We start from the raw sequence: 55,289 nt of genomic DNA, 5'->3' as shown, positions 1-55,289 counted from the left end.
CCGCCGAGCCGGTCGCTGATGGTCACGAGGCGGTCGATATAGCCCTTGTTGCTCATCAGCGCGGCGCGCAGGCTGGAGTTCTGGTGCGGCAGCAAGGGCATCTCGCCGGCCAGCTGTACTTCCATGGCCCAGCGCACCACGGCTCGCAGCTTGGCGACCGGTGCATCGTCGGCCGGCACGGAGGCCAGGAAATCCAGCGTGCGCTGCATGATGCGCACCATGGCGGCGGCGGCCAGGTCTTCCTTGCTCGGAAAGTGCTTGTAGAGACTGGCCTTGGCGATGCCGACGGATGCGGCGACTTCGTCGACCGTCATCGATTCGAAGCCTTTTTCGGCGAGCAGGCGATTGGCGGTCTGCACGATGGCCTCCTCGCGGGCCTGCAGCATCTGTTCCTTGAACGAGGTCTTGGCGGGGGCGGTGGCGCTCATGCCGGAAATTCTAGTCGCGCCCGTCGCCAGGCAGACGATGCGGATGCCGAAAGACCGATCAGTCTATTAAAAACTGATCGGTTGCGGACACTCAGGCGCTGCGCCCCTTCGACACCAGTTTGATGCCTGGCATCAGCTCGGCCGCCAGCTCGGGCCGCTCCAGCGCGTAGTCGAGGTTCATGCGCGCGATCTCGACGTGCTCCTCGCCCAGCGCCTGCGCCCGCGAGCCCTGCCCGCGCTCGATGGCCTGCACCATCGCGTGGTGCGTGCGGTGCGCCTGCCGCATCCATTGCTGGCCCTCTTCCATCGACGACTGCATCGGCAGCATCGCGCTCGGCGCGGCGAAGGGCTGGCCGCCCAGCATGTCCATCACCCGCTTGAGGGCAAGGTTGCCGCAGCCTTCGATGATCAGCTTGTGGAAGCGGTCGTTCATCTCGACGTAGGCGGCGTAGTCGTCGATCTCCATGCTGGGCTTGTTCACGGCGCGGTCGCCGTCTTCGAGGCACTCCTTCAGGTCGCGCAACAACTGGCGCGACGCACCGTCCTCGGCCAGCAGGCGCGCGGCGAAGCCTTCGATCACGCCGCGTACGCGGATGGCGTCGGCCACCTCCTGCGATGTGAAGCGGCGCATCTGGTAGCCGCCGCTGGGCGACTGCTCGATCAGCCCTTCGTGCTCCAGGCTGGCCAGCGCGAGCCGCACCGGGGTGCGCGAAGCCTCGAGCTTCTCGGCCAGCGGGATCTCGGCCAGCCGCTCTCCAGGCACGAATTCGCCCTTGAGGATCATGTCGCGCAGTTGCACGAGCACGCGGGATTGTTGGGAGTCCATCGACGAATTCTAGGAGACGGGCCAGGCATTGCACGCAGCGTATTTACGCTGGCTCGGTTGTTGCATGCATTACGCCACAACAAGTGTCAAAAACTGACGCTACGCTCAGCGTTTACCCTGATTTTTGCCTCTTCAAGCCCCATATCGGGGCGAAATCGCAGATGAAAGTTTGACCAGGATCGAGGATCACCAAGACAATGCATACAGTTGCATGCAATGACTGCAAGCCTCTTTCCACAGTCCCCACGATGGAGCCCGCACGATGATCAGCGCCGAGCAGAACGATTTCATCACCCGCGTCGGACCCGGCGCCCCCGCCGGCAAGCTGCTGCGCCGCTACTGGCAGCCGGTGGCCCTGGCCGACGAACTCGCGGGCCCGCGCCCGGTCAAGCCCGTGAAGCTCATGGGACAGGATTTCGTCCTGTTCCGTGACGAGAGCGGCCAGCTCGGCATGCTCGATCGCGACTGCCCGCATCGCGGCGCCGACCTCGCCTTCGGTCGGCTCGAGAACGGCGGCCTGCGCTGCGCCTTCCACGGCTGGCTGTTCGACGCCAGGGGCAATTGCCTCGAGACCCCGGCCGAGCCCGCCACCAGCAAGCTGTGCAGCCGCATCAAGCAGTCGGCCTATCCGGTGGTCGAGAAGGCCGGAACGATCTTCGCGTACATCGGCGAGGGCGAGCCGCCCGCCTTCCCCGACTTCGACTGCTTCGTCGCGCCCGACAGCCACACCTTCGCGTTCAAGGGCCTGTTCGAGTGCAACTGGCTGCAGGCGCTCGAAGTGGGCATCGACCCGGCGCACGCCTCGTACCTGCACCGCTTCTTCGAGGACGAGGACACCTCCGAGAGCTACGGCAAGCAGTTCCGCGGCGCCTCGGCCGACTCCGACATGCCCATCACCAAGGTGCTGCGCGAATACGACCGCCCCGACATCAGCGTGGAGCCCACCGACTACGGCTTCCGCCTGAAGGCGCTGCGCAAGCTGTCGGAAGACACCACCCACGTGCGCGTGACCAACGTGGTGTTCCCGCAGGCCTTCGTGATCCCGATGAGCGCCGAGATGACCATCTCGCAATGGCACGTGCCAGTGGACGACACGCACTGCTACTGGTACGCCATCTTCACCAGCTTCACCGGCCCGGTCGACAAGCAGCAGATGCGCGACCAGCGCCTGAAGCTCTACGAACTGCCCGACTACACATCGCGCAAGAACAAGCGCAACAACTACGGCTACAGCATCGAGGAGCAGCTGACCGAAACCTACACCGGCATGGGCGACGACATCAACGTGCACGACCAGTGGGCGGTGGAGTCGCAGGGCCCCATTCAAGACCGCACGCGCGAGCACCTGGGCAGCACCGACAAGGGCATCATCGCCTACCGCCGCGTGCTGGTGAAAGCGATCGAGGCCACGCTCGCCGGCGAAACCGCGCCGATGCTGATCGACGCCGCGCAGGCCAGCGCGATGACCGGCCCGCCCTCCATCGACGGCATCGGCCGCAACGTCAGCGACGAAGCGGCCACCGAGGCCTACTGGCAGGACGCCGACCGCGCGCGCCGCCTCAAGTCCGACTGGGCCTCCGCACGGCTCGCCGCCTGAGCACGCACGCGCCATGAGCAGCCACACATTCGTCGACCGCTTCGGTCTCTGGTCTGACGACCAGCACGCGCAGGCCAGGGAACTGGTGCGCCGCATCGACAGCGGGGAGGTCGACCTCGTCCGCTTCGCCTGGCCCGACCAGCACGGCATCCTGCGCGGCAAGACGCTCGTCGCCGCCGAGGCGCGCTCGGCCCTGTGGGAGGGCGTGAACCTCACTTCCACGCTGCTTGCCAAGGACACCTCGCACAAGACCGTGTTCCCGGTCTTCACGCAAGGCGGCGGCTTCGCCATCGAAGGCCTGCAGGGCGGTGCCGACTTCACCATCGTGGCCGACCCCGCCACCTTCAAAGTGCTGCCGTGGTCGCCGCGCACCGGCTGGGTGATGTGCGACGCCTACATGGCAGACGGCAAGCCCTGCCCCTTTGCCACGCGGCAGATCCTGCAGCGCGCGGTGCACCAGCTCGACGAACTGGGGCTGGACTTCATCGCCGGACTGGAGGTCGAGTTCCACGTCTTCAAGCTCGACGACGCCCGCATGGGCCTGGCCGACTCCGGCCAGCCCGGCGAGCCGCCGCGCGTGTCGCTGCTCTCGCACGGCCACCAGTACCTCACCGAGCTGCGCTACGACCGCGTCGACGGACTCATGGAGCTGCTGCGCTCGAACCTCATGGCGCTCGGCCTGCCGCTTCGCTCGCTGGAGATCGAATTCGGCCCGAGCCAGTTCGAGCTGACCTTCGGCCCCACCGCCGGCGTGATGCCCGCCGACACCATGGTGCTGCTGCGCAGCGCCATCAAGCAGATCTGCCAGCGCAACGGGCTGCACGCCACCTTCATGTGCCGGCCGAAGATTCCGAACGTGATGTCCAGCGGCTGGCACCTGCACCAGTCGCTGCGGCGCAAGAGCGACGGCGTGAACGCGTTCATGCCAGAGACCGAAGGCCAGACCCTCAGCGAACTCGGCATGCACTACCTCGGCGGCCTCAAGGCGCACGCCTGCGGCGCGGCGGCGCTGGCGAGCCCCACCATCAACGGCTATCGCCGCTACCGCCCCTTCTCGCTCGCGCCAGACCGCGCGATCTGGGCCAAGGACAACCGCGGCGCGATGCTCCGCGTGCTCGGCGGCGTGGGGCAAAGCGCCTCGCGCATCGAGAACCGCGTGGGCGAGCCGACGGCGAATCCGTACCTGTATCTCGCGTCGCAACTGTTCTCCGGGCTCGACGGCATCCGCAACAGGATCGACCCCGGCCCCTCGGCCGATGCGCCGTACGAAACGCCGGCAGAGCAGCTGCCCCGCTCCTTGAGCGACGCCCTCGCCTGCCTGCGCAAGGACGAGATGCTCAACACGCAGATGAGCAAAGTCTTCGTCGACTACCTCTGCCACATCAAGGAAGCGGAAATCGCCCGCTTCAACCTCGAAGTCAGCGAGTGGGAACACCGCGAGTACTTCGACATGTTCTAAGACCATGAGCCCCCCGGCTTTTCACTCCGCTTCGCTGCGTGTAACTCCACCCCCCAAGGGGGAGGCGCGGCCCGCCTTGGGGCGGCCCGGCGGCGGCCGCCATTTCTGTTGAAACCCATGCCCACGATCCACTACATCCTCAAGGACGGCACCACGCGCGAGGTCGACGCCAAGGTCGGCGCCAGCGTGATGGAGACCGCCATCCGCGGCAACGTGCGCGGCATCGATGCCGAGTGCGGCGGCTGCTGCTCCTGCGCCACCTGCCACGTCTACGTGGACGACGCCTTCATCGACCTGCTGCCGCCGCCCGACGACATGGAGATCGCGCTGCTCGATGCCGTCGCGTCCGAGCGCAGGCCCGGCTCGCGCCTGAGCTGCCAGCTCAGCATCACCGCGGCCTTCGATGGCCTCACGGTCCGCGTGCCCGATACCCAGGTTTGAAGCACGGCTCGGGCATCATCGCCCGCTTTGTTTACATATTCGGTTACATGACAGCGGCGCCGACGTGGCGCATCCACTCCACCTGAAAGGCGTTTTCCCGTGAACCCAATGATGACCAAGAGAACCCTCCTCTCGACCCTGCTGCTGGCCGGCCTCGGCTTGGCGGGCGCCACGGCGCATGCGGCCGGCGAGCCGCTGCGCATCGGCCTCATCGCCACCTACTCGGGTCCGTACGCCGACTACGGCCGCCAGTTCGACGCCGGCATCGCGCTCTACCTGAAGGAGCACGGCGGCAAGGTAGGCGGCCGCACGGTCGAGATCATCAAGAAGGACACCGCGGGCCCCGCGCCCGACGCCGCCAAGCGCATCGCGCAGGAGCTCATCGTGCGCGACAAGGTGAGCGTGCTCACCGGCCTGGACTTCAGCCCCAACGCGTACGCCGTGGGCGCCATCGCGACGCAGGCGAAGATCCCGACCATCGTGATGAACGCGGCGTCGTCGGCCATCACCACCAGCTCGCCCTACGTGGCGCGGCTGTCGTTCACCGTGCAGCAGGTCACCGACCCGATGGCGCGCTACATGCTCAAGGAAGGCATCAAGGACGCCTACACCGTGGTCGCCGACTACGCCTCGGGCGTCGACGCCGAGACCGCCTTCAAGAAGACCTTCACCGCCGGCGGCGGCAAGGTGTCGGGCGAAGTGCGCACGCCGATGAACAACCCCGACTTCTCGGCCTACGTGCAGCGCATCAAGGACGCCAAGCCCCAGGCCGTGTTCTTCTTCTTCCCCTCGGGCGTGATGCCGCCGGCCTTCCTCAAGGTGTGGAAGGAGCGCGGCATGGAGCAGGCCGGCATCAAGCTCTACGCCACCGGCGAAGCCACCGACGACAGCTACCTCGACGCCACCGGCGACGTGGCCCTGGGCCTGGTCACCAGCCACCACTACTCGTTCGCGCACCCCTCGCCCAAGAACCAGAAGTTCGTGAAGGACTTCGCCGCCGACAACGGCACCAAGCTGCGCCCGAGCTACTTCGCCGTGACCGCCTACGACGCCATGGCCGCCATCGACCTCGCACTGGCCAAGACCAAGGGCGACACCGCCGGCGACAAGTTCATGGACGCGCTCAAGGGCCTGAGCTTCGAGAGCCCGCGCGGCCCCGTCGAGATCGACCCCGCCACGCGCGACATCGTGCAGACCGTCTACATCCGCAAGACCGAGCGCGTGAACGGCCAGCTGGTGAACGTGGAGTTCGACAAGTTCGACCGCGTGAAGGACCCGGCCAAGGAAGCCGCAGCCAAGTAAGCCAGCCAGTTCGTCAGCCAGCAGGAAATTCATGGGCATCGTGATCTTCGATGGAGTGGCCTACGGCATGCTCCTCTTCCTCATCGGCGTGGGCCTGTCCATCACGATGGGGCTCATGAATTTCGTCAACCTCGCGCACGGCAGCTTCGCGATGGTGGGCGGCTACGCCGCGAGCGTGCTCATGAACCAGTTCGGTCTGGGCTTCGGGCTCTCGCTGGCGGCCGCATTCGTGGCGGCAGCCGTCACGGGCGCGGTGCTGGAGTTCGCGTTCTACCGGCGCCTCTACCGCGCGCATCCGCTCGACCAGGTGCTGCTGTCGATCGGCGTCGTGTTCGTGTCGATCGCCGCCTTCACCTACTTCTTCGGCCCGACGATGCAGCCCTTCACGCTGCCGCCGGCGCTCGACGGGCAGGTGTCGCTCGCGGGCCTCGAAGTGGGCCGCTACCGCCTGTTCCTGATTGTCTGCGGCGTGGCCGTGCTGGCCGCGCTGCTGCTCGGCCTGGGCAAGACGCGCTACGGCGCGATGGTGCGCGCGGCGGTGGACAACCAGCGCGTGGCCGGCGGCACCGGCATCCACGTGCAGCGCCTCTTCTTCCTGACCTTCTCGCTTGGCTGCGGCCTCGCGGGACTCGGAGGCGCGCTGAGCCTGGGCATGCTGGGGCTGGAGCCCTCGTTCCCGCTCAAGTACCTCGTCTACTTCCTGATGGTGGTCTGCGTGGGCGGCGCGGGCACCGTCACCGGGCCCTTCATCGCGGCGCTGTTGGTCGGCATCGTCGACGTGGCGGGCAAGTACTACCTGCCCGAGGCGGGCGCCTTTCTCATCTACGTCTTCATGATCGTCATGCTGCTCGTGCGGCCGAACGGCATCGTCGCGAAGAAGGGGCTCGCATGATGACGAAGGCCCTGAATCTTTCTCCCGCGCAGCTGCGCATCGCGGAAGCCGCCTTCTGGCTCGCGCTCGCGTCGAGCTTCTTCCTGCTGCCCGACAAGCTCACGCTGATGAGCCAGGTCATGATCTTCGGCCTGTTCGCCGTGTCGCTCGACATGGCGCTGGGCTACGCGGGCATCCTCACCGTGGGCCACGCGGCCTTCTTCGGCGCGGGCGCGTACGCGGCGGGCCTGCTCGCCAAGTACGGCTGGAGCGAGCCCTTCACCGGCCTGCTGTTCGCGCTGGCGGTGTGCGGCGTGCTGGGCTACGTGCTGAGCTACCTCGTGGTGCGCGGCGCCGACCTCACGCGGCTGATGATCACCATCGGCGTGTGCGTGCTGCTGTACGAGCTGGCCAACCGGCTCTCGGGCATCACCGGCGGCACGGACGGTCTGCAAGGCGTGGTCATCGCGCCGGTGCTGGGCCTCTTCGACTTCGACCTCTACGGCAAGACCGCCTTCGGCTATGCCTTCGGCGTGGTGCTCGCGATGTTCCTGCTCGTGCGGCTGGTGCTGCGCTCGCCCTTCGGCCTGGCGCTGCGCGGCATCCACGACAGCCGCAAGCGCATGACGGCCATCGGCTCGCCGGTGGAGGCACGGCTGCGCATGGCCTACGCCTTCTCGGCTGCTGTGGCCGGCGTGGCCGGCGCGCTGCTGGCGCAGACCACGCAGTTCGTCGGCATCGAGTCGATCGGCTTCAACCGCTCGGCCGAGGTGCTCATCATCCTGGTGCTCGGCGGCACGGGGCGGCTTTACGGCGGAATGATCGGCGCCATCGTCTACATGCTGGTGCACGACTGGTTCGCCGACATGAACCCGCAGTACTGGATGTTCTGGCTCGGCATCTTCCTGATCGCGGCCGTCATGCTGGGGCGCGGCGGCATCATGGGTGCGCTCTCGCGCTTCGTGCGCACGGGGAGAGCGCGATGAGTTCCGCCACCACCCACGCGCTGCGCACGCACGGCCTGGGCATCCGCTTCGGCGCCTTCCAGGCCGTGGGCGACGTCGACCTGTCGATCGAACCCGGCGCGCGCCAGGCGCTGATCGGCCCCAACGGCGCGGGCAAGACCACGCTCATCAACCTGCTGACCGGCGTGTTCAAGCCCACCAGCGGATCGATCCACATGGGCGAGCGCGACATCACTCGCCTGCCCGGCGACAAGCGCGCACGCATGGGACTGGCACGCACCTTCCAGATCAACACGCTGTTCCCCAGCCTCACGCCGCTGCTGTCGGTGGTGCTGGCGATCAGCGAGCGCGAGGGGCTGGGCGCCACCTGGTGGCGGCCGCTGAAGGGCTGCACTGCCGTGTTCGAAGAGGCGCATGCACTGCTGGGCACGCTGAAGCTCGACAGCCTCGCCGACGTGCCCGTGGCCGAGCTGGCCTACGGCAAGCAGCGGCTGCTGGAGATCGCTCTGGCGCTCGCGGCAAAGCCCCGCATCCTGCTGCTCGACGAACCCGCCGCCGGCGTGCCGGAGGACGAGAGCGGCGAACTGTTCGAGGCCATCGCGGCGCTGCCGCAGGACATCAGCGTGCTGTTCATCGAGCACGACATGAAGCTGGTCTTCCGCTTCGCGCGCCGCATCTCGGTGCTGGTGGGTGGCCGCATCCTCACCGAGGGCACGCCCTCGGAAATCGGCGCCGACCCGCGCGTGCGCGAGGTCTACCTGGGCAGCTCGCACCTCCATCACCAACCACACCACCATGCCTGAAGCACTCGCCTTCGACAATGTCACCGCCGGCTATGGCAACGCCGTGGTGCTCGACCGGCTCGACTTTTCGCTGCAGCAGGGCGAAAGCCTCGCCATCCTCGGGCGCAACGGCGTGGGCAAGACCACGCTGCTCGAGACGCTGATGGGCAACACCCGCGTGATGCAGGGCGCGATCCGCTGGCAGGGCACGGACATCGTGCGATGGCCCTCGCACCAGCGCGTGCGTGCCGGGCTGGGCTGGGTGCCGCAGGAGCGGGAGGTTTTCCCCTCGCTCACGGTGGAAGAGAACCTCACGGTGATCTCGCGGCTCGGCGGCTGGAACCTGAAGCGCGTCTACGACTTCTTCCCGCGCCTGCGCGAGCGGCGCGGCAACTACGGCAACCAGCTCTCGGGCGGCGAACAGCAGATGCTCGCCATCGGCCGCGCGCTGATGACCAACCCGAAGCTGCTGCTGCTCGACGAGCCGATGGAAGGCCTCGCGCCGATCATCGTGGAAGAACTGGCCGTGGCGATCCGCCGGCTGTGCGAGTCGGAAGGGCTCGCCTCGATCGTGGTCGAGCAGCATCCGGTGCTCGCGCTGGAGATGACGCACAAGGCCATCGTGCTGGAGCGCGGCACCGTGGTGCACGCGGGGCCGAGCGCGGAGCTCGCGGCCGACAGGAACCTGCTCGAAGGCCTGCTCGGCGTAGGAATCGCCGAGGAAGCCTGACGGGCGTTCAGCTGAGCATCTGGCCGCGGCTGCCGATCACGGCCACGTCCACGAACTGCCCGCCTTCGCGGTTCGTGCGGCCGTAGTTGATCTTCACGCCGCCCAGGTCGAAGTTCTCGATGCTGGCGAGCCCCGACATCACCGAGGCGCGCGTGAGCGAGCCGCCCGCACGGCGCATGCCCTCGGCCAGCACGGCCGCATTCATGTAGCCCTCGAGGCTCGTGAGCGAGAACTCCTTGACGCCGTTGGCCACCATGTCGGCCTGGTAGCGGCGCACGATCTCGAACTTGGTCGAGTACGGCGACGGCACCACGATCACGAAGCCCAGGCCCTTGGCCAGGTCGCCCATGGCCGACAGCGCGCTGGCCGTGATCGACAGGCCGTAGGCCGAGCTGCTGTTGCCCGCCTCGCGCAGCGCCTTCAAAAACACCGGCGCAGTGCCGGCCAGCCCGACCACCACCACCTGCGGCTTGGCCTTGGCGATGGCCTCTGCGGCAGGGCCCACTTCCATGCTGGTGGTGTTGGGCGTGGTCGCGATCACCGCCGGCTCCAGCTTGGCCTTGGCCAGCGCGTTCTTGAAGGCGGCCAGCACCGACTGCCCCAGCGGATCGTTCGAATGCACGAGGCCGATGCGGCTCTGGCCCAGCACGGCGGCGGTGCTCACCAGCTTCTCGACTTCCTGGTCGTAATTGGCGCGCACCCAGAAGGTGTTGGGCGAATTCTTCTTGCGCAGCGAGATGGTGCCGGTGATGGGGCCCACCACGGCCATGCCGGGCACCGCGTCCATCACCTCGGCCGTCTGGCGCGTGCCCAACGGGTGCACCAGCGCGAGCACGGAGCTGTCCTTCTCGAAGGCCAGCGCGTTGGCCTTGGCCACTTCGGGCTTGAAGGTGTCGTCGGCCATCACGAGCTCGACCTTGGTGCCGTTGATGCCGCCGGCCTTGTTCAGCGCATTGAAGAACGCGCTCGAACCCTGGTAGAGCCCCTGGCCGTTGGCCTTCTCGACGCTGCTGTTGTCGAAGGTGGTCCCGATGCGCACCGGCCGGTTCTGCGCGAGGGCCGGAAACCCGAGGCCTGCGGCGGCGGTTGCGGCGGCCAGCCCGGTCAGCGCACGGCGACGGCTGGTGGAAAGCGGCGCAATCGACTCGCGCGGCACGGGAACGGTCATGTCGAAGTCTCCAGAAGAAAGGCGTCTGTGACAAAAGTTCACAATCTCGGAGGAAATGTAACGCACCTTCCCTCGCTGGCGATGACCCGGGCAGCTACTTCGTCGCCGGCTTCGGCATGGCCGCCACATAGCGCGCGTCGGTCAGGGTGCCGAGGAAGGCGCTGATCTCGTCGATCTCCTCGTCGGTCAGCGCCGGCGTGGTGCCGGGGCGGCGGTTCATCGGCGTGGAGTTGACGTTGATGTTGCCTCGGTAGGCCGCCGGCACGTCGTCGAAGGTCGGCTTGCCGTGGTACCACTTCGCCGGATCGGTCGAGCGCGTGGCGTAGAACGCGACGGCATCGCGCAGGGTGGTGAACACGCCGTTGTGCATGAAGCTCTGGCGCACCGCCACGTTGCGCAGCCCCGGCGTACGAAAGTAGCCGCACCACTGGTTGGGCTCCGGCCAGCGCAGCTGCGCGGCCGTGCGGCACAGGCCGTTGTCGAAGCGGCGCGGATCGTGGTTGGCGGGCAGCGAGAGGTTGCGCGGCACGGCGATGGCGTCGTAGCCGAAGTCGGTGAAGAGCGAGCGCTCCGGCCGGCTCGATGTGTCGGACAGTGTGTGGCACGACATGCAGTTGCCCTTGTCCGGGTTCTTGAACAGCGCGAGGCCGCGCGTTTCCTGCGGGCTCAGCGGCGTGCGCTTGCGCAGGTAGTCGTCGAAGCGCGAAGTGAAAGGCGCCATCTCGTCGCTCTGCAGGTAGGCCTGCAGCGCATGTCCGATGCCCTTCACCGCCTGCTCGGGGTCGCGCAGCACCCGGGGTCCGAAGGCCAGCGACATCGCAGGCGCGAGATCGGTGCCGCGCAGCTTGCGCAGCAGGCTTTGCGGCGAGGCGTTGTTCATCTCGTCGCGGTCGAACAGCGGGCCGCGCGCCTGCTCGGCCAGCGTGTCGGCGCGGCCGTCGGCGAAGAGGCCGCCGAAGGGCGAGGCGAGCGGCGCGTCGTCGTCCTGGTAGAAATGCCGCCGCGGCACATAGCGCACGTACAGCAGCGACGGCGCGGTGCGCGCGCTGAAATGGCCGGGACGGCTGCCCTGCGGCGTGCGCGGGCCGGCCAGCGAAGGCGCGTTCAGCGTCGAGGTGAAGGCGCGCAGCGGGTCGTGGCAACTGGCGCACGAGGTGCCCTGCGGCTGCGACAGCCGCGTGTCGAAGAAGATGCGCTTGCCCAGCGCGGCCAGCGCCGGGTCGGGCTTGAAGGTGGCGGCAGTGGGATCGACGCGCGCGGAGATCTTCGGCGTGGCGCCGATGCGATCGATCACCACGCTCGGCGGGCCGCCTGGGTTGATCTCCACCGTGGTCGCGGCAAGGACGACGGCAGTCGCACCCGGCCAGGCCAGGCATGCGGCCACCACCGCCAGCGCAGCGCGCATCGTCACGGCGTGAGGAAGCCGGTCTTGTCGCAAGCCAGTGTCCGGCCGGTCTGCGCGCAGGTGGCAAGCAGCTTGCAGGCCACCGTGTAGGCCTTGAAGGTCCAGCCCACGTCGGGCGCGGCCTTGCGCTCCATCAGCATGAAACCGAAGGTGTTGTGGTGCGTGATGCGGTCGACCGTCACGTCCGGCGCGGGCGAGGTGCCGGCGGCCAGCGGGTCGGGCAGCGCCACGTCGAGGTTGTCGCCGCCGTTGCCCGACACCACGGTGGCGGGATGGTCGGTGGCGAAGTTGAGCGCCTGGAAGTCGTGCACGTGGCCGTGCAGGGCGATGTGCACGCCGCTCGGGTAGTAGGCCTTCGGGTTGAGGTTGCCCATCACCGACTGCAGCGCGAGGTTGCCCGATGCCGGGGTCGAGCCCGCGATCGGCGCGAAGGCCAGGATCGGATGGTGGTTGGTGAACATCGTGGTCGTGATGCCTGCCTTGGCGGCCAGCGTGGCGACGGTCTGGAACTGCTTCTGGTAGGCGATGAACTGCGGGTCGTCCGTCTTCAGCGCCGCCTTGCCGGCCTTGGCCGAGTCGAACACGATGACCTGCGAACCCGTGCCCAACTGCACCGCGTACGGCTCCGAATAGTTGCCGGTGCTGTCGTTGGCCGGGTCGTTGCACGAGCGCTTGTCGGAGTACGGGCGCGGATCGAGGAAGCGCATCCAGCCCTGGCCGCCGCGCGCGCATTCCTCGTGGTTGCCGCGCACCAGGATCCAAGGCGCCTTGGCCAGCAGCGGCGCAGCGGGCTTGAAGAAGTCGGCTTGCCAGGTGTCCCAGCCGTAGCCCCAGGGGCTGCCCTTGCAGCCGGCAATGTCCTTCGGGCATTCGTTCTCGCGATAGTGGTAGTCGCCGATGTGCAGCACCAGATCGGGATTGAAGCTCGCGGCGGTGACGGCCAGCGGCGCAAACGGCCATACGGTGCTGTCGTTGCACGGCTGGTAGGCGTTGTCGGCCTTCTTCAGGCGGCAGCCGGTGTCGGCCAGTACCAGCACGCGCTGCGGCTCGGTCTTGGGCAGCGGGAGCGTGCGGCTGCCGATGGTGGCCTGCGTCGCGTCGGCGGGCAGCTTGGTTTCGCAGGACGAGACGGGGAAGGCAGAGGGCTTCGAATCGGCCGGGTCGCTGGCAGTGGTGCGCAGCGCCACGGTACCGGCACCGGCACGCAAGGTCATGCGCGTCGTCTTGCCGTCCACTGAGATCTGTGGGCACGCGGCATTGGCGTCAGCCGTGGTGGCAGAGGCAGGTGCGGTGTAGCTGGTGATGGCGCGCGCGATGGCCGCATTGTTGTCGCCGATCTCCACCCAGGTGGCCTGCAAGTTGGCGTCGGCTGACGCTGCGTCGAGTTGAAGGGAAGTGAGTCCGGGAGCGATCGACTGGCCGCCACCGCCGCCATCGCAGCCCTGCAACAGGGCGGCGGCTGCAACGATGGTGAGTCCCGCGAGCCACCGCAGGTCGGACATGGCTGGCGGTGCCGGCGGCACCGGGGGCATTGCGCGCATCTGGAATCCCTCTGGTTGTTGTGTCGTGGGACGCCGCAATCTAGAGGGGCAGTGTGCAATCCGTATTACACGGCCACACGGCAGCCTGCGCGCCGCGGGCGCGCAGTGAAAGCACCGGCTACAGCAGCTCTTCGCCCACGATGGGCAGCAGCAGCCAGTTCTTGAAGCGCAGCCAGAGGAATTCGCCGGGCTCGTCTTCATGGACGATGTCGCCGCCGGCATCGTCGTACTCCAGCCACTGCACGCGCCGGCCGTCGGGGCCCAGGCGCAGCCGGTAGCCGAGGTTGACGCGCTCGCCGCTCATGAGCCTGTCGTAGTCCTTCACCAGTTCCGGACTGTCGATGACCAGCCCCATCTCGGTGTTGACCGCAGCCGAGCGGTGATCGAGGTTCATCGAGCCGACGAAGAAGCGATCGTCGTCGACGATCGCCAGCTTGGCGTGCAGCCGGCTGATCGACTTGCCGAAATCGCCGAAGCGCCCCGAGCGCCCGGTGAGCGTGGGCGCGATCTCGTAGATGGTCACGCCGATCTTCAGCATGTCGGCGCGGTAGCGCTCGTAGCCCGCATAGGCCAGCGGCTCGTCGGTGGCGCCCAGCGAATTCGTCACCACCGTGATGCGCCCGCCGCGCTCGATCGCCGCCTTCATCATCGCCATGCCGCGCGTGCCCGGAATGAAGTACGGCGAGCCGATCTTCACCTCGCGCCTCGCCGAATTGATGACGTGCAGCGCGCCCTCCGTCACGCTGCCGGCGTAGGCGGCGTCGGCCTTGCGCGTGATCTTCTCGGGGTCGTCCACGAACAGCGTCGACGTCGCCCAGTAGCGCTCGACGTTGCCGGCGATGAGCTGCTGCCCCACCGGCGACTTGTCGAGCACGTCGCGCTGGTGCATGGCCACGTCGGGCACCGCGGTGCGCGCTATCTCGTCGAAGCGCTTCTGCGCCTGCTCCACCGGCATGCGCAGCGGTGCGATCTGCTCGATGGGACGCACGTGCTCGCTGTTCCAGTAGCGGTCGAAACCCTCGGACATCTGGCGCACCACCGGGCCGCTGGACAGCACGTCCATGTCGATGAAGTTCGCCGCCGTGCTGCGCATGAAGTATTCGTTGGCGATGTTGCGGCCGCCCGAGACCGCGAAGCTGTTGTCGGCCACCAGCAGCTTGTTGTGCATGCGGTGGTTGATGCGGCCGAAGTCGGTCAGCGAGAACAGCAGCCGCGTCGCCAGCGAATCGGCGCGCGAGGGCAGCGGGTTGAACAACCGCACCTCGATGTTCGGGAACGCCGACAGCGTGCTGAACACCTCGTCCTCGCCGCCCGTGTAGAGGTCGTCCACCAGCAGCCGCACGCGCACGCCGCGCGCCGCGGCCTCGCGCAGCTCCTTGAGGAAAAGCAGGCCGACGTCGTCCTTCTGGATCAGGTAGTACTGCACGTCGAGCGATTTCTCGGCGTGCCGCGCGAGCGAGATGCGCGCATCGAACGCGAACGCCGCCTCGGGCAGCAGCCGGAAGCCCGAAAGCGCCGTCGACCCGCCCGGCGTGCCCTTGGCCGCGAGCTGCCCCAGTTCGGTCTGCGACACATCGGTGACCGCCGTGACCACCGGGCGCGGCTGCGGCGGCGGCAGGCTCGCGCAGCCCGCCAGCCAAAGGGCGGCGGCGCCCGTTGCGAGAGCGACGAATCGGCGGACGATGGAGGCGCGCATGGGCCGAACTGTAGCTCGCGGCGGCCCCGGATGGCGGGCCTATCATCGAAGCGAAACAAAAGGAAAAGAAGCGTGCTCAACGGCTTGTGGCTTGGTTTCTTCGGGGTGGCGGCGCTGGCGGCGCTGGGGCGGTGGCTGGTTGGAGGCGACCCCACGGTGTTCGCGGCGCTGGTCGAGAGCCTGTTCGCCATGGCGCGGCTGGCGGTCGAGGTGATGGTGCTGCTCTTCGGCACGCTCACGCTCTGGCTGGGCTTCCTGCGCATCGCCGAGGCGGCGGGGCTGGTCGGCTGGCTCGCGCGGCTGCTGGGGCCGCTCTTCCGGCGTCTCATGCCGGGCGTGCCGGCGGGGCATCCGGCGCTGGGGCTCATCACAATGAATTTCGCGGCCAACGCGCTGGGGCTGGACAACGCCGCCACTCCCATCGGCCTGAAGGCGATGCGCGAGCTGCAGCGGCTGAACCCCGACCCTGCGACGGCCACCAACGCGCAGATCCTCTTTCTTGTACTCAATGCCTCGTCGCTGACGCTGCTGCCGGTCACCATCTTCATGTACCGCGCGCAGCAGGGCGCGGGCGACCCGACGCTGGTGTTCCTGCCGATCCTGCTGGCCACCAGCGCCTCCACGCTGGTCGGGCTGCTGTCGGTGGCGGTGGCGCAGCGCCTGCGGCTGTGGGACCCGGTCGTGCTGGCCTACCTGGTGCCGGGAGCGCTACTGCTCGGCGGTTTCATGGCGCTGCTGGGCACGCTCTCGGCGACGGCCATCGCCTCGTTGTCGTCGCTGCTGGGCAACCTCGCGCTGTTCGGCGTGATCGTGGTGTTCCTGCTGGCCGGTGCCATCCGACGCATCAAGGTGTACGAGTGCTTCATCGAGGGCGCGAAGGAAGGCTTCGACATCGCGAAGAACCTGCTGCCGTACCTCGTCGCCATGCTGTGCGCCATCGGCGTGCTGCGCGCTTCTGGTGCTCTCGACTTCGCGCTGGACGGTCTGCGCTGGCTGGTGAGCGCGAGCGGCTTCGACACGCGCTTCGTCGACGCCATGCCCACCGCGCTCGTCAAGCCCTTCTCGGGCAGCGCCGCGCGCGCGATGCTGATCGAGACCATGAAGAGCCAGGGCGTCGACAGCTTCCCAGCGCTGGTGGCCGCCACCATCCAGGGCAGCACCGAGACCACCTTCTACGTGCTGGCCGTGTACTTCGGCGCGGTCGGCATCCAGCGCACGCGGCACGCGGTGTCATGCGCGCTGCTGGCCGAGCTGGCCGGCGTGGTGGCGGCCGTCGCGGTCTGCTACTGGTTCTTCGGCTGAGCCTTGGGCTCGACGATCGGGAACATCGGTTCGAAGGTATCGAGCATCGACATCAGCTCCGCCAGCTTCGCGCGGTCGCCGTCGATCTTCACCTTGCCAGTGAGCACCGCCGCCGGAAAGCTCGTCTCCTTCAGCGTGACCGCATCGAGCGTGGCGCGGCTCAGCGCCACTGTGGCATCGGCCCCCTGCTGCTGCCCGGCGATGTGCGTAAGCGCCGAGTTCTCCAGCGTCAGCACGAACTGCTGGTTGGAATCGGTGAAGTTCCAGTTGATGACCATCTTCTTTCCCTCGGCCTTGGCAGCGTCGAGCCGCACGCCGAGGAAGTCGAAGAACAGGTCGTTGCTCACGGCCTTCAGCGTATCGGCATTGGAGCTGTTGCCGCCCGGGATCTTCGGCACGCCGTTGCGCAGCTCCATCGCGCCCACGAGGTAGGCGCTGCGCCAGGTGCCGGCCTCCGACTGGTAGCCCATCTGCTCGAGCGCATCGGCGCCCAGCTCACGGGCCGCGCGATTGGTCGGGTCGGCATACACGAGCTGGCTCATCGCGCTGGCCACCCAGCGGAACTCGCCCTTCTTGAAGTCCTCGCGCGCACGCGCCAGCACTGCGTCGGCACCACCCATGTACTCGACCGTCTTCCTCGCGTAGGCGACCGGCGGCAGCGGGTTCAGGTTGGCGGGGTTGGCGTCGTACCAGCCCAGGTACTTCTGGTAGACGGCCTTGGCGTTGTGCCGCAGCGTGCCGTAGTAGCCGCGCGCGGACCATTCCTGCTCCAGGCTCGCGGGCATGCGCAGCGTCTCGGCGATGTCGGCCGATGTGTAGCCCTGGTTGAGAAGGCGCAGCGACTGGTCGTTGATGAACTTGTACATGTCGCGCTGCTTCTTCAGCAGGTCGACGATCCGGTCCTGCCCGAAGGTGGGCCAGTGGTGCTGCGCGATCAGCACCTCGGCCTTGTCGCCGAAGGCCACGCGCGCCTCGTCGATGTACTTCGACCACAGGTTGCCGTCGCGCACCTCGGCACCGCGGATGGTGTAGAGGTTGTGCATGTTGTGCGTCACGTCCTCCGCCATGTTGAGCACGCGGAACTGCGGCAGGTACATGAGCATTTCCGATGGCGCCTCGGAGCCCGGCACCAGCCTGAAGACGAACTGCACGCCGTCGATGGTGCGCTCTTCCGTCGGCTTGTCGATGGTGGACGTGGGCGCGATCAGCGACATGGTGCCGCGCGCCAGCGCCTTGCCCAGCCCCGTGTCGACCTGCCCGCGCGCGCCCGGCGGCAGCAGCGTGCCGAACTGGTACTGCGAGCGCCGGCTCATCGCGTTGCCCGCGAGGATGTTCTCGGCCACCGCCGTTTCCATGAAGCCCGAGGGCGCGAGCACCTGCACCTTGCCGGCCTTCACGTCGGCCTCGTCGATCACGCCCTTCACGCCGCCGAAGTGGTCGGCATGGCCATGCGTGTAGATCGCCGTGCCCACCGGCTTGCGCGGGCGGTGCTGGTAGTAGAGCTCGAGCGCGGCGCGCGCAGTCTCGGCGGCCAGCAGCGGATCGATCACGATCAGCGAGCTGTCGCCTTCCACGATGGTCATGTTGGCGATGTCGAAGCCACGCACCTGGTAGACGCGATCGGTCACCTTGAACAGGCCGTGGATCGCGTTGAGCTGCGCCTGGCGCCACAGGCTCGGGTTGACGGTGTCGGCCGGCGCGTCGGCCTTGAGGAAGTCATAGGGCTTCATGTTCCAGACCGGGCGCACGCCGGAGCCCGGCACCAGCGCGTCGGGCACGGTGCCGACGAAGCCATGCATCGCGTCCTCGAAGTCCTGCCGGTTGGCGAAGGGCAGCGTCTTCGCCATGTCGGCGTTGGCCTGCAGCGTGGAAGGCTCCGGCGCCTTGGGCGCGACCTGGGCGAACACCGGCGAGGCTCCCAGCGCACAGGCCAACGCAACGAGCACGACGGGAAAGGAGCGGTATGAAGGGGATGGGGCTTGCATCCGGCGATTCTGCGAAGCGCCAGAAGCATTGGCAAATGCAAAATATGAGCTTCCTTTTGAAGCAAAACGCAAAATGCAGCTTCGCCAGCTCCAGCATCTCGTCGCCCTCGCGGACCAGGGCAGCTTCGGCCGCGCGGCGCAGGCGGTGCACCTTTCGCAACCCGCTTTCTCGCGCAGCATCGAGAACCTCGAAGAAGGCCTGCAGGCGCGCCTGGTCGACCGCGCCTACGGCAGCGTTCGCTTCACGCAGGCCGGCGAACTGGTGCTGGCGCGCGCCCGCGAACTGCTGGCCGACGCGCAGCAGATCGCGCACGACGTGCTGCAACTCGAAGGCCTGGCCATCGGTAGCCTCGCCGTGGGCTTCGGCCCCTTCGCCGCCGGCACGCTGGGCCGCGCGGCGCTGTCGCTCATGACCCAGCGCCACCCGCAGCTGCAGATGCGCATGGAGGTGGCCGACACCGCCACCCTGTGCGAGCGACTGCACCGCCGCGAGCTCGACCTGTTCGTCGCCGACACGCGCGACATGACGAAGCAGCAGCCCGGCCTGAAGCTCGCGCGGCTGCCCAACCTGCCGGTGTCGTTCTTCGTGCGGCCGAAGCACCCGCTGCTCAAGCTCAGGCAGCCGCCCACGCTCGAGAAGCTCATGGCCTACCCCGTCGCCGGCCCGCGCATGCCGGCGGAGGTCTCGGTGCAGTTCGACCGGGCGGCCCCGCGCGGCGACCGCGACCTGTTCAACGTGACCTGCGACGACGCCGGCACGCTGCGGCACCTTGCGCTCACGGCCGACGCGGTGATCCTCGCGCCCGTCGCCCCGGTACCCGGCCACGATACGGACACGCTCGTGCCCCTGCCGGTGGCGGGCCTGGCGCGCATGCAGACGCACTACAGCCTCGTGACCCTGGCGGGGCGCGCGCCCTCCCCCGCCGCTGCCGCCTTCACCCGGCTGGTGGCGCAGTTGATGGACCGCGCCGGGCAGCCCGGCGACCGCTGAGCCAAAATGGCCCTCCGCCTTCAAGCCATTGCGTCTTTTCAGTGACCACTCCCCGCCGGGCCCAGCCGCCCTCCTTTTCGTCCGACGAGTTCCGCGAAGCCCTCGGCATGTTCGCCACCGGCGTCACCGTCGTGACCGCGCGCGCGGCCGACGGCACACTGGTCGGTCTCACGGCCAACTCCTTCAATTCGGTGTCGCTCACGCCGCCGCTGGTGCTGTGGAGCCTGTCGCGCGCGGCCGGCTCGATGCCAGCGCTCAGCGCCGGCTCGCACTACACGGTGAACATCCTGGCGGCCAACCAGAAGGCGCTGGCCGAGCGCTTCGCCACCAAGAACATCGACCGCTGGGCCGACGTGGCCTTCACCGAGGGCCTGGGCGGCGCGCCGGTGCTGGCGGGCGCGGCGGCCAGCTTCGAGTGCTTCAACCGCAGCCGCTACGACGAAGGCGACCACGTGATCTTCGTGGGCGAGGTCGAGCGTTGCACCCACGACGAGGGCGCCTCGCCGCTGCTGTTCCACGGCGGGCGCTTCTACACAGAGCATCCCTTGTGACCCGACACCCTGCGCTCCTGCTCGTCCTGCTGCTCGCCGCGCAGACCGGCACGGCGCAGGAAGCAGCGAACGGGCCGGCCAACGCGCCGATCAAGCAGAACTGGTTCGACGACCCGTTCTTCCAGCTGTCGTCGGGCCTGCCGGCCTGCGCCGTGCCGGAAGGCCCGTTCTACACGACGGAAGAACGCCGCCTGCAGACCCATTCGCGTCTCGAGCGCGGCACCACCTGCTGGCTGGCCGGCAAGTGCGCCGACAGCAACGCCTACCGCTACGACAAGCCGCTCGCGCCCAGGGTGCGCGCCGCGCTGCTGGCCGTGCCGGGCGTGAAGAAAGGCAGCGTGTGGGTCATCATCCAGCGCCGCTGGGTCTACCTGCAGGGCTGTGTGCCGAACGCGGCACTGGCGAAGAAGCTCGAAAGCGCGGCGCGCGCGGTGGCCGACGTGGAGACCGTCGTGCCCGACCTGATGACCGGCACACGGGGCAAGCCGCCCTATCCGCTGGCCGATCGCTGACCGTTTGTGCACTAGCGCGCATCGAGGTTGAGCACGACGACGCCGGCCACGATCATGGCGACGCCGGCCGCCCGAAGGAGCGTCACCGACTCACCGAACCAGATGATGCCGAACGCTGCGATCAACGCGGTGCCGCTGCCCGCCCACACCGCATAGGCGAGTCCTGTTTCCAGGTGCCTGACCGAGATCGACATCAGCCAGATCGCAGTCGCATAGGAAACCCCGACCACCAGGGACGGGACGAGGCGCGTGAATCCGTCTGCATGCCGGAGCGCGATCGTCCCCGCGACTTCTGCGGCAACGCTGGCCGCAAGCAGCAGCCATGAGAAGGTTTGCGGGCCCACTGAATATCCCTCGGGCCCTGCATCTATACCGGATGCAGAGCCGAGCGAAGGGAAGCGGTACCCGGAATGAATGGCCGATGCTAATGGAAACCTGCGACAGCCCTCTATCAGTCCATTCACCACGAACATCACGGAAGGGGGCGCGGTCCCGGCGCTACAGCGCCGACTCGTGCCAGTGCCGCAACAGCAGCCGCCCGATCGCGCTCACCACAAGGAAGAACAGGAAGCCCAGCAGCGTGGCCGCGATCACCTCGGCGAAGAGCAGTGCCGTGTACATGCGCCCCTGCGCGAACACGATCTGCACGCCCAACCCGCCTTCGGCATTGCCCGAGCCGATGATGAACTCACCCACGATGGCGCCGATCACCGACAGCCCCGCCGAGATGCGCAGCCCCGCGAAGATGTGCGGCAGCGCGCCCGGCAGCCGCAGCTTCCAGAACGACACCAGTCCGCCCGCGCGGTGCAGCGCGAACAGCTCCGCGAGATTGCGCGAGGTCGAGCGCAGGCCCAGCATCGTGTTGTTGATGATCGGGAAGAGCGACATGATGAAGCTCACGATCACCACCGAGAACTCGTTGTAGCCGAACCAGAGCACGATGAGCGGCGCGATCGCCACCACCGGCACGGTCTGCAGCAGCACCGCGTACGGGTACAGGCTGCGCTCCAGCAGCCGCGACTGCGCCAGCACCGCGGCGCCCGCGATGCCGACGATGATGGCCAGCGCGTAGCCCAGCAGCGCCTCCTTCAGCGTGGAGAGCGTGGCACCCGCGAGCGTTGCGGCGTTCTCGGCGGTGGCCGCCGCCACTTCCTGCGGCGAGGGCAGCAGGTAGCCCTTGCCCTGGTAGACGGTGGCGCTCAGCAGCCACCAGAGGCCGATGGCGAGCAGCGCGACCACCAGCACGGGGGCGGCGTTGCGCGCGAAGGCCATTGCCGGGGAGGAATCGGATCGGGTCATCGCCATCCCCTCAAGCCACTGCCTGCGCGTGATGCTGCGCGCGCAGCACCGACGTCACCTGCCCCGTGAGCGCGGCAAAGTCCGCGCTGGCGCGCAGTTCGGGCGCGCGCGGGAATTCGAAAGGCACGTCGATCACGTCCAGGATGCGCCCCGGCCGCGGCGACATCACCACCACCCGGTTCGACAGGTACACCGCCTCGTGCACGTTGTGCGTCACCAGCACGCCGGTGAAGCCGGCCTGCCGCCACAACGACGAGAGCTCTTCCTGCAGCACGTCGCGCGTGAGTTCGTCGACCGCCGCCAGCGGCTCGTCGAGCAGCAGCAGGCCGGGGCGCAGGGCCAGCGCGCGCGCCAGCGACAGCCGCATGCGCATGCCGCCCGAGAGCTGGTGCGGATACGACTTCTCGAAGCCCGCGAGCCCCACCAGCTTCAGCGCCTCTGCCGCGCGCGGGCGGTAGCTGTCGGGTGAATGCCCTTCGAGCTCCATCAGCAGCTGCGCGTTGCGCTCCACGGTGCGCCATGGCAGCAGCGCGGCCTCTTGGAACACGAAGGCGGTCTCGATGCCCTCGGGCCGCGTGCAGCGCCCGGTGCTCGGCGCGATGAGCCCCGCCATGATGCGCAGCAATGTCGACTTGCCGCAGCCCGAGGGTCCGACGATGGAGACGAACTCGCCCGGGCGCAGCGCGAAGTCGACCGCGCCCAATGCCTGCAACCCCTCGTCCTTGCGGGTGCCGAAGCGCTTCGACACGCCTTCCAGCCCGACGGCCGCGCCGCTCATGGATTGCAGCCCGGCACCAGCGTGCGGTCGTAGCCCTGCTTCGCGTCGAAGCCCGCCGGCAGGAAGCCGACGGTGCGCAGCTGGCCCGCCAGCTCGTTCCAGCGCGCATCCGTCATGCAGCCGATGCGGCCGAGGTCGTGCGAGATCAGCGTCTCGATCATTTCCTTGTTGGCCGCGTCGTAGATCTCGGGCGTCATCTGCTTGTTCATGCCGGTGATCAGCGGCTTGAGCCCCGAGGGGTCGCGCACGTAGCTGGCCCAGCCCTTCTGCACCGCCGCGATGGTGGCCTTCACCAGCGCGGGGTTCCTGCGGATCATGTCGTCGGTGGTGAAGAGCACGTTGTAGGGCTTGTAGCCCAGCGAGGCCAGCGTGATCTGCTGCACCTGCACGCCGGCCGCGGCCATGCGCGCTGGCAGGAAGAGCGAGTAGCCCTGCTGCACCAGCTTCGGGTCGTTGCGGAAAAGGCTGAGGTCGCCGCTCACCGGGATCTCGCGCGTGCCGGCGAGCTTGTACTGTTTCTTCGTCCACTCCCAGTAGGCGTTGCCGAGGTTCACCGCGAAGGTGCGGCCCTGCAGGTCGGCGATGGACTTCACGGCCGGATCGGCGTGATAGACCAGCGTGTAAGGCACGTAGTCGAGGTGCGCGAACACCGCGCGCACCGGCGCGCCGCGCAGGCGGGCGAGCAGCACGTCGTCGGCATTGCCGATGCCGAACTCGGCCTGGCCCGAGGCCACCTGCGGAATGGTCTGGATCTTCGGGCCGCCCTGCAGCACGCTGATCTCGATGCCGGCTTCCTTGCCGAGCTTGTCCTGCTGGGCCTGCCAGTAGCCGGCCTGGTCGGGCTGGGCGAACCAGTTGGCGAGGATGCGCACGGGCCTGGGCGCATCGGCGGCCTGCGCCATGAACGGCAGCGCCATGGCCAGCGGAAGTGCCAGACGGCGAAGAGCGGAAGAAATCATGATGCGGAAACCTTGAGCCAGGGAAGTTGCGCCGCGCTGTAGCGGAAGGTCTGGAACACGCTGTTCTGGCGGCCGGGCACGTACTTGCGCGCGGCCTCGTCGGGGTACTCGGCGAACCACGGAATCACGTACTCCCACACCACCTCGCCGGCCGGCGTGACCTCGAACAGGCGCCCCGTGGCCGACTCGGTGACGTGCGTGTTGCCGTTGGGCAGGCGCTGCGCGCTGCCCATGTAGGCGGTGTAGAACGCGTTGACCAGCTCGTCCGCGTACTGCCACACGACCTCGTTGGAGGCCGGGTCGATTTCGAGAACGCGCGAGAACGCCACATGCTTGCCGGTGCGGAAGTTGCCGTTGTCGAAAGCAAGAACGTTGCCGTTCTCCAGCGCAACCGGCGCGTGCTGGTGCGACAGCACCGACGGCGGAATGTGCAGATTCACGCCGCCCGTGGCCTTGTCGATGCCGACGATGCCCGAGGTGGTGCGCAGGCTCATGAGCACCAGCCCGTCGGCCGTCACGTCGAGCCCGTTCACCAGCGGCCAGTGGGTGCGGCCGAAACCGGGGTGGATCGGGAAGTCTTCCGGCGCCAGGTGCTCCCAGGCCTTCCACTCCCACACGAGCCTGCCGTCGCGGTCGACCTCGCGGATCACGTCGCCGTACATCGCCTCGTCGGGGCCGTGGGCGGTGCCGCCGGGCACGCGTTCGGCGAAGCCGGCCGGCACCGGCGCACAGCCGGCGTACAGCAGGTGGCCGTTGGCCAGCCAGCGGGCGTCGTGGTGGTGCGTCGGGTCCTGGTAGCGCCAGACGATCTCGCCCTCGGGCGTGGCCTCGTAGAAATCGCCGCCGTGCCACAGCGACCAGGCCGGGTAGATCTCGGGCGAATCGGCGTGGTTGCCGTTGTAGCCCAGGTTGCCGTTCGGCAGGATCACGGCCGCGCGGCCCGGGCGCACCGGCATCTTCCACTGGTGCGCGACGCGACCCTCGATGTCGATGAGGTAGACGTTGCCGTCGTCGGTCTGCGGCGCGATCAGGGTGTAGCCGCCGGCGCTCAGCGCCGGGTCGTGGGCGATCAGGCCGGTGCCGCGGCGGCGCTGGGTGATCTGGTCGACGGTGGTGGTGGTCACGGAAACGAACCTCGGGAGATGGAAGGAAGGTGCGAATCTAGGCCGCATCGCCCGTCAGGAAAATCTGTTTGTTTCGTACGGCGCGTATAGAAAATCCATACACTCCCGCCACCATGCGCGCCATCTCCCAGACCTTCCGCTGTTTCGACGAAGTGGCCCGCCGCGGCTCGGTGCGCAAGGCGGCCGAGGCGCTGCACCTCACGGCCGCCGCCGTGCACCAGCAGGTGCTCAACCTCGAGGAGCAGGTGGGCACGCCGCTGTTCGACCGGCTGCCGCGCGGCATGCAGCTGACCACCGCGGGCGAGATCATGGTGGCGGCCGTGCGGCGCGGGCAGCGCGACTTCGACAACGCGCTGGCCCAGGTGGAAGACCTGCGCTCGCTGCGGCGGGGGCACATCAACGTGGCGGTGCCGCATTCGTCGGCCGAGCAGCTGGTGCCCGAGGTCATCGAGACGGCCATGAGGAACTACCCCGGCGTGACCTACGGCGTGCGCTCGGGCAGTGGCGAGAACATCCTGAAGTGGGTGGCCAACGGCGAATCGGACATCGGCTTCTGCCTGCGCCGCAAGCCGCCGCCCGGCGTGGAGGAGATCCGCGCGTTCCCGCAGCACCTGGGGCTGGTCACGCCGCCGGGCCATCCACTGGCGGCGCTCGGCAAGCTGCCGCGGCTGCGCGACTGCCTGGACCACCCGCTGATCCTCATGACGCCCGACACCGAGCTGCGCGCCATGGTCGACCAGATCGACCACCGCGAGCACCGCAAGGTGCGCCCGCTGGTTGAGACCAGCTCTGTCGCGATGGTACGGCGGCTGGTGGCCGGCGGCACCGGCATCGGCTTCCTCATTCCCGAGAACGTGGCCGAGGACGTGGAGCGCGGCACGCTGGTGTGGACCGGACTGGCCGACGCCGGTGCCCGCTCTTTCAGCTGCCTCTACCAGCGCTCGGGCCAGACGACCACGGTGGCCATGGGCATGTTCCTGCAGTTCCTGGAGGCCGCGCTGCAGGCCATCGGCCAGCGCTTCGAGCGGCAGGCGCCGCTGCCCGCGCTGGACGCCTTTGCCCAGTGAGCCCGCGCGGAATTTGCCAGCGCGATACGATCATCGGATGAATTGAGCGGCCATCCGCCGCCATCGACTGCCCCGAATGATCCAGCGCAAGACCCACCTCGACAGCCTCGCCATCGGCCTGCTCATCGCCTGCTGCGCCTTCTGGGGCCTGCAGCAGATCCTCATCAAGACCACCGTGGCCGAGGTGCCGCCGATGTGGCAGGCCTCGATCCGCATGATCGGCGCTACCGCGCTGCTGTGGCTGTGGTGCGTGTGGCGGCGCGTGCCGCTGTTCGAGCGCGACGGCACTCTGTGGCCCGGGCTGCTGGCCGGCCTGCTGTTCTCGGGCGAATTCGCCGGCATCTACCTGGGGCTGCAGCACACCAGCGCCTCGCGGCTCACGGTGTTCCTCTACACCGCGCCCTTCTGGGTGTCGCTGCTGCTGCCGCGCTGGGTGCCGGCCGAGCGGCTGCGCGGCTTCCAGTGGCTGGGGCTCTTCATCGCGTTCTCAGGCGTGGTGCTGGCCTTCAGCGAGGGCTTCGCCCACATGAGCTCGTCGCAGCTCATCGGCGACGGCATGGCGCTGGCGGCCGGCATGCTCTGGGGCCTGACCACGCTCACGCTGCGCACCACGCGCCTGGCCACGGCCAGCGCGGAGAAGACGCTCTTCTATCAGGTGGCGGTGACTGCGGCGATGTGCCCGGTGCTGTCGCTGGCGCTCGGTGAGCACTGGGGCTTCTCGTATTCCGCGTGGGCCTGGACTTCCATCGGCCTGCAGACGGTGGTCGGCGCCTTCGCCAGCTACCTCGCGTGGATGTGGCTGCTGCGGCACTACCCGGCCACGCAGATGTCGTCCTTCACCTTCCTCACGCCGCTGTTCGCGCTGGTGTTCGGCGTGGCGCTGCTGAAGGAGCCGCTCACGGCGCAGCTGATCGTGGCGCTCATCGGCGTGGCGCTGGGCATCGTGCTCGTGAACCGGCGGCCTGCGGTACAACGCACCGCATGAGCAGCAAGACCAGCAAATTCCAGCCCGTCCTCGACGAGATCGTCGCCACCCTGCGGCCGCAGCTCGGCCAGGGCGGCACCGTGGCCAGCTACATCCCGGCGCTCGCGCGCGTCGACGCGCGGCAGTTCGGCATCGCGCTGCGCACCTGCGACGGCGAGGAAGCCGGCGCGGGCGACTTCGAGACGCCCTTCTCCATCCAGAGCGTGTCGAAGCTCTTCACGCTCACGCTCGCCATGCAGCGCATGGGCGACGCGCTGTGGGAGCGCATCGGCCGCGAGCCTTCGGGCAACCCGTTCAACTCGCTGGTGCAGCTGGAGAACGAACAGGGCAAGCCGCGCAACCCGTTCATCAATGCCGGCGCCATCGCGGTGGCCGACCGGCTGGTGAGCCAGGCGAAGGCCGGCGGCGGTAGCGCCAAGGCAGACATCCTCGCGCTCATGTCGAACCTGTGCGGCGAGCCCATCGCCTTCGACGACGAAGTGGCGCAATCGGAGGCCGACACGGGCTTTCGCAACGTCGCGCTGGCCAATTTCATGAAGAGCTTCGGCAAGATCGACAACGACGTCTCGACCGTGCTCGACACCTACTTCCACCAGTGCGCACTGCGCATGAGCTGCCGCCAGCTCGCGCGCGCCGCCGCCTTTCTGTGCCGCGACGGAGCGCATCCGATCGACGGCGAGCCCGAGATCACCGGCGAGCGGCAGACGCGCCGCATCAACGCGCTGATGCTGACCTGCGGCACCTACGACGCGGCGGGCGACGTGGCCTTCTCGATCGGCCTGCCCTGCAAGAGCGGCGTGGGCGGCGGCATCGTGGCGGTGGTGCCCGACAAGCTCACGCTGTGCGTCTGGTCGCCCGCGCTCGACGCCACCGGCAATTCGCTGCTGGGCATGAAGGCGCTGGAGCTGTTCGTGACGCGCACGGGGCTGTCGGTCTTCTGAGCGGCACCGCTCAGGCTGCGGCCGCCACCGGCGCCGTCGCCAGGCAGCCCACGCCGTCGAGCGCCGCTTCCACCGCCTCGTCGAGCGGCGTGTGCGGCTCGCGGCCGAGAAAGGCGACCAGCTTCGCGTTGTCCATGCCCACGGGCGTGCGCCACAGGTAGCGCATCTCGCGCATTTCGCGGAAGGTGACGACGAAGGGCGAGGCCAGCGTCAGCAGCCACCACGGAAAGGCCGACACGCCGACCCTGTTGCCGGTACGGCGCGCCACCGCCTTGCGGATGGCGTCGCTCATGCGCGTGCCGTCGGCGTCCCAGTGGCCGGCCATGTGGAAGCGCGCGAAGGGCTCGAGCCGGTCGCGCCGCGCCAGCAGCTCGACCATGGTGCGCGCCACGTCGGGCAGGTACGACCACTGGTGGCCCACGCCCGCACTGCCGGGATAGCTCACGGCCTTGACCGGCTGCCCCGCCTTCACCAGCCCTTGCGAGAACCAGTTGTTGCCCGCCTTCGGGCCGAAGAAATCGCCGGCACGCACGATCAGCACCCGCGCGCCCTGGCGGCTGGCTTCCTCGAGGCGCTTTTCCATCTCGACGCGGATCGCGCCCTTGCGGGTAAGTGGGCGCTGCGGCGATTCCTCGGCCAGCAGCGGGAAGGCGTCGGGACCGAAGTTGTAGACCGTGCCGGGCAGCACGACGGTCGCGCCCTCGGCCTTTGCGGCAGCGATGGTGTTGTCGAGCATCGGCAGCACCAGTTCCGACCAGTTGCGGTAGCCCGGCGGATTGACCGCATGCACGATGACCGAGCAGCCCTTGGCCGCCCGCCGCACGGCCTGCGCGTCCATCGCATCGCCGGCCATCCAGGTGATGCCTTCGCGTTTTCCTTCCTGCGCATCGCGCTTCAGTGCGCGCACCTCCCAGCCCGCATCGTGCAACTGGCGAGCCACTTCGCCGCCGATGCCGCCCGTCGCGCCAAGAACCAGAACCGTGTCGTTGCGTGCCATGAAATGCTCCAGAACAGTTGTCGATGGACGAATTCTGGGTTCGGGCGGGTTCGAATGGAATTGCCGAACATGATCTATCGGCCATACATTTATGTATGACTTCGAACATCGGCTGGGAGCTATACCGCACCTTCCTCGGCGTGCTGCGCGAGGGCTCGCTCTCGGGCGCCGCGCGCGCCCTCGGCATCACCCAGCCCACGGCCGGGCGCCACGTGGCGGCGCTCGAGGACGCACTGGGCACGGTGCTCTTCACGCGTTCGCAGACGGGGCTGCTGCCCACCGAGGTGGCGCTGGCGCTGCGCACGCATGCCGAGGCCATGGAGAGCACCGCGGCCTCGCTGGAGCGCGCCGCCAGCAGCCAGGGCGAAGGCGTGCGCGGCGTGGTGCGCGTGTCGGCCAGCGAGGTGGTCTGCGCGGAGGTGCTGCCGCCCATCGTCGCGAGGCTGCGCGAGACGCACCCGGCGCTGAAGGTCGAACTGGTGTCGACCAACCGCGTGCAGGACCTGCTGCGGCGCGAGGCCGACATCGCCGTGCGCATGGTGCGCCCCAGGCAGGAGCAGCTGGTGGCGCGCCGCATCGGCAACATCGAGCTGGGCTTCCATGCGCATCGCGACTACCTCGCCCGCCACGGCACGCCGCGCAGGCTCGAAGAACTCGCCGCGCATTCGCTGATCGGCTACGACCAGCCCACGGCCTTCGTGCGCGACGCGGGCAAGTCGCTCAAGGGCTTCACGCGCGACACTTTTTCGCTGCGCACCGACAGCGACCTCACGCAGCTCGCGCTGATCCGCGCCGGCGCCGGCATCGGCATCTGCCAGGTGGCGCTGGCCGCCTCCAACCCCGCGCTGGTGCGGCTGGTGCCGCGCGGCTTCTCGCTGAAGCTCGACACCTGGGTCACGATGCACGAAGACCTGCGCGGCAGCCCGCGCTGCCGTGCCACCTTCGACGCGCTGGCCGAGGGCCTCGCGCGCTACATCGGCGGGGCCGGGACCGGGGCGAAAATGCTCCGTGCCAGAACGATAGCGACCGAATGACCGAACACACGACAGACTCCGACACCCTACCCCTGCAGGAAGACCGCCTCTGGCGCGACGACCGCTGGACCGCCCGCATCATCAAGAACCAGGAAGACGACGGCTGGGCCGTCGAGATGACCCGCCACGGCGATCCCGAGCCCGCCCTGATCGGCCCCTGGACCATGGGCCGCGACAAGAAGAACCCCAAGCCGCTGGACGGCCCCGCCTTCTCCACGCTGGTGAAGACCGCCGCCGAAGTCATCCGCCGCCACGAGCAGCAGCTGCACGCCACGCTCAACAAGAGCGTGACCGTCACCGCGCGCGACGACCGGCGCGTGCGCGTGGCGCTGGCCATCGTGCCCGACGAGGACAACCCCTCGGCCACGCTCACGGCGTACGACGACGCGGACGACTCCGAACTCGCCAGCGTGAACGTGTCGCCTGCCTTCAGGCTCACGGCCGCAAGCGCCAGCGCATGGATCGAGTCGGGCTACGCGCGCCCGCGCTGAGCGCGAATAACACATGAATCGCTTTTTCGCCAATTAGCGAAAAAGCGTATGTTCATGCCGGGGTGAGTTGAGAAGAATCCGCCCCAACGAGCAATCGTTACCAGTCATACGACACCCGCTGCCAGTGCTGCCAGCGAGGCGTCGGGCAACAAAGCCCGAATCGGTTTCACCACCGGTTCGGGCTTTTTTGTTTTCTCGGCCGCAAGAGTGCTTTTTCGAAACGGATGCGCCGCATCCGGTGGCGGAGCCTTGCCCGGAGAAAACCGCACTGGCAGCCGAACGCTCGTTTGCAGGGCCGCGCCGCGGGAGGAGACACCCAACGCGCGGTTCCGAAGGTCGGATCTTCCTGATGACTCGCACAAACACAAAGGAATTTGACATGACGAACGTTTTCAACCGCCGCCAGATCGTGAAGACCGGCGGCTCGATGATCGTGCTGGGCGCCGCGGGCGGCGTGGCCGGCATCGCCTCGGCGCAGGACAGCGGCCCCGTAAAGCTGGGCCTGCTGCATTCGCTCTCGGGCACCATCGCCATCGCCGAGGCCTCGCTGGTCGACGCCGAGAAGCTCGCCATCGAGGAGATCAACGCGGCCGGCGGCGTGATGGGCAGGAAGATCGAAGCCGTGGTGGAAGACGGCGCGAGCGAGAACCCGGTGTTCGCCGAGAAGGCCCGCAAGCTGCTTGAGCGCGACAAGGTCGCGGCCATCATCGGCTGCTACACCTCGGCCTCGCGCAAGGCGCTGCTGCCAGTGCTCAACCAGGCCAAGGGCCTGCTGTTCTATCCGACCTACTACGAAGGCCAGGAGCAGGACAAGCGCGTGTTCTACCCCTCGCAGGAAGCCACTCAGTCGGTGATCGCGGCGGTCGAGTGGATGGCGCGCGAGAAGGGCAAGAGCTTCTTCCTCGTGGGCTCGGACTACATCTACCCGCGCACCTGCAACAAGATCGCCAAGCCGGCCATCGCCAAGGCCGGCGGCAAGGTGCTCGGCGAAGAGTACGCGCCGCTGGGGCACACCGAGTTCTCCTCGATCATCAACAAGATCAAGGCCGCAAAGCCCGACTGCATCTACAGCACCGTGGTGGGCGGCTCCAACGTGGCCTTCTACAAGCAGCTGCGCGCGGCGGGCCTCGACGGCGCCAAGCAGGTGCTGCTGTCCACCGTGGTGTCGGAAAACGAGATCGACGGCATCGGCAAGGACAACGCCGCGGGCTACTACGCCTGCATGGGCTACTTCCAGAGCATCAAGTCGCCGGCCAACGAGAAGTTCGTGAAGGCCTTCAAGGCGAAGTATGGGCAGGACCGCGTGATCGGCGACCCGATGGAAGTGGCCTACAACAGCGTGTACCTCTGGAAGCTGGCGGTGGAGAAGGCCAAGTCCTTCGACGTCGACAAGGTCACGGCGGCCGCCGCGGGCGTCGAGATCGAGGCGCCCGAAGGCACGGTGCGCATACACGCCACCAACCACCATGTGTGGAAAAAGGTGCGCGTGGGCCGCGCGCGGCCCGACGGCCAGTTCGACATCGTGTGGGAATCGCCCCAGCTCGTCGAGCCCAACCCCTTCCCGAAGGTCTGAACGCGATGAACTTCGACATCGCGGTGATGCAGGTGTTCAACGGCGTGAGCCTGTTCACCATCCTGCTGCTGATGGCGATCGGGCTGGCCATCGTGTTCGGCCTGATGGGCGTCATCAACATGGCGCACGGCGAGCTGATGGCCCTGGGCGCCTACATGACCTACCTGGCCGCGCGCTTCTTCGAGCACTTCGCGCCGGGCTTCATGGACCTGTACCTGTTCGCCGCGATTCCGTTCGCGTTCGCGGTGACCTTCGCGTTCGGCTACGTGCTGGAGCGCGGCTTCATCCGCTTCTTCTACGACCGCCCGCTCGACACCCTGCTCGCCACCTGGGGCCTGAGCCTGATGCTGCAGCAGGCCTACCGCTCGATCTTCGGCGCGCAGGAGGTGAGCGTCCCGCTGGCCTCCTGGCTCGCGGGCGCGTGGGAGCCGACGGCGGGCATCCAGCTGCCGCTGAACCGCATCTTCATCGTGGGGCTCACCGCGCTGGTCGCTACCGGCGTGTACCTGCTGCTGTACCGCACATCGTGGGGGCTCAAGGTGCGCGCGGTGACGCAGAACCGCGCGATTGCCGGCGCGGTGGGCATCGACACGCACCGCGTCGACGCCATGACCTTCGCGCTGGGCTCCGGCCTCGCGGGCATCGCGGGCGCGGTGTTCACGATGATCGGCTCGACCAACCCGGGCACGGGGCAGCTCTACATCGTCGACTCCTTCATCGTGGTGGTGTTCGGCGGCGTGCAGAGCCTGGTGGGCACGGCCCTCTCGGGCTTCTCCATCGCGCAGTCGCAGACCTGGCTGGAGTACCTGATGAGCGGCTCGATGGCCAAGGCGACGATCCTGCTGCTGGTGATCGTGGTGCTGTACTTCCGGCCCAACGGGCTGTTCGCCACGCGCTCGAGGAGCTGACGGCATGGGCATGAAGTTTTCTTCCCAACGCAGGAGCGATCTCGCCGGCATGGCGGCCGTGCTGTTGCTGCTGGCCGTGGTGCTGCCTGCCACGCTCGATCCCTTTCGCCTGAACCTCGTGAGCAAGTACCTGGCCTTCGCCTTCGTCGCGGTCGGCGTGGTGCTGACCTGGGGCTACGGCGGCGTGCTGAGCCTGGGCCAGGGCATGTTCTTCGGCCTGGGCGGCTACATGATGGCCATGTTTCTCAAGCTCGAAGCCTCGGCGCCCGAGCTGCCGGACTTCATGGTGTGGAGCAGCGTGGAGCAGCTGCCTTCGTGGTGGATTCCGTTTCACTCGCTGGGCTGGACCATCGTGGGCATCCTCGCCGTTCCCGCTGTGCTGGCGTATGTGTTCTCGTACGCCATCTTCAAGCGACGGGTGAGCGGCGTTTACTTCGCGATCGTCACGCTGTCTCTCGCGCTCACGCTCACCGTGGTGGTGATCGGCCAGCAGGGCGATACCGGCGGCGCCAACGGCATCACCGACTTCCGCACGCTGCTGGGCCTGGACATCGCGGGCGATGACGCCAAGCGCACGATGTACTTCGTCGAGGTGCTGGCCATCGCGCTGGTGATGGCGGTGTCGCTCGTCATCGTGCGCAGCCGCTTCGGCAAGATCCTCATCGCCATCCGCGACCGCGAAGACCGCGTGCGCTTCAGCGGCTACAACACGGCGCACATGAAGGCCTTCGTGTTCGCGGTGGCAGCGGTGCTTTCGTCCATCGGCGGAGCCTTCTACAGCCTGCAGGTGGGGCTGATCGCGCCGGGCGTGATCGGCGTCGTTGCATCGGTGGAGATGGTGATCTACGCGGCGGTCGGCGGGCGGCTGTCGATTCCGGGCGCGGTAATCGGGGCGCTGCTGATCGGCTTTCTCAAGTCCTACCTGTCGGAGACCTTTCCCGAAGGCTGGCTGTACTTCCTGGGCGCCGTGTTCATCCTCGTGGTCTGGGCCATGCCCGACGGCCTTGCGGGCCTGGGCGCGAGGCTCTTGCGCCGTCGCGGCGCGGAGGCTACGCCATGAACGCGACCATGACCATGCCCAACGGCGGCCTGCCGCAGGCGGCTTCGGCGGTGCCGCCGTCGAGCGAGCAGATCCTGCGCGTGGAAGACCTCACCGTGTCCTTCGACGGCTTCAAGGCGGTGGACGGCCTGAGCCTCGCGGTCGAGCGCAACGAGCTGCGCGTGATCATCGGCCCGAACGGAGCGGGCAAGACCACGCTGCTCGACATGGTGTGCGGCAAGACCAAGCCGAGTTCGGGCCGGGTGCTGTTCAACGGACAGGACCTCGCCCGCCTGAACGAGCACGAGATCGTGCGCGCCGGCGTGGGCCGCAAGTTCCAGACGCCTTCGGTCTACGAAGACCTCACGGTGCTGGAGAACTTCGAGATCTCGCTGCCGCGCATGCACGGCCTGCTGCAGTCGCTGGCCTTCCGCCGCACGGCGGCGCTGCGCGAGCGCATCGACGCGATGGCGGCCGACGTGTTCCTGCTCGACCAGCTCGACCGACGCGCGGGCCAGCTCAGCCACGGCCAGAAGCAGTGGCTGGAGATCGGCATGCTGCTGATGCAGGAGCCCGAGCTGCTGCTGCTTGACGAGCCCGTGGCCGGCATGAGCCCGCGCGAGCGCGAGCAGACCGGCGATCTGCTGCGGCGCATCTCGCCCGGCAAGTCGGTGGTGGTGATCGAGCACGACATGGACTTCGTCAAGCGCATCGCGCACCGCGTGACCGTGCTGCACCAGGGCCGGCTGCTCAGCGAAGGCACGGCCGCCGAGGTGCAGGCCGATCCCCGCGTGATCGACGTGTACCTCGGCCATTGAGCAAAGGAGAAAAACAATGCTCGAAGTCTCCGAACTCGATGTCGCCTACGGCGAGTCGCATGTCATCCGCGACGTGTCGCTGCGCGTCGCGCCCGGCGAGGCGGTCGCCGTCATGGGCCGCAACGGCATGGGCAAGACCACGCTGCTGAAGTCGCTCATCGGCCTCCTGCCCGCGCGCGGCGGCAGCATCCGCCTGGGCGGCGCCGACATCACCAGGCTGCCCAGCTACCAGCGCGTGGCACAGGGGCTGGCCTTCGTGCCGCAGGGGCGCATGGTGTTCCCGTTCCTCACGGTGGAGCAGAACATCCTCTCGGGCGCCGCGAAGTCGGGCCACCGCACGGTGCCCGAGTATCTCTACCGCTTCTTCCCGGTGCTGAAAGACATGAAGCAGCGCAAGGCCGGCAACCTCTCGGGCGGCCAGCAGCAGATGCTGGCCATCGCGCGCGCGCTCATCTCCGAGCCGAAGCTGCTGATCCTCGACGAGCCGACCGAGGGCATCCAGCCTTCGATCATCAAGGAGATCGCGCAGACGCTGAACGTGCTGCGCGCCGAGCGCGGCTTCGCCATCGTGGTGTCGGAGCAGGTGCTGAGCTTCGCGCTCGACCTGGCCGACCGATTTCTCGTCATCGACCGCGGGCGCCTCGTGCACGACGAAGCGCGCGCGACGCTCGACCAGGACAAGGTCAGGTCGTTCCTGACCGTGTAGCCCTCTTCTTTTTCCTCAACCCCTCTTTCAGGAGCAGTCCCATGAGACACGGTGATATTTCGAGCAGCAACGATTGCGTGGGCGTCGCGGTCGTCAACTACAAGATGCCCCGCCTGCACACCAAGGCCGAGGTGCTGGACAACGCCCGCAAGATCGGCGAGATGCTGGTCGGCATGAAGAAGGGCCTGCCGGGCATGGACCTGGTGGTGTTCCCCGAGTACTCCACGCACGGGATCATGTACGACGCCAAGGAGATGTACGACACGGCCGCCACCGTGCCCGGCGAGGAGACGGCCATCTTCGCCGACGCTTGCCGCCGCGCGAACGTGTGGGGCGTGTTCTCGCTGACCGGCGAGCGCCACGAGGAACACCCGAACAAGGCGCCCTACAACACGCTGATCCTCATGAACAACAAGGGCGAGATCGTCCAGAAGTACCGCAAGATCATGCCGTGGGTGCCCATCGAGGGCTGGTATCCGGGCGACTGCACCTACGTGAGCGAAGGCCCCAAGGGCATGAAGATCAGCCTGATCATCTGCGACGACGGCAACTACCCCGAGATCTGGCGCGACTGCGCGATGCGCGGCGCCGAGCTCATCATCCGCTGCCAGGGCTACATGTACCCGGCCAAGGAGCAGCAGATCATGGTGTCGAAGGCCATGGCCTTCATGAACAACACCTACGTGGCGGTGGCCAACGCGGCGGGCTTCGACGGCGTGTACTCGTACTTCGGACACTCCGCGCTCATCGGCTTCGACGGCCGCACGCTCGGCGAATGCGGCGAGGAGGAGATGGGCATCAACTACGCCGAACTCTCGATGGGCCTGATCCGCGACGCGCGCAAGAACGGCCAGTCGCAGAACCACCTGTTCAAGCTGGTGCACCGCGGCTACACCGGCACCATCAACTCCGGCGACGGCGACAAGGGCGTGGCGGCCTGCCCTTACAACTTCTACACGAAGTGGATCAACGACCCCGAGGGCACGCGCGAGATGGTGGAGTCGTTCACGCGCAGCACGGTGGGTACGCCCGAATGCCCGATCGAGGGCATTCCGAACGAGACGGCCAAGCACCGATGAACGCGGCGGTTCCCGATCCGCTCGCGGCCTACCGCATCGAGTCCGAGCCCTTCTACCGGCCCGCGGGCAACGAGGTGGCGCTCTACCGGCAGGCGTACCGCCATCGCATGCCGCTGATCCTCAAGGGCCCGACCGGCTGCGGCAAGACGCGCTTCGTGGAGCACATGGCGTGGTCGCTGGGCCGGCCGCTGGTGACGCTGGCCTGCAACGAGGACATGACGGCGTCCGACCTCGTCGGGCGTTACCTGCTCGACGCCAACGGCACCGCCTGGCACGACGGACCGCTGACGCTGGCGGTGCGGCACGGCGGCATCTGCTACCTCGACGAGGTGGTGGAGGCGCGGCAGGACACGACCGTGGTGATCCACCCGCTGACCGATGCGCGTCGCATATTGCCGCTCGACAAGAAGGGCGAGCTGGTGCACGCGCACCCCGACTTCCAGCTGGTGGTGTCGTACAACCCCGGCTACCAGAGCAGCGCGAAGGACATGAAGCCATCGACGCGCCAGCGCTTCGCGGCGCTGGAGTTCGACTACCCCGCGAGCACGCTCGAGGCGGAGATCGTCTCGCACGAGGCCGGGGTCGAGCTCGATCTCGCGGCGAAGCTGGTGGCCATCGCGCGCTGCTCGCGCGAGCTGAAGCACCGCGGGCTCGACGAGGGCGTATCGACGCGCATGCTGATCTACGCGGGCGTGCTGATCCGCGACGGCGTGACGCCACGCGAGAGCTGCGAGATGACGATGACGCGTGCGCTGACCGACGACCCCGATATGGCGAGCGCGCTGCAGGGTTTCGTCGAGGCGCAGTTCGGATGAACGACGGGCGCGGCGGCTTCGGTGCGCTGGCGCTGCTGGCATGCGGCCTGGCGGGCGTCGACGTGGAAGTGCAGGCGCTGACTGGCGCAGGCACCCGCGCCGTGCTCACGGGCCGCAAGCTGCTGTTGCCTGAAAGCGCCAACGAGCCGCGCCTTCGCCGCGCCATGGTCGTGCATGCGGTCGCGCACCTGCGCCACTCGCAACCCGCACGCCCGGCACACACGCTCAGGCCCATGGGCATCGCCATCGTCTCGGCCATCGAGGATGCGCGCGTCGAGCGGCTGCTGTGCCGCGACTTCCCCGGCCTGCACGGCTGGTTCGCCGCATCGCTGCCGCCGGTGCCCGACGCGCTCGACCTGCGCTTCGCCGCACTGGTCGCCCGCATGGACCGCCTGCTGCTGATGCCCGAAGCGCAGGACGACAACCACTGGGTGAACAAGGCGCGCCGCCTGTTCGACGAGACCGCTGCCAGCGCGGGCCTGGAGGACTACGACGCCTTCCGCGCCATCGCCTCGATCCTCGCCAACGACCTGGGCCAGATGCGTGTGCGCTTCGAGCCCCAGGACTACGTCGTGCCCGCGCCCTGGCGCGACGACAACAGCTACCTGTGGGACTTCGCCGAGACGGAGACCGCACCCGACGAGGCCATCGCGTTGCAGCACACGGGTGCGCGGCCATCGCCGCCTTCCGATGCACAGAACGAGGGCAGCGCCCCGCCGCCGGATGCCGCGGGCGACATCGAACTCGGCCGCTACACGTATCCCGAATGGGACCGCAAGCTCGAACGCCTGCGTCCCGACTGGTGCACGGTGATCGAGAAGCTGCCAGCATGGCAGGGGCTCCTGGCCGAGCGCGAAAAGGCCGTGCCCGGCAGCGAGCGCATTGCGCCTCTCGCCCTGCCCCGCGCGCGCCACCTCGACCGCACGCACCGCCTGCGCCGCCAATGGGAAGGCGACGACATCGACCTGAATGCCGCCATCGAGGTGCTGGTCGACCGCCGCCTGCGACTGCGGCCCGATGCGCGCCTGTTCATGCGACCGGGCAAGGGCCCGCGCCCTTCGAGCGTGCTGGTGCTGCTCGACCTGTCCGCCTCGGCCAACGACCCCGGGCCGCATGCGGCTTCGCTGCTCGACATCGAGAAGCAGGCCGCGCTGATGCTGGCTGCGTCGAACGCACGAGGCATCGACCGGCTCGCCATCCACGGCTTCTCGTCGAACACGCGCGCCGAGGTGTACTACTACCGCCTGCTCGAATCCGGACGACCGCTTGACGAACCGACGAGCGCCATGATCGGCGCGCTGCGCGGGCGCTATTCGACTCGCATGGGCGCCGCGCTGCGCCACGCCGCCGCGCTGATGCGCGCCGAACCACCGGGCCAGCGCGCGGTGCTGCTGGTGACCGATGGCGCGCCCGCCGACATCGACGTGCACGACCCGCGCTACCTGATAGAGGACGCCCGCCAGGCCGTCGCCGAGGCGCGCGATGCCGGCGTGCGCACCGCCTGCATCGCGGTGGACGGCGGGGCCGACGCCTATGTGCGGCGCATCTTCGGCTGGCGCAACTATTGCATCGCTGACGACGCACGCAGCCTGCCCGCCCGGCTCTCTCGCATGAGCGCACGGCTTGCCTCGGCCCACTGACTGAAGACTATGATGATTCGACACCCCAGGAGACTTCAGCGTGGCTGACAAGGACCCCATACGCGTCGGCATCCTCTATTCGGAAACCGGCGTCACATCGACCATCGGACTCTCGCAGCTGCAGGGCGCGCTGCTCGGCATCGAGGAGATCAACGCGGCCGGCGGCGTGGACGGCCGCGAGATCATGGCCGTACGCTACGACCCGCAGTCCAACCCCGCGCGCTACGCCGTGCTGGCCGAGCGGCTGATCGTGCAGGACCGCGTGAACGTGATCTTCGGCTGCTACATGTCGAGCAGCCGCAAGGCCGTGATCCCGGTCATCGAGAAGTGGAACAAGCTGCTGTTCTACCCGACGCTCTACGAGGGCTTCGAGTATTCGGGCAACGTGATCTACACCGGCGCCGCGCCCAACCAGAACAGCGTGCAGCTGGCCGAGTTCATGACCACGAACTTCGGCGCGCGCGTGTACCTGATCGGCTCGGACTACATCTACCCCTACGAGTCGAACCGCATCATGGGCGAGCTGGTGATGCAGCGCCCCGGCAGCGAGAAGCTCGGCGAGCGCTACGTGGCGCTGGACGCCGGCGAGCGCGACTACCGGGCCATCATGGACGACATCCGCGACAAGCGGCCCGACTTCATCTTCTCGACCGTGGTGGGCGACTCCACCGCGAGCCTGTACCGCGCGTACGCCGAGGCCGGCTTCGACCCGAAGACCATGCCGATCGCCAGCCTCACGACCTCGGAGGCCGAGATCTCGCAGATGGGCCACGGCGTGGCGACGGGGCACTTCACGGCGGCGCCGTATTTCCAGTCGATCGACTCGGCCGCCAACCGGCGCTGCCTGGCGATGCTGCGCGCGCGCTTCGGCGACGGCTGCGTGCCCAACCTGTGCTGGGAGGCTTCGTACTTCCAGATGCACATCTTCGCCAACGCCTACCGGCAGGCGGGCAGCGACGGCATCGCGGAGATCCTTCCGCACATCCTGGGCAGCGAATTCGACGCGCCGCAAGGGCTGGTGAAGATCGACCCGACCAACCACCACACCTGCCTGTACCCGCGCATCGGTCGGGTCGACGCGCACGGCCAGTTCACCATCGTGCGGCAGGCCACGCGGGCGGTGTACCCGGACCCCTATCTCGTCACCCACTCGCTGGGTGACTGGACCGCCAAGCTCGACACACTGGAGGCCTGAGCGTGGACGGCGCCGCCCCCAAACGCCACACCCTGCGCGTGACCCCGCCGCAGCTGAAAGAGCTGCGGCTGCTGAAGATCGCCGTGATCCACCCCGACGACAGCGATGGCCGCCAGCTCACCCAGCAGCTGCAGCGCATCGGTTGCCAGGTGCAGGCCTTCTGGCCACCGGTGCAGGTGCTGCCCGAAGGCATCGACGTGGCCTTCATGGCGGTGCAGCCCGACTTCATCAACATGCGCTTCGAATGGACGAAGAGCGAGGACGCGCCGGCCATCATCGCGGTGGTGACCTACGAGAACCCGACCATCATCGAGGCGGTGCTGGAGATCGGCGCCAAGGCGGTGCTGCCTTCGCCGGTGCGCTCGTTCGGGTTGTTCTCCACGCTGGTGGTGGCGCGCGAGGCGCACAAGGAAGCGCGCTCGCTGGCCAAGCGGCTGCGCAAGGTCGAAGCCAAGCTGCTGGGGCAGCGCCGCATCGCCGAGGCCAAGGCGATATTGATGAAGACGCACGACGTGTCGGAGGGACAGGCCTACGACCTGATCCGCGACCAGGCGATGAGCAAGCGCACGACCACGGAAGAAATCGCGACGGCCATCGTCAACGCCAACGAGATCCTCTCGCTGGGCATGCGCAGCTACAAGCCCGACGCGGGCTGAGCTGCAGGCCGCCCCTCAGACCTGGCTGAACGTCTTCAGCACCTTGAGCACGCTCAGCGTCGCGCCGTCGAGCAGCGCGTGCTGGCGGTGCGCGATGCCGACGCGGCGCGTGAGTTTCGGGCTCACCGGCAGGATCTGCATGCGGTCGTTGGCGGGCACGATGTCGGTGGACTGCTGCAGCGGCAGCAGCGCGGCGCCGTAGCCGGCCGCCACCAGGCTGCGCATGGCGGCGTCGTAGTTGAGCTCGATGCGCGCGCGCGGCGCGAAGCCGGCGGCGGCGAACCACTCCATCGTGAGGCGGTACATGTGCGTGGTCGCCTCGTTGAAGATCAGCGGCTGCGCCGCCAGCCACGCGGGCGTGACGCGCTTCGGCGCCTTCCAGCGGCGCGGCACGAAGGCCATCATGGGCTGCTCGCACCAGGGCGTGACGACGATGCCGCGCAGCGGCGGCTGCGGAATGGCGACCAGGCCGATGTCGAGCGTGCCCGCCGCCAGCCGCTCCATGGCCTCGTAGGAGCCGCGGATGCTCACCTCGACGTCGATGCCCGCGTGCTCCGTGCCCAGCGCCTCGAGCACTTGCGGCAGCAGGTCGACCAGCACGCCGGTGGAGGTGCCCAGCCGCACGCGGCCCGTACGCCCCTCGGCCTGGCGCTTGACCGCCTCGACCGCGTCGTCGGTGTCGCGCAGCAGCTTGCGCCCGCGTTCGACCAGCGCCGCGCCGGCTGCCGTGGGCGTGATGCGGCGGTTGCCGCGCACCACCAGCGGCGCATCGAGGCGCGATTCGAGTTCGCTGATGTGCAGGCTCACGGTGGGCTGGGCCAGGTGCAGCGCCCTGGCCGCGGCCGAGAAGGTGCCGAGGTCGACGATGGCGATGAGGGTGCGCAGCTGGTCGAGATTGAGTTGCCGCATGGCGTCGTGCCTGTTGGTATCAGGAAGGCTGATTGATGGAGTCAGAATTCTCAACTTCCACAATATCACGCGCCGCAAGAAGATGAGTGCACCCAACCAAGGAGCACATCGTGAACGCGCTGCAGCCATCGTCCTTTCATCAACGCCTGATCCATGCCCTGCGCGGCTGGCGCCGCCGCGTGGTGAATCGCCGCCGCACGCGCGCCGACTCGCAGCACCTTTCCTCCATGAGCGAGCACGAGCTGCGCGACCTGGGCATCGGGCGCAGCGAGCTGCCCGCGCTGATGGAGCAGCCCCCGCTGGACCGGCACCGGTACTGAACGCCCTTCAGGTACGGCGCCCGTTTTGAGGTTCAAATCGGGGGCGTGCCAAAGCCCGCCTCCTCTCTCGCTTCGCTTTCCATCGAGCTCACCTCGCCGCAGTCGGTGAACGGCCGGCGCGCGGCCTTCCAGTCGCTCTGGCTGCTGGCGCGCATGCAGCACGCCCACGCGACGGGCGCCGGCGTCGTGCGACTGGCCGACCTGCGCGGCGAGGTGTCCGACGCCAGCACCCTGCGCATGGTCGTAAGCCGTGCGTTCCGCGACTTCAAGGCCTGGGGCATCGAAGTCGGCTGGGGCGAAGACATGCAACGCGAGCCCCGCTTCCTCAACGCCGAGCGGCGCAGCCAGGGCCCGTTCTGGCTGCCCGCCGCCGAGGCGAAGCGGGTGCGCGTGCTGGTGGAAGGCCGGGCGGCCACGGCCGCCGAAGTCGCGTCCTTCCTCGGGCTGCGCGCGCGCAGGTCGCAGCAGTCCGCCGGCTCGCCGCCGCCCGACGCGGTGCACCTGCAGGACGCGGCTTTCTGGAAGCAGCTGGTCGCCTCGCAGCAGGCGGCGCGCCAGGGCCGGCTGATGGCGCCGGTGGCGGGCAGCGACGGCAGCGGCAGCGCGCTCGAATCGATACGCCTGGCCGGCACGCTGGCCGCCACCGACTTCCAGCGCGCGCTGGTCACGCTCAACGAGGCGATGCTGTGGCGCCGGCTCGGCGACAACGAGCAGGCGCGGCGCCGGCTGCAGGCACTCAAGAAGCAGCGGCTCGCGCATCACGTGGCGGGCAACGACTACCTCGGCGCGATGGAATGCATCGTCTCCGCGTGGTGCGCCTACACCGCGCGCGACCTGCCGCTGGCGCAGTCGCTCCTGAGCGGCATGGCCGAGGACGGCGCGCGCGGGCTGGTGCTGCGGCACCACCCCGACGTGCGCTTCGAGTGGTGCAACCTGTGGGCGCTGGCCTGCCGTTCGCGCGCGCTGGCGCTGTCGGCCGACGACAAGCCCGCCGCGGCCGCGCTGGCCGAGGAGTCGCTGCAACGCTTCGGCGAGGCGCTGGCGGCGGCCTTCGAGTCGCATTCGTTCGACGCGGCACAGCACGTGGCGGCCAACATGGGCATGGCCGCGTGGCTGTTCGACCGCGTAGGCCTCTCCGACCTGCCCACGCTGGCCCACGACGGCAACGCCGACACCACCCGCCGCGCGGTGCAATGGATCGCCTTCAGCGAATGGCTCTGCGGCCACACCGACGGCCAGGGCCGCTCGGCGTGGAACGCGATCTACCTGATGCGCATCGCGCGCGGCCACTGCCGGCCCGAGCAGCAGCCAACGCTCGCGCAGTTCCGCGCTCAGAAGCCGCTGGACCCGGCCGCCATCTCGAAGCTGGCCGGACCGCTCGCCGACGCCTTCGACGCGACGAACTGGCCCGCGCGCTGGGTGCAGGTGGCGCAGGCGCGGCTGGCGGACCACCAGGCCGGCCGCCGCCGATACCCGGGCCTGCAGCACTGCAGCCTGTTGTTCGAGCACGCCTGGTACGCGGCGCATGCCGGCGAACTGAAGGCGGCCGAGCAATCGCTGGCCCTGCTGCGCGAGGCGCTGCCCCAGCTGGTGCCCAGCGACCGCGCCTACTTCACCGAATCGTGGAACGACACGCTCCCTGCCGAGCTGGTGCTGGAGGCGAAGCCGCCCCGGCGGCCGGCCGCGCGAAAGAAGACCGCGCCGCGAGCAGCAGTACGCTAGCCAGACCCGCCTCGATCCGAGCATGTCCGACAAGCCCAACGACCCCATCGACCTGGCCGCGCACCGCGAGCGCCGCGCCCGGCTGCAGCAGCAACACGAGAGGCAGCCGTCGGGCGGCTCGCCGCCGGAACCCGGCCCCGACGAAATGCCCTGCCCGCGTTGCAAGGAGCTGATCTACGGCAAGGTGCGGCAGTGCCCCCATTGCGGCGTGCACTTCGTCGGCAGTGCCGCGGACTTCGCGCCCAAACAGAAGATGTCGCTGCGCACCAAGTGCATCGTCGCGCTGGTCGCGCTGCTGCTGCTCTACATGGGGTTGAGCGACGACATCGCCCGCTGGTGGTGGTAGGCCGCAGGCCTGCCGCGGCTCAGCGCGCGCCGGCCGGCGCGGCGGTCGACTTGCGCACCACCAGCTCGGGACGCAGCACCACGGTCGAGGCCGACATCGAATGGCCGTCGATCTCCTCGAACAGCATCTCGGCCGCGCGCCAGCCCAGCTCGCGGTGCGGCAGGCGGATGGTGGTGAGCGGCGGGTCGACCATGTCGACCAGCGGCATGTCGTTGTGGCCGGTGACTGAAATGTCCTGCGGCACGCGCAAGCCCGCCTCGCGCAACGCGTCGTAGGCGCCCAGCGCGACGAGGTCGTTGCAGCACACCACGGCCTGCGGCGCGGCGCCGGCCGCGAGCATCTGCTTCATCGCCTCGGCACCGGCCTCGCGGCTGTAGCTCGCGCACTCGGTCACGCGGAAGGGCTTCATGCGATGGTCGCGCAGGGCCTGCTCCACGCCCAGGCGCCGGCCCACGCCGGTGGGAATGGTCTGCGGCCCCGCGAGGTGCGCGATGCGCTTGTGGCCGAGCGCCACCAGGTGATCGACCGCGAGCTTCATCGCGAGCCGGTCGTCGCTCACCACGGCCGGCAAGCGGCCGGTTTCGTCGGCGCGGTTGACCAGCACGGCCGTCATGCCGGCCTTCGTGACGAAGTCGACCAGCGGATCGTCGCGCGTGGCGGTGGCCATGACCACGCCGTCGACGCGCTGCGCCAGCATGCGCTCCAGCACCGGCCGCGCGAGCGCGTGGTCGACCACGTTGGTGACGAACACGAAGTACCCGCGCGCGGCTGCGCTGGCCTCGATGCCCTGAAGGATCGGCGGGAACACCGCGTTGGTGATGTCGGGCACCAGCACGCCGATGGTGTGGGTGCGCCCCGTGCGCAGCGCCGAGGCCGCGCGGTTGGGCCGGTAGCCCAGGCGCTGCGCCGCCTCCTCGACCACGCGCAGCACCTCGTCGCTGATCAATGACCGCTTCTCGGGGCTGAGCGCGCGCGAGACGGTGGACACGTGCACCCCGGCGGCGCGGGCGACGTCGCGGATGGTGACGGGAGCAGACGGGGAAGGCAGGTTGGTGCTCATTGGTGCAAACGATTGTCGCCGGGCACGACGGCTCTGAGTGGCTTACCCCTATTGGCATGCTCCGGATTGCCACCATTTTACTTTTCCGGGATTTGGACTAATATCGTGCAAACGATTGCACAAACCTGCCATGAACATCGCCACCTCCCCCCATTCGGTGCTGGGCCATGTGCTCGACGCCATGAAACACACCCCCGACCCGCGGCTGCGCACCGTGATGGAAGCGGTCACCCGCCACCTGCACGCGCTGGTCCAGGAAGTGAAGCTGACGGAAGAAGAGTTCGAGCAGGCGCTCGAATTCATCGTCGCCATCGGCCACGCCACCGGCGAGACCAAGAACGAGGTGGTGCTGGCGGCGGACATCCTGGGCGTGTCGACCGTGGTGGCGCTGCAGAACAACCAGGACCCGCACGGCGAATCACCGGCCGCGCTGCTCGGGCCGTTCTGGCGCGCGAATGCGCCGGCCTGCACGCTGGGCGAGAGCATCGCGCGCTCGGGCACGCCGGGCGTTCCGCTCGAGGTGACGGGCACGGTGCGCGACCACGAGGGCCGGCCGGTGGCCGATGCCACCGTCGACGTGTGGCAGGCCTCGCCCGTGGGCCTCTACGAAAACCAGGACCCGGCGCAGGAAGACATGAACCTGCGCGGGCGCTTCGCCACCGACGCCGAGGGCCGCTTCCACTTCCGCAGCGTGCGCCCCGCCGGCTACCCGGTGCCGACCGACGGCCCCTGCGGCGTGCTGCTGCGCGCGCAGAAGCGCCACCCGAACCGGCCCGCGCACCTGCACTTCATGGTGAGCAAGCCGGGCCACAAGGTGCTGATCACGCAGGTCTTCGCCGATGACGACGAGAACCTGGAGAGCGACCCGACCTTCGGCGTGACGCGCCGGCTGATCGGCCGCTTCGCGCTCGCGCCTGACGGAAAGAGCGCTTCGCTACACCACGACTTCGAGCTCGAGCCCGGCGAGATGAAGTTCCCGCGTCCCCCCATTCCTTGAACTACTTCCCATACTGACATGAGCTTCGATCCTGTCTCCAGACTAGACGGCAAGGTCGCCGTCATCACCGGCGGCCTCGGCGCCATCGGCTACGCCACGGCCACGCGCCTCGCAGCGCTCGGCGCCACCTGCGTGCTGTTGCACCGCAAGGGCGACGATGCCGCGGCCCGCGCGGCCGCCCTGCCCTCGGCCAACGGCCAGCGCCATGCGGCGATCCGCGCCGACATCGTCGACACGCCGAGCCTCGTCGCCGCCGCGGCCGAGGTGAAGGCCACGCTCGGGCGCTGCGACATCCTCGTCAACAGCGCTGGCCACACGAAGCCGGTGCCGGCCGCCGACCTCGACGCGCTGACAGACGAGCTCATCGACGACATCGTGCGCTCCAACTTCCGCGGCGTGTTCGCCACCATCCGCGCCTTCGCGCCGATGCTGAAGGCGAGCGGCGACGGCCTCGTGGCCAACATCTCGTCCATCGCGGGCTTCACGGGCGTGGGCAGCAACCTCGCCTACGTGGCGGCGAAGGCCGGGCTCGACGTTGTGGGCGATGCGCTGGCCAAGGCGCTGGCACCCGCCGTGCGCGTGGTGTCGATCTCGCCGGGTGCGGTGGAATCGGGCTTCGTGCCCGGGCGCGGCGCGGAGTTCGCCAGCAAGATGGCCAGCACCACGCCGCTGGGCCGCATCGGCCAGCCCGAGGACGTGGCCGCCACGGTCGAGGCGCTGGCCACCACCATGCGCTTCGTGACCGGCACGCGCATCGTGGTCGACGGAGGGCGCCACCTGTGAACAACGCCAAGACCCTCATCACCTGCGCCGTCACGGGCAACCTCGTGAAGCCGGAGCAGACGCCGCACCTGCCGATCACGCCGGTGCAGATCGCCGACGAATGCCTCGCGGCGGCCGAAGCCGGTGCCGCACAGGTTCACATCCACGTGCGCAATCCCGAGACCGGCAAGCCCTCGATGGAAGTCGAGCTCTACCGCGAGGTGGTGGACCGCATCCGCCGCGGCAACCGCGAGCTGATCGTCAACCTCACGACCGGCCCGGGCGGGCGCTTCATCCCGAGCGAGGACGACCCGAAGGTCGCCGCGCCCGGCACCACGCTGCTGCCGCCCGAGAAGCGCGTGGAGCACATCGCGCTCATCCGGCCCGACGTGTGTTCGCTCGACCTGAACACCATGAACTCCGGCCCCGACGTGGTCATCAACACGCCGAAGAACGTGCGGCGCATGGCGAAGGTGATGCGCGAGGCGGGCGTGAAGCCCGAGCTGGAGATCTTCGACTCGGGCGACATCAACCTCGCGCTCGACCTCATCGCCGACGGCACGCTCGACGGCCCCGCCATGTGGACCTTCGTTCTCGGCGTGAAGTACGGCTTCGCGCCCACGCCCGAGACACTGCTCTATGCGCGCAACATGCTGCCGCGCGGCGCCTTCTGGAGCGCCTTCGGCATCGGCCGCATGGAGTTCCCGATCGTCGCGCAGGCCTGGCTGCTGGGCGGCCACGTGCGCGTGGGCATGGAGGACAACATCTACCTTGAGAAAGGCGTGCTCGCCGAGAGCAATGCGCAGCTGGTGGCGAAGGCGCGCGACATCCTCCTGAGCCTGGGCGGCGAAGTCGCCAACCCGCGCGAGGCCCGCGTCATGCTGGGCCTGCCCGATGCGAGGAGCTGAACGATGAGCGCAGCAGCCATGCATGCAACCCACAGCTCGCGCGCATTGCGCGTGAACGAAAAAGCCACCGACCTCGACGCGTTGCGGCTCGAAGCGGCGCCGCAGACCGAGCCGGTGCCGCCGCCCGGCCATGCCGTGGTGCGCATCGCGGCCGCCGCGGTGAACCCCAGCGACGTGAAGGCCACGCTGGGCATCATGCCGCAGGCGGTCTGGCCCCGGACGCCGGGCCGCGACTTCGCGGGCACCGTGGTGAGTGGCCCTTCGGAGTGGATCGGCCGCGAGGTCTACGGCTCCGGGGGCGACGTCGGCATCACGCGCGACGGTTCGCACGGACGTTATCTCGTGCTGCCGGAGCAGGCACTGCGCGCCAAGCCCCGGGGCATCTCGATGGACGAGGCCGGCGCGGTGGGCGTGCCCTTCGTCACCGCCTACGAAGGCTTCCGCCGCAGCGGCATGCCGCAGGCCGGGCAGACGGTGCTGGTGCTGGGCGCCAACGGCAAGGTCGGGCAGGCGGCGGTGCAGCTCGCCTCGCAGGCCGGCGCGCGCGTGATCGCTGTGCAGCGGCACGCCGGGCCTTTCCAAGGCTTCGCGGCCGGACCGGTGGACACGATCGACGCGCGCCACCATGCCGACGTGGGCGCGCGGGTGCGCGAACTCACCGACGGGCGCGGCGCGAACATCGTCTACAACACCGTGGGCAGCGCCTACTTCGAGGCCGCCAACAAGGCGATGGCCAAGGGCGCGACGCAGATCTTCATCGCCACGCACGACCGCGCCGTGCCCTTCGACATCTTCGCGTTCTACCGGGGCATGCACACCTACGTGGGCATCGACTCGCTGGCGATGGACTGCGTCGCCAGCACCGCGCAGCTCGACGCCATGCGCGAGGGCTTCGAGCGCGGCACGCTGAAGCCCTTCCCCGTCGCGCGCGGCTTCTCGCTAGACGAAGCGATCGACGCCTACCGGCTGGTGCTCTCGGGCAGCACCGACCGCGTCGTGCTTCGCCCCTGAACTCTTTCCGGAGCACATCCATGCACGTCACCCGCTTCAGCGAGGCGCCGCACTACGAGGCGCCCAACCACTTCGACATGCGCTGCCTGCGCCTGCAGGGCAAGGAAGCCGGCCCCTCCACGCAGATGTGGATGGGCATGAGCCAGATCCTGCCCGGCGGCCACACCGGCCTCGACGGCTCGCCGATGGAAAAGCTCTACCTCGTGCTCGAGGGCCAGCTGCACGTGGTCGGCGAGATCGACGGCGCCCGCCAGGAAGAGGTGCTCGGCCCCTACGACAGCTGCCGCTTCGCGCCCGGCGAGAAGCGCCAGCTCGAGAACCGCACCAACCGGCCTGTGCTGGTGGCGCTGGTGATGCCGAACGCGCCACCCGTGTAACCGCCCCCTCCTTTTCCCGGTCATTCATCGCTCAACCAAATAGATCAACGGAGACAAGACGCATGAAGAAGACTTTCAACCGGAGCCGCCGCCAGACGCTGGCCATGGCGGCGGCATTCGCGGCCTGCGCGCTCACCGGCGCGCAGGCGCAGGGCCCATGGCCCGGCACCCAGCCAGTGAAGCTGGTGGTGCCCTTCACCGCAGGCAGCGGCACCGACATCGTCGCGCGCCTCGTGGCCGAGAAACTCGGGCCCGCGCTGGGCACCAGCGTGATCGTGGACAACAAGCCCGGCGCGGGCGGCACGCTGGGCGCAGCCATCGTGGCCAAGGCGCCGGCCGACGGCTACACGCTGCTCGTGCACTCGGCCGGCCACCTCGTGAACCCGTGGATCTACAAGGGCCTGTCGTACGACACCATCAAGGACTTCACCGGCATCACGCCGATGGCCAGCCTGCCCAACGTGCTGGTGACGGCGCCCTCGCACTTCTCGGACGTGAAGGACCTCGTGGCCAAGGCGAAGGCCAAGCCCGGCGGCTTGAACTACGGCTCCGCGGGCAACGGCTCGGCCACGCACATGAACGCAGAGGTGTTCCGCCTCGCGGCCGGCGTCGACGCGCAGCACGTGCCCTTCCGCGGAACGCCCGAGGCGATGACCGAGGTGATGGCCGGGCGCGTCGACTGGTTCTTCGCGCCGATGGTGTCGGCCCTGCCGCTGATCCAGACCGGCAGGCTGCAGGCACTCGCCGTGGGCACGGGCAAGCGCTCGTCGGCATTGCCCAATGCGCCCACCACGGTGGAGGCCGGCGTGCCAGGCTCCGAGTACCTGTTCTGGGTGGGCCTGTTCGCGCCCGCGAAGACGCCGCAGCCGGTGGTCGACCGCCTGCAGGCCGAGGTCGCAAAGATCATGGCGTCGCCCGAGCTGAAGGAGCGACTGGAGAAGCTGGGCGCCGAGCCGTTCACGATGCCTTCGGCGCAATTCAACAAGTTCATCGTCGACGAGACGGCCAAGGCCCAGCAAGTGGTCAAGGCCGCCAGCATCAAGGTCGACTGAGATGGCACGCACGCTCCTCACGGCGGCGGCCATCGCCGCCAGCCTGCTGCTGCCCGTTGCGGCGCAGGCGCAACCGGCCGACCTTGTCGTCACCAACGCGAAGATCGCCACGCTCGACGCCGCCGGCACCATGGCGCAGGCGATCGCGGTGCGCGACGGCCGCGTCGTGGCCGTGGGCAGCGCGGCGCAGATGGGCGCTTTCACGAGCCCCACGACACGCACCGTCGACGCGGGCGGCCGCACCGTCATTCCGGGCCTGATCGACTCGCACATGCACGCGGTGCGCGCGGCGCTGAGCTACTCGACCGAGGTCAACTGGATCGGCGCCGGCACCATCGCCGAGGCGATGGCGCGCATCCGCACCGCCGCGGCGAACGCGCGTCCCGGCGGCTGGCTGATCGTGGCCGGCGGCTGGACCGAGCAGCAGTTCGCCGAACGCCGCCGCCCCACGATGGCCGAGCTGCAGGAGGCCGCGCCGAACAACCCCGTGTACGTGCAGCTCTTCTACGAGGCAGTGGTGATGACGCCCAAGGCGCTGGAAGCGCTGGGCGTCGCTCCGGGCACGCTGCCCGCCGGCATGAAGCCCACGCCCGACGGCGCGCCGGGCTGGATGAGCGGCGACATCGTCGGCATCTCGGCGCTCTTCGACAAGCTGCCCAAGCCCACCTACGACGACAACCTGGCCGGCACGCGCGCCTTCTTCACCGAGCTGAACCGCCTCGGCATCACCGGGCTGGTGGACCCGGGCGGCTTCAGCATCGCGCCTTCGCAGTACGCGGCGCTGTTCGAGTTGTGGCGCGAGAAGGCGCTGACGCTGCGCGTGGCCTACAGCGTGTTCGCGCAGAAGCCCGGCGCCGAGCTGCAGGAGTTCCGCGATCTCACGCAGATGCTGCCGATGGGCTTCGGCGACGACATGTTGAAGTTCAACGGCCTGGGCGAACGCGTGACGCTCGCGATGTACAACAACAACTTCCCCGACGAGGCGGCGAAGGCGAAGTTCTACGAGCTGATCAAGTGGGCCGCGCAACGCAAGCTGGCCGTCACCATCCACTGGCAGGAGAACGGCTCGGTCGACCATCTGCTGGGGCTGTACGAGAAGCTGAACGCCGAAGTGCCGATCAAGGACCTGCGCTGGTCCATAGCCCACCTCGACGACGCCTCGCCCCAGACGCTCGCGCGCATGAAGGCGCTGGGCATCGGCTGGACCATGCAGGACGCGATGTACTTCCAGGGCGACCGCGCGCTCGCCATGCGCGGCGAGGCCGCACGGCGCATGCCGCCCATAGGCACCGCGCTGCGCTCCGGCGTGAACGTGGGCGCCGGCACCGACGCGCACCGCGTGGCCTCGTACAACCCCTTCGTCGCGCTGCAGTGGATGCTCGACGGCAAGACCGTGAGCGGCAAGGCCATGCGCGGCCCCGACGAGACGCCCACGCGCGAGCAGGCGCTGCGCCTGTACACCGCCGGCAGCGCGTGGTTCAGCTTCGACGAAGCAAGGCGCGGCACGCTGGAAGTGGGCAAGCTCGCCGACTTCGCCGTGCTCGACCAGGACTTCTTCAGCGTGCCGCTGGAGCGTATCGGCAAGACGACATCGCTGATGACGGTGGTGGGCGGACGCGTGGTGTACGCGGCGAAGCCCTTCGGCGCTGCAAGCGGTCCTGCGCCCTGAGGCGCTCCTTACAGGGCCAATGCGCCCCGCACCCGCTCGCGCAGCACCGGCAGCACATCGCTCTCGAACCACGGATGGTGCTTGAGCCAGCCCGTGTTGCGCGGCGACGGATGCGGCAGCGGAATGAAGCGCGGCGCGTAGTCGGCGAAGGCCTGCACGGTCTCGGTGACACCGGCGTTCGCCTTCCTGCCCAGAAAGTGGCGCTGCGCGTACTGGCCGATGAGCAGCGTCAGCTCGATCTGCTTCATCTGCGCGAACAACCTGTCGTGCCAGAGCTCGGCGCACTCCCTGCGCGGCGGCAGGTCGCCGCTCTTGCCGCGACCCGGGTAGCAGTAGCCCATCGGCACGATGGCCACGCGCGCGGCTTCGTAGAACACCGTGCGGTCGATGCCGAGCCAGCGGCGAAGCTGGTCGCCGCTGCGGTCGTTCCATGGCACGCCCGTCTGGTGCACCGTGAGGCTGGGCGCCTGCCCAACGATCAGCAGCCTGGCGCTCGTGCTGGCCTGCACCACGGGGCGCGGCCCCAGCGGCAGGTGCGCCTCGCACACGCGGCAGGCGCGCACCTCGGCCAGCAGCGCTTCCACGGACTCAGCCGGCGAAGGGCTTGAAGAAAGCGTTGAGCTCGGCGCCCGGTGCTGCGTCGGCGAAACCATCGAAGCGCCCCTCCGCCAGCGTGCGCGCGGCGCGGATGAAGCCGCCCCAGGCCGCGCGCGCCAGGCCGCCGCCCACGCTCACGCGCCGCACGCCGAGTTCGGCGATGTCCTTCATCGTGAGTTCGCTGGGCGCGCCCACGAGCAGGTTGACCGGCTTGCCTCCCGCGGCGGCGACCACGGCGGCGATCTGCTCGCGGGTCTTGATGCCGGGGGCGTAGAGGCAATCGGCACCCGCGTTGGCATAGGCCTTGAGCCGCGCGATGGCGTCGTCGAGGTCGGGCCGGCCGACGAAGAAGTTCTCGGCGCGGCCGACCAGCAGCACGTCTGCACCCGATGCATCGATGGCCTTGCGCGCGGCGCGCAGGCGCTCGACCGCCACGTCGATGGGAAAGAGCGGATCGGCGGCGTTGCCCGTCGAGTCCTCGATGGACAGGCCGGCCACGCCCATCTCGATGGCGAGGCTCACGCTCTCGGCCACGCCGCGCGCGTCGGCGGCGAAGCCGTTCTCGAAGTCGGCGTTCACCGGAAGGTCGGTCGCTTCCACGAGTTCGCGCAGGTGCGCCAGAATGTGCTCGCGCGACATCGCGCCGTCCGCATGCCCCTGCGACCAGGCGAAGCCCGAGCTGGTGGTGGCCAGCGCCTTGAATCCCAGCCCTTCGAGAAAGCGCGCGCTACCCGTGTCCCAGGGGTTCGGGATGACGAAGCAGCCTTGTTGATGGAGCGCGCGGAAGTCGGCGCGTTTTTCGGCGATGGTGCGGGTCATGGCGGAGTTCGGCTTTCTTTCTTGTTGCGTGGGTGAGAAAACAGGACGGCAGGAAGGGCGGTCAGGATACGCCGGCCCCCGGTTCCGCAGCGCCCGGCGGGTTTTGCAGCAGGTGGTCGATGAAGGCGCGCACCGCCGGCAGCATGCCGCGGCGCGAGGCGAAGGCGGCCTGGATCTCGCTCGCCGCGCAGGCCCACTCGCCGCACAGGCGCAGCAGCCGGCCATCGGCAAGGGCATCGCGGCACATGATCTCGGGCAGCAGCGCGAGCCCCATGCCCTGCTCCGCCAGGTGCCTCAGCGCGAACATGTCGTCGGTCACGAAGTGCGGCGTGAAGGCGAAATCATGCGACTGGGCACCGCGCTCCAGTGCCCAGCGGTAGCGCTCGTTCTCCGCGGGCAGCGACAGCACGGGCCACGCGGCCAGGTCGGCGAGCGACTGCGGCATGCCCAGCCGCTCCACCAGCGCGGGGCTGGCAAGCAGCACGTCGACGGTGCTGCCCAGCGGGCGCGCGACCAGGCTCGAATCCTCGAAGGGCGGGCGCCGCACGCGCAGCACCACGTCGATGTTCTCCTGCAGCGGGTCGACGCGGCGGTTGCTCACCTCCAGCTGCAGCCGCACGCCGGGAAAGGCGCGCATGAAGGACGGGATCAGCGGCGTGAGCCAGAACTGCGCGAGCGTGAACGGGCAGCTCACGCGCAGCAGGCCCTGCGGCTGCGCGGTGGCCTGCCGAGCCACGTCGAAGGCTTCCTCGCCGGCCGCCACGGTCGCCTGGCAGCGCTCGTAGAACTGCCGTCCGACGCTCGTGAGCAGCAGCCGTCGCGAACTGCGCTGCAGCAGGCGCACGCCGATGCGCTCCTCGAGGAGCGACACGCGCCGGCTCAGGCGCGACTTTGGAATGCCCAGGTGCCGGCTCGCGGCACTGAAGCCCTGCTGCTCGACCACATGGGCGAAAAGGGCGAGGTCGTTGAAGTCTTCCATGTCTCTTCCGGTCTTTTTAGGTCTTCTTCGTTCTGCTGGAGGAACGATCCGTTCTCTTATGGCGAATTGCTCCGCGTTCGTTCCACCAGCATCATCGATCGGACACCTCCCGGTCAACCACCTGCCCGCGCACACGCCATGAAACTCGCCAGCTTCCACCATCGAGACACGCTTCGCTTCGGCGTGGTCCGAAACGACGATGAAATCGCCGACCTGAGCGCGCAGCCCGGCGCGCCGGCGGGGCTGCTCGAACTGCTCGCGCGCGGCGACGAAGGCATGGCCTGGCTGCACGCAGCGCTGGCCGATGCGCCGCGCCTGGCCTTGTCCGAGGTGCGGCTGGCCGCGCCGATTCCCGCGCCGCGCAAGTTCCTCGGGCTCGGCGGCAACTACGCCTCGCACCTCGAGGAAGCCGCGAAGCTCGGCCTGACGCGGCCGCCGGGGCAGGTATGGTTCAACAAGCAGGTCTCGTGCGTGACCGGCCCCTTCGACGCGGTGCACAAGCCCCGCGTGTCCGACCAGTTCGACTACGAGGGCGAGCTGGGCGTGGTGATCGGCCGGCGCTGCCGCCATGTTCGCGCCGAGGACGCAATGGCCATGGTGGCCGGCTACGTGGTCGTGAACGACATGAGCGTGCGCGACTGGCAGATGCGCGCGCCGACGCACACGCTGGGCAAGTCCTTCGACACGCACGGGCCCTTCGGCCCCTGGCTGGTGACGCGCGACGAGATCGCCGATCCGCACGCGCTGCGACTGCGCACCTGGGTCAACGGCGAGCTGCGGCAGGACGGCAACACGGCGCAGATGATCCACCGCATCGAGGCCATGCTGGTCGAGCTGAGCACCGCCTTCACGCTGGAGCCGGGCGACGTGCTGAGCACCGGCAGCCCCGCCGGCGTCGGCGGCCTGATGGACCCGCCGCGCTACCTGGTTCCGGGCGACGTGGTGCGCGTGGAGATCGAGGGCATCGGCCGCATCGAGAACCGCGTGATGGCCGAGCCCGACGCCACCTGAACGCACCGCCATTCGAAGAAGAAAAGGAGACACCCATGAACGACGAAATCGCGTTGCCCGCGCGCCGGCCCCTGCCCGACTTCGCCCGCACCGC

57 protein-coding genes (2 of these 57 only partly in view) are annotated in these 55,289 nt (G+C 68.7%); 39 read left to right on the top strand and 18 right to left on the bottom strand.

All coding sequences use genetic code 11. The annotated features are described in order from the left end of the window. Together EJO71_RS31110 and EJO71_RS31105 are read right to left on the bottom strand one after the other, a co-directional pair. Positions 1 to 428: the 5' portion of a TetR/AcrR family transcriptional regulator gene (locus tag EJO71_RS31110; RefSeq protein ID WP_125952508.1), read on the bottom strand. 190 nt of this gene lie to the left of the window's left edge; 428 of the gene's 618 nt are visible here — the first part of the coding sequence; the start codon lies at positions 426 to 428; its stop codon lies off the left edge, out of view. Positions 429 to 519: 91 nt separating this feature from the next. Then, positions 520 to 1,254 (bottom strand): GntR family transcriptional regulator, encoded by a 735-nt coding sequence (locus tag EJO71_RS31105; protein WP_125952507.1) that lies wholly within the window; start codon positions 1,252 to 1,254, stop codon positions 520 to 522. 262 nt (positions 1,255 to 1,516) lie between these two features. Between EJO71_RS31105 and EJO71_RS31100 the strand changes: the two genes are divergently transcribed. The 8 genes from EJO71_RS31100 to EJO71_RS31065 all read left to right on the top strand — a co-directional run bounded on the left by EJO71_RS31100 (position 1,517) and on the right by EJO71_RS31065 (position 9,401). Next, a complete protein-coding gene (locus tag EJO71_RS31100) occupies positions 1,517 to 2,851 on the top strand; it encodes an aromatic ring-hydroxylating dioxygenase subunit alpha (protein WP_125952506.1) in 1,335 nt (444 codons plus the stop codon). A 13-nt stretch (positions 2,852 to 2,864) separates the two neighbouring features. After that, positions 2,865 to 4,310: a glutamine synthetase family protein gene (locus EJO71_RS31095; protein ID WP_125952505.1), complete on the top strand. Its 1,446-nt coding sequence runs from the start codon at positions 2,865 to 2,867 to the stop codon at positions 4,308 to 4,310. 117 nt (positions 4,311 to 4,427) lie between these two features. Further along, positions 4,428 to 4,751 (top strand): 2Fe-2S iron-sulfur cluster-binding protein, encoded by a 324-nt coding sequence (locus tag EJO71_RS31090; protein WP_125952504.1) that lies wholly within the window; start codon positions 4,428 to 4,430, stop codon positions 4,749 to 4,751. A 108-nt stretch (positions 4,752 to 4,859) separates the two neighbouring features. Further along, positions 4,860 to 6,053: an ABC transporter substrate-binding protein gene (locus EJO71_RS31085; protein WP_171022554.1), complete on the top strand. Its 1,194-nt coding sequence runs from the start codon at positions 4,860 to 4,862 to the stop codon at positions 6,051 to 6,053. A 31-nt stretch (positions 6,054 to 6,084) separates the two neighbouring features. Further along, entirely contained in the window at positions 6,085 to 6,945 is an 861-nt protein-coding gene (locus EJO71_RS31080) for a branched-chain amino acid ABC transporter permease (RefSeq protein ID WP_125952503.1), read from the top strand. After that, a complete protein-coding gene (locus EJO71_RS31075; RefSeq protein ID WP_240651575.1) occupies positions 6,942 to 7,910 on the top strand; it encodes a branched-chain amino acid ABC transporter permease in 969 nt (322 codons plus the stop codon). Before EJO71_RS31080 ends, EJO71_RS31075 begins: the two co-directional genes overlap by 4 nt. Next, the gene (locus EJO71_RS31070; protein WP_125952502.1) at positions 7,907 to 8,692 is read left to right on the top strand and encodes an ABC transporter ATP-binding protein; all 786 of its coding nucleotides are present in this window, start codon (positions 7,907 to 7,909) and stop codon (positions 8,690 to 8,692) included. Before EJO71_RS31075 ends, EJO71_RS31070 begins: the two co-directional genes overlap by 4 nt. Continuing rightward, the gene (locus EJO71_RS31065; RefSeq protein ID WP_125952501.1) at positions 8,685 to 9,401 is read left to right on the top strand and encodes an ABC transporter ATP-binding protein; all 717 of its coding nucleotides are present in this window, start codon (positions 8,685 to 8,687) and stop codon (positions 9,399 to 9,401) included. The genes EJO71_RS31070 and EJO71_RS31065 overlap by 8 nt, the downstream gene beginning before the upstream one ends. A 7-nt stretch (positions 9,402 to 9,408) precedes the next feature. On the opposite strand, the gene EJO71_RS31060 is transcribed toward EJO71_RS31065, so the two are convergent. From EJO71_RS31060 to EJO71_RS31045, 4 genes are all read right to left on the bottom strand, one after another. Next, on the bottom strand, positions 9,409 to 10,569 hold the full coding sequence (locus EJO71_RS31060) for an ABC transporter substrate-binding protein (protein WP_125952500.1): 1,161 nt from the start codon (positions 10,567 to 10,569) through the stop codon (positions 9,409 to 9,411). 94 nt (positions 10,570 to 10,663) lie between these two features. Further along, entirely contained in the window at positions 10,664 to 11,974 is a 1,311-nt protein-coding gene (locus EJO71_RS31055; RefSeq protein ID WP_125952519.1) for a cytochrome c peroxidase, read from the bottom strand. Positions 11,975 to 11,976: 2 nt separating this feature from the next. Next, on the bottom strand, positions 11,977 to 13,515 hold the full coding sequence (locus tag EJO71_RS31050; RefSeq protein ID WP_125952499.1) for a metallophosphoesterase: 1,539 nt from the start codon (positions 13,513 to 13,515) through the stop codon (positions 11,977 to 11,979). A 118-nt stretch (positions 13,516 to 13,633) separates the two neighbouring features. Then, positions 13,634 to 15,211 (bottom strand): phospholipase D family protein, encoded by a 1,578-nt coding sequence (locus EJO71_RS31045; RefSeq protein WP_125952498.1) that lies wholly within the window; start codon positions 15,209 to 15,211, stop codon positions 13,634 to 13,636. Between the two features lie 72 nt (positions 15,212 to 15,283). On the opposite strand from EJO71_RS31045, the gene EJO71_RS31040 reads away from it, so the two are divergent. Continuing rightward, positions 15,284 to 16,513, top strand: coding sequence for a spore maturation protein (locus EJO71_RS31040; RefSeq protein ID WP_125952497.1), 1,230 nt, complete (start codon positions 15,284 to 15,286; stop codon positions 16,511 to 16,513). Here the strand turns inward: EJO71_RS31040 and EJO71_RS31035 are convergent. After that, positions 16,495 to 18,498, bottom strand: coding sequence for an alkyl sulfatase dimerization domain-containing protein (locus EJO71_RS31035; RefSeq protein ID WP_125952496.1), 2,004 nt, complete (start codon positions 18,496 to 18,498; stop codon positions 16,495 to 16,497). The genes EJO71_RS31040 and EJO71_RS31035 overlap by 19 nt on opposite strands. A 73-nt stretch (positions 18,499 to 18,571) precedes the next feature. On the opposite strand from EJO71_RS31035, the gene EJO71_RS31030 reads away from it, so the two are divergent. From EJO71_RS31030 to EJO71_RS31020, 3 genes are read left to right on the top strand one after another with little or no spacing between them, the layout of a single operon-like run. Beyond that, positions 18,572 to 19,489: a LysR family transcriptional regulator gene (locus EJO71_RS31030; RefSeq protein WP_125952495.1), complete on the top strand. Its 918-nt coding sequence runs from the start codon at positions 18,572 to 18,574 to the stop codon at positions 19,487 to 19,489. Between the two features lie 41 nt (positions 19,490 to 19,530). Next, positions 19,531 to 20,040 carry a flavin reductase family protein gene (locus tag EJO71_RS31025; protein WP_125952494.1) on the top strand — a complete coding sequence of 170 codons (510 nt, stop codon included), beginning with the start codon at positions 19,531 to 19,533 and terminating at the stop codon, positions 20,038 to 20,040. Next, the gene (locus EJO71_RS31020; protein WP_125952493.1) at positions 20,037 to 20,552 is read left to right on the top strand and encodes a BON domain-containing protein; all 516 of its coding nucleotides are present in this window, start codon (positions 20,037 to 20,039) and stop codon (positions 20,550 to 20,552) included. Before EJO71_RS31025 ends, EJO71_RS31020 begins: the two co-directional genes overlap by 4 nt. Before the next feature lie 11 nt (positions 20,553 to 20,563). On the opposite strand, the gene EJO71_RS31015 is transcribed toward EJO71_RS31020, so the two are convergent. The 5 genes from EJO71_RS31015 to EJO71_RS30995 all read right to left on the bottom strand — a co-directional run bounded on the left by EJO71_RS31015 (position 20,564) and on the right by EJO71_RS30995 (position 24,712). Continuing rightward, positions 20,564 to 20,896: a multidrug efflux SMR transporter gene (locus EJO71_RS31015; RefSeq protein WP_125952492.1), complete on the bottom strand. Its 333-nt coding sequence runs from the start codon at positions 20,894 to 20,896 to the stop codon at positions 20,564 to 20,566. Positions 20,897 to 21,050: 154 nt separating this feature from the next. Beyond that, positions 21,051 to 21,851, bottom strand: a complete 801-nt coding sequence (locus EJO71_RS31010; protein ID WP_125952491.1) for an ABC transporter permease — start codon at positions 21,849 to 21,851, stop codon at positions 21,051 to 21,053. A gap of 10 nt (positions 21,852 to 21,861) precedes the next feature. Continuing rightward, positions 21,862 to 22,629 (bottom strand): ABC transporter ATP-binding protein, encoded by a 768-nt coding sequence (locus EJO71_RS31005; RefSeq protein WP_125952490.1) that lies wholly within the window; start codon positions 22,627 to 22,629, stop codon positions 21,862 to 21,864. Continuing rightward, positions 22,626 to 23,588 (bottom strand): ABC transporter substrate-binding protein, encoded by a 963-nt coding sequence (locus EJO71_RS31000; protein ID WP_125952489.1) that lies wholly within the window; start codon positions 23,586 to 23,588, stop codon positions 22,626 to 22,628. The genes EJO71_RS31005 and EJO71_RS31000 overlap by 4 nt, the downstream gene beginning before the upstream one ends. Then, positions 23,585 to 24,712 carry an aryl-sulfate sulfotransferase gene (locus EJO71_RS30995; protein ID WP_240651574.1) on the bottom strand — a complete coding sequence of 376 codons (1,128 nt, stop codon included), beginning with the start codon at positions 24,710 to 24,712 and terminating at the stop codon, positions 23,585 to 23,587. The genes EJO71_RS31000 and EJO71_RS30995 overlap by 4 nt, the downstream gene beginning before the upstream one ends. Before the next feature lie 113 nt (positions 24,713 to 24,825). Between EJO71_RS30995 and EJO71_RS30990 the strand changes: the two genes are divergently transcribed. From EJO71_RS30990 to EJO71_RS30980, 3 genes are all read left to right on the top strand, one after another. Beyond that, positions 24,826 to 25,779, top strand: a complete 954-nt coding sequence (locus tag EJO71_RS30990) for a LysR family transcriptional regulator (protein WP_125952487.1) — start codon at positions 24,826 to 24,828, stop codon at positions 25,777 to 25,779. Positions 25,780 to 25,855: 76 nt separating this feature from the next. After that, a complete protein-coding gene (locus EJO71_RS30985; protein WP_125952486.1) occupies positions 25,856 to 26,764 on the top strand; it encodes a DMT family transporter in 909 nt (302 codons plus the stop codon). Beyond that, entirely contained in the window at positions 26,761 to 27,705 is a 945-nt protein-coding gene (locus tag EJO71_RS30980) for a glutaminase (RefSeq protein ID WP_125952485.1), read from the top strand. The genes EJO71_RS30985 and EJO71_RS30980 overlap by 4 nt, the downstream gene beginning before the upstream one ends. A 10-nt stretch (positions 27,706 to 27,715) precedes the next feature. On the opposite strand, the gene EJO71_RS30975 is transcribed toward EJO71_RS30980, so the two are convergent. Next, positions 27,716 to 28,702: an SDR family oxidoreductase gene (locus EJO71_RS30975; RefSeq protein WP_125952484.1), complete on the bottom strand. Its 987-nt coding sequence runs from the start codon at positions 28,700 to 28,702 to the stop codon at positions 27,716 to 27,718. Positions 28,703 to 28,797: 95 nt separating this feature from the next. Here EJO71_RS30975 and EJO71_RS30970 point away from each other — a divergent pair, with 95 nt between their 5' ends. From EJO71_RS30970 to EJO71_RS30915, 12 genes are all read left to right on the top strand, one after another. Beyond that, positions 28,798 to 29,736, top strand: coding sequence for a LysR family transcriptional regulator (locus tag EJO71_RS30970; protein ID WP_125952483.1), 939 nt, complete (start codon positions 28,798 to 28,800; stop codon positions 29,734 to 29,736). After that, a complete protein-coding gene (locus tag EJO71_RS30965) occupies positions 29,733 to 30,227 on the top strand; it encodes a hypothetical protein (RefSeq protein WP_125952482.1) in 495 nt (164 codons plus the stop codon). Before EJO71_RS30970 ends, EJO71_RS30965 begins: the two co-directional genes overlap by 4 nt. A gap of 379 nt (positions 30,228 to 30,606) precedes the next feature. Continuing rightward, positions 30,607 to 31,800: an urea ABC transporter substrate-binding protein gene (gene urtA, locus EJO71_RS30960; protein WP_093300517.1), complete on the top strand. Its 1,194-nt coding sequence runs from the start codon at positions 30,607 to 30,609 to the stop codon at positions 31,798 to 31,800. A 5-nt stretch (positions 31,801 to 31,805) separates the two neighbouring features. Next, positions 31,806 to 32,708: an urea ABC transporter permease subunit UrtB gene (urtB, locus tag EJO71_RS30955; RefSeq protein ID WP_125952481.1), complete on the top strand. Its 903-nt coding sequence runs from the start codon at positions 31,806 to 31,808 to the stop codon at positions 32,706 to 32,708. Positions 32,709 to 32,718: 10 nt separating this feature from the next. Beyond that, positions 32,719 to 33,768: an urea ABC transporter permease subunit UrtC gene (gene urtC, locus EJO71_RS30950; protein WP_125952480.1), complete on the top strand. Its 1,050-nt coding sequence runs from the start codon at positions 32,719 to 32,721 to the stop codon at positions 33,766 to 33,768. A gap of 14 nt (positions 33,769 to 33,782) precedes the next feature. Further along, positions 33,783 to 34,565 (top strand): urea ABC transporter ATP-binding protein UrtD, encoded by a 783-nt coding sequence (gene urtD / locus EJO71_RS30945; protein WP_125952518.1) that lies wholly within the window; start codon positions 33,783 to 33,785, stop codon positions 34,563 to 34,565. Between the two features lie 16 nt (positions 34,566 to 34,581). Beyond that, a complete protein-coding gene (urtE, locus tag EJO71_RS30940) occupies positions 34,582 to 35,271 on the top strand; it encodes an urea ABC transporter ATP-binding subunit UrtE (protein WP_125952479.1) in 690 nt (229 codons plus the stop codon). Positions 35,272 to 35,312: 41 nt separating this feature from the next. Continuing rightward, positions 35,313 to 36,350 carry an aliphatic amidase gene (locus tag EJO71_RS30935; protein ID WP_125952478.1) on the top strand — a complete coding sequence of 346 codons (1,038 nt, stop codon included), beginning with the start codon at positions 35,313 to 35,315 and terminating at the stop codon, positions 36,348 to 36,350. Next, positions 36,347 to 37,165 carry a CbbQ/NirQ/NorQ/GpvN family protein gene (locus tag EJO71_RS30930; protein WP_125952477.1) on the top strand — a complete coding sequence of 273 codons (819 nt, stop codon included), beginning with the start codon at positions 36,347 to 36,349 and terminating at the stop codon, positions 37,163 to 37,165. The genes EJO71_RS30935 and EJO71_RS30930 overlap by 4 nt, the downstream gene beginning before the upstream one ends. Beyond that, a complete protein-coding gene (locus tag EJO71_RS30925) occupies positions 37,162 to 38,805 on the top strand; it encodes a VWA domain-containing protein (RefSeq protein ID WP_125952476.1) in 1,644 nt (547 codons plus the stop codon). The genes EJO71_RS30930 and EJO71_RS30925 overlap by 4 nt, the downstream gene beginning before the upstream one ends. Before the next feature lie 40 nt (positions 38,806 to 38,845). Next, complete coding sequence (locus EJO71_RS30920; protein ID WP_125952475.1) at positions 38,846 to 40,000, top strand: transporter substrate-binding domain-containing protein; 1,155 nt, start codon at positions 38,846 to 38,848, stop codon at positions 39,998 to 40,000. Between the two features lie 2 nt (positions 40,001 to 40,002). Beyond that, on the top strand, positions 40,003 to 40,656 hold the full coding sequence (locus EJO71_RS30915) for an ANTAR domain-containing protein (RefSeq protein WP_240651572.1): 654 nt from the start codon (positions 40,003 to 40,005) through the stop codon (positions 40,654 to 40,656). 15 nt (positions 40,657 to 40,671) lie between these two features. Here the strand turns inward: EJO71_RS30915 and EJO71_RS30910 are convergent, their stop codons facing one another. Further along, positions 40,672 to 41,565: a LysR family transcriptional regulator gene (locus tag EJO71_RS30910; protein WP_125952473.1), complete on the bottom strand. Its 894-nt coding sequence runs from the start codon at positions 41,563 to 41,565 to the stop codon at positions 40,672 to 40,674. 110 nt (positions 41,566 to 41,675) lie between these two features. On the opposite strand from EJO71_RS30910, the gene EJO71_RS30905 reads away from it, so the two are divergent. Genes EJO71_RS30905 through EJO71_RS30895 form a run of 3 tightly spaced genes read left to right on the top strand, consistent with a single transcriptional unit; the run spans position 41,676 to position 43,953 of the window. Continuing rightward, on the top strand, positions 41,676 to 41,885 hold the full coding sequence (locus EJO71_RS30905) for a DUF1127 domain-containing protein (protein ID WP_125952517.1): 210 nt from the start codon (positions 41,676 to 41,678) through the stop codon (positions 41,883 to 41,885). Between the two features lie 45 nt (positions 41,886 to 41,930). Then, positions 41,931 to 43,607, top strand: a complete 1,677-nt coding sequence (locus EJO71_RS30900; protein WP_125952472.1) for a hypothetical protein — start codon at positions 41,931 to 41,933, stop codon at positions 43,605 to 43,607. A 22-nt stretch (positions 43,608 to 43,629) separates the two neighbouring features. After that, on the top strand, positions 43,630 to 43,953 hold the full coding sequence (locus tag EJO71_RS30895; protein WP_125952471.1) for a hypothetical protein: 324 nt from the start codon (positions 43,630 to 43,632) through the stop codon (positions 43,951 to 43,953). Positions 43,954 to 43,972: 19 nt separating this feature from the next. Here EJO71_RS30895 and EJO71_RS30890 read toward each other — a convergent pair whose 3' ends face one another. Further along, positions 43,973 to 45,013 carry a LacI family DNA-binding transcriptional regulator gene (locus EJO71_RS30890; RefSeq protein ID WP_125952470.1) on the bottom strand — a complete coding sequence of 347 codons (1,041 nt, stop codon included), beginning with the start codon at positions 45,011 to 45,013 and terminating at the stop codon, positions 43,973 to 43,975. A 130-nt stretch (positions 45,014 to 45,143) separates the two neighbouring features. Here EJO71_RS30890 and EJO71_RS30885 point away from each other — a divergent pair, with 130 nt between their 5' ends. From EJO71_RS30885 to EJO71_RS30855, 7 genes are all read left to right on the top strand, one after another. Next, positions 45,144 to 46,010 carry a dioxygenase gene (locus tag EJO71_RS30885; protein WP_125952469.1) on the top strand — a complete coding sequence of 289 codons (867 nt, stop codon included), beginning with the start codon at positions 45,144 to 45,146 and terminating at the stop codon, positions 46,008 to 46,010. 18 nt (positions 46,011 to 46,028) lie between these two features. Next, positions 46,029 to 46,793, top strand: a complete 765-nt coding sequence (locus EJO71_RS30880) for an SDR family oxidoreductase (RefSeq protein WP_125952468.1) — start codon at positions 46,029 to 46,031, stop codon at positions 46,791 to 46,793. Then, entirely contained in the window at positions 46,790 to 47,680 is an 891-nt protein-coding gene (locus EJO71_RS30875) for a 3-keto-5-aminohexanoate cleavage protein (RefSeq protein WP_125952467.1), read from the top strand. Before EJO71_RS30880 ends, EJO71_RS30875 begins: the two co-directional genes overlap by 4 nt. Before the next feature lie 3 nt (positions 47,681 to 47,683). After that, positions 47,684 to 48,691, top strand: a complete 1,008-nt coding sequence (locus EJO71_RS30870) for a zinc-binding alcohol dehydrogenase family protein (RefSeq protein ID WP_240651571.1) — start codon at positions 47,684 to 47,686, stop codon at positions 48,689 to 48,691. A 20-nt stretch (positions 48,692 to 48,711) separates the two neighbouring features. Next, on the top strand, positions 48,712 to 49,068 hold the full coding sequence (locus EJO71_RS30865; protein ID WP_125952466.1) for a cupin domain-containing protein: 357 nt from the start codon (positions 48,712 to 48,714) through the stop codon (positions 49,066 to 49,068). 62 nt (positions 49,069 to 49,130) lie between these two features. After that, entirely contained in the window at positions 49,131 to 50,120 is a 990-nt protein-coding gene (locus EJO71_RS30860) for a tripartite tricarboxylate transporter substrate binding protein (protein WP_125952465.1), read from the top strand. Position 50,121: 1 nt separating this feature from the next. Beyond that, entirely contained in the window at positions 50,122 to 51,789 is a 1,668-nt protein-coding gene (locus EJO71_RS30855) for an amidohydrolase (protein WP_125952464.1), read from the top strand. 8 nt (positions 51,790 to 51,797) lie between these two features. On the opposite strand, the gene EJO71_RS30850 is transcribed toward EJO71_RS30855, so the two are convergent. The 3 genes from EJO71_RS30850 to EJO71_RS30840 all read right to left on the bottom strand — a co-directional run bounded on the left by EJO71_RS30850 (position 51,798) and on the right by EJO71_RS30840 (position 54,184). Then, a complete protein-coding gene (locus EJO71_RS30850) occupies positions 51,798 to 52,373 on the bottom strand; it encodes a uracil-DNA glycosylase family protein (protein ID WP_125952463.1) in 576 nt (191 codons plus the stop codon). A 4-nt stretch (positions 52,374 to 52,377) separates the two neighbouring features. Beyond that, positions 52,378 to 53,205 carry an isocitrate lyase/phosphoenolpyruvate mutase family protein gene (locus EJO71_RS30845; RefSeq protein ID WP_125952462.1) on the bottom strand — a complete coding sequence of 276 codons (828 nt, stop codon included), beginning with the start codon at positions 53,203 to 53,205 and terminating at the stop codon, positions 52,378 to 52,380. Between the two features lie 61 nt (positions 53,206 to 53,266). Continuing rightward, positions 53,267 to 54,184, bottom strand: a complete 918-nt coding sequence (locus tag EJO71_RS30840) for a LysR substrate-binding domain-containing protein (protein ID WP_125952461.1) — start codon at positions 54,182 to 54,184, stop codon at positions 53,267 to 53,269. Positions 54,185 to 54,322: 138 nt separating this feature from the next. Here EJO71_RS30840 and EJO71_RS30835 point away from each other — a divergent pair, with 138 nt between their 5' ends. Beyond that, positions 54,323 to 55,195 (top strand): fumarylacetoacetate hydrolase family protein, encoded by an 873-nt coding sequence (locus EJO71_RS30835; protein WP_125952460.1) that lies wholly within the window; start codon positions 54,323 to 54,325, stop codon positions 55,193 to 55,195. 35 nt (positions 55,196 to 55,230) lie between these two features. Beyond that, a protein-coding gene (locus tag EJO71_RS30830) for a VOC family protein (RefSeq protein WP_125952459.1) crosses the window boundary here: on the top strand, positions 55,231 to 55,289 show its beginning. It continues 556 nt past the right edge of the window; only the first 59 of its 615 coding nucleotides appear in the window; it begins with the start codon at positions 55,231 to 55,233; its stop codon lies off the right edge, out of view.

Source organism: Variovorax sp. 679, from assembly GCF_003952185.1.
Lineage (GTDB): Bacteria > Pseudomonadota > Gammaproteobacteria > Burkholderiales > Burkholderiaceae_C > Variovorax.
Note: the sequence above shows the minus strand (reverse complement) of the source record. Positions and strands in the feature narration are given on the sequence as shown.

Coding starts and splice junctions, on each gene's coding strand:
- EJO71_RS31035 (WP_125952496.1), bottom strand. CDS start 18,498: ATGCAAGCCCCATCCCCTTCATACCGCTCCTTTCCCGTCGTGCTCGTT.
- urtC (WP_125952480.1), top strand. CDS start 32,719: ATGAAGTTTTCTTCCCAACGCAGGAGCGATCTCGCCGGCATGGCGGCC.
- EJO71_RS31060 (WP_125952500.1), bottom strand. CDS start 10,569: ATGACCGTTCCCGTGCCGCGCGAGTCGATTGCGCCGCTTTCCACCAGC.
- urtD (WP_125952518.1), top strand. CDS start 33,783: ATGCCCAACGGCGGCCTGCCGCAGGCGGCTTCGGCGGTGCCGCCGTCG.
- EJO71_RS30835 (WP_125952460.1), top strand. CDS start 54,323: ATGAAACTCGCCAGCTTCCACCATCGAGACACGCTTCGCTTCGGCGTG.
- urtE (WP_125952479.1), top strand. CDS start 34,582: ATGCTCGAAGTCTCCGAACTCGATGTCGCCTACGGCGAGTCGCATGTC.
- EJO71_RS31005 (WP_125952490.1), bottom strand. CDS start 22,629: ATGAGCGGCGCGGCCGTCGGGCTGGAAGGCGTGTCGAAGCGCTTCGGC.
- EJO71_RS30865 (WP_125952466.1), top strand. CDS start 48,712: ATGCACGTCACCCGCTTCAGCGAGGCGCCGCACTACGAGGCGCCCAAC.
- EJO71_RS31095 (WP_125952505.1), top strand. CDS start 2,865: ATGAGCAGCCACACATTCGTCGACCGCTTCGGTCTCTGGTCTGACGAC.
- EJO71_RS30965 (WP_125952482.1), top strand. CDS start 29,733: ATGACCGAACACACGACAGACTCCGACACCCTACCCCTGCAGGAAGAC.
- EJO71_RS30895 (WP_125952471.1), top strand. CDS start 43,630: ATGTCCGACAAGCCCAACGACCCCATCGACCTGGCCGCGCACCGCGAG.
- EJO71_RS31055 (WP_125952519.1), bottom strand. CDS start 11,974: ATGCGCGCTGCGCTGGCGGTGGTGGCCGCATGCCTGGCCTGGCCGGGT.
- EJO71_RS31105 (WP_125952507.1), bottom strand. CDS start 1,254: ATGGACTCCCAACAATCCCGCGTGCTCGTGCAACTGCGCGACATGATC.
- EJO71_RS30980 (WP_125952485.1), top strand. CDS start 26,761: ATGAGCAGCAAGACCAGCAAATTCCAGCCCGTCCTCGACGAGATCGTC.
- EJO71_RS30840 (WP_125952461.1), bottom strand. CDS start 54,184: ATGGAAGACTTCAACGACCTCGCCCTTTTCGCCCATGTGGTCGAGCAG.
- EJO71_RS30890 (WP_125952470.1), bottom strand. CDS start 45,013: ATGAGCACCAACCTGCCTTCCCCGTCTGCTCCCGTCACCATCCGCGAC.
- EJO71_RS30855 (WP_125952464.1), top strand. CDS start 50,122: ATGGCACGCACGCTCCTCACGGCGGCGGCCATCGCCGCCAGCCTGCTG.
- EJO71_RS31070 (WP_125952502.1), top strand. CDS start 7,907: ATGAGTTCCGCCACCACCCACGCGCTGCGCACGCACGGCCTGGGCATC.
- EJO71_RS31100 (WP_125952506.1), top strand. CDS start 1,517: ATGATCAGCGCCGAGCAGAACGATTTCATCACCCGCGTCGGACCCGGC.
- EJO71_RS30845 (WP_125952462.1), bottom strand. CDS start 53,205: ATGACCCGCACCATCGCCGAAAAACGCGCCGACTTCCGCGCGCTCCAT.
- EJO71_RS31050 (WP_125952499.1), bottom strand. CDS start 13,515: ATGCGCGCAATGCCCCCGGTGCCGCCGGCACCGCCAGCCATGTCCGAC.
- EJO71_RS31085 (WP_171022554.1), top strand. CDS start 4,860: ATGATGACCAAGAGAACCCTCCTCTCGACCCTGCTGCTGGCCGGCCTC.
- EJO71_RS31090 (WP_125952504.1), top strand. CDS start 4,428: ATGCCCACGATCCACTACATCCTCAAGGACGGCACCACGCGCGAGGTC.
- EJO71_RS30970 (WP_125952483.1), top strand. CDS start 28,798: ATGACTTCGAACATCGGCTGGGAGCTATACCGCACCTTCCTCGGCGTG.
- EJO71_RS31000 (WP_125952489.1), bottom strand. CDS start 23,588: ATGATTTCTTCCGCTCTTCGCCGTCTGGCACTTCCGCTGGCCATGGCG.
- EJO71_RS30985 (WP_125952486.1), top strand. CDS start 25,856: ATGATCCAGCGCAAGACCCACCTCGACAGCCTCGCCATCGGCCTGCTC.
- EJO71_RS30880 (WP_125952468.1), top strand. CDS start 46,029: ATGAGCTTCGATCCTGTCTCCAGACTAGACGGCAAGGTCGCCGTCATC.
- EJO71_RS30870 (WP_240651571.1), top strand. CDS start 47,684: ATGAGCGCAGCAGCCATGCATGCAACCCACAGCTCGCGCGCATTGCGC.
- EJO71_RS30925 (WP_125952476.1), top strand. CDS start 37,162: ATGAACGACGGGCGCGGCGGCTTCGGTGCGCTGGCGCTGCTGGCATGC.
- EJO71_RS31010 (WP_125952491.1), bottom strand. CDS start 21,851: ATGACCCGATCCGATTCCTCCCCGGCAATGGCCTTCGCGCGCAACGCC.
- EJO71_RS31065 (WP_125952501.1), top strand. CDS start 8,685: ATGCCTGAAGCACTCGCCTTCGACAATGTCACCGCCGGCTATGGCAAC.
- EJO71_RS31045 (WP_125952498.1), bottom strand. CDS start 15,211: ATGCGCGCCTCCATCGTCCGCCGATTCGTCGCTCTCGCAACGGGCGCC.
- urtB (WP_125952481.1), top strand. CDS start 31,806: ATGAACTTCGACATCGCGGTGATGCAGGTGTTCAACGGCGTGAGCCTG.
- EJO71_RS31075 (WP_240651575.1), top strand. CDS start 6,942: ATGATGACGAAGGCCCTGAATCTTTCTCCCGCGCAGCTGCGCATCGCG.
- urtA (WP_093300517.1), top strand. CDS start 30,607: ATGACGAACGTTTTCAACCGCCGCCAGATCGTGAAGACCGGCGGCTCG.
- EJO71_RS30930 (WP_125952477.1), top strand. CDS start 36,347: ATGAACGCGGCGGTTCCCGATCCGCTCGCGGCCTACCGCATCGAGTCC.
- EJO71_RS30975 (WP_125952484.1), bottom strand. CDS start 28,702: ATGGCACGCAACGACACGGTTCTGGTTCTTGGCGCGACGGGCGGCATC.
- EJO71_RS30990 (WP_125952487.1), top strand. CDS start 24,826: ATGCGCGCCATCTCCCAGACCTTCCGCTGTTTCGACGAAGTGGCCCGC.
- EJO71_RS30885 (WP_125952469.1), top strand. CDS start 45,144: ATGAACATCGCCACCTCCCCCCATTCGGTGCTGGGCCATGTGCTCGAC.
- EJO71_RS30910 (WP_125952473.1), bottom strand. CDS start 41,565: ATGCGGCAACTCAATCTCGACCAGCTGCGCACCCTCATCGCCATCGTC.
- EJO71_RS30935 (WP_125952478.1), top strand. CDS start 35,313: ATGAGACACGGTGATATTTCGAGCAGCAACGATTGCGTGGGCGTCGCG.
- EJO71_RS30860 (WP_125952465.1), top strand. CDS start 49,131: ATGAAGAAGACTTTCAACCGGAGCCGCCGCCAGACGCTGGCCATGGCG.
- EJO71_RS31080 (WP_125952503.1), top strand. CDS start 6,085: ATGGGCATCGTGATCTTCGATGGAGTGGCCTACGGCATGCTCCTCTTC.
- EJO71_RS31030 (WP_125952495.1), top strand. CDS start 18,572: ATGCAGCTTCGCCAGCTCCAGCATCTCGTCGCCCTCGCGGACCAGGGC.